General features: G+C 67.8%; 51 protein-coding genes, 1 pseudogene and 1 riboswitch (1 of these 53 running past the window's edge). Of the genes and pseudogenes, 20 read left to right on the plus strand and 32 right to left on the minus strand.

What is annotated here, in order from left to right; all coding sequences use genetic code 11:
* The 6 genes from JWQ81_RS36270 to JWQ81_RS36295 form a co-directional block, all read right to left on the minus strand.
* A partial coding sequence (locus JWQ81_RS36270; RefSeq protein ID WP_297548798.1) for a lipoyl synthase occupies window positions 1-658 on the minus strand: 658 nt, incomplete at its 3' end.
* The gene (gene glyA, locus JWQ81_RS36275; RefSeq protein WP_297548800.1) at window positions 655-1,929 is read right to left on the minus strand and encodes a serine hydroxymethyltransferase; all 1,275 of its coding nucleotides are present in this window, start codon (window positions 1,927-1,929) and stop codon (window positions 655-657) included. The genes JWQ81_RS36270 and glyA, both read right to left, overlap by 4 nt.
* A gap of 2 nt (window positions 1,930-1,931) precedes the next feature.
* Window positions 1,932-2,306, minus strand: coding sequence for a glycine cleavage system protein GcvH (gene gcvH, locus JWQ81_RS36280; RefSeq protein ID WP_297548802.1), 375 nt, complete (start codon window positions 2,304-2,306; stop codon window positions 1,932-1,934).
* 14 nt (window positions 2,307-2,320) lie between these two features.
* Complete coding sequence (gcvT, locus tag JWQ81_RS36285) at window positions 2,321-3,430, minus strand: glycine cleavage system aminomethyltransferase GcvT (RefSeq protein ID WP_297548805.1); 1,110 nt, start codon at window positions 3,428-3,430, stop codon at window positions 2,321-2,323.
* A gap of 5 nt (window positions 3,431-3,435) precedes the next feature.
* A complete protein-coding gene (gene gcvP / locus JWQ81_RS36290) occupies window positions 3,436-6,210 on the minus strand; it encodes an aminomethyl-transferring glycine dehydrogenase (RefSeq protein WP_297548963.1) in 2,775 nt (924 codons plus the stop codon).
* Between the two features lie 227 nt (window positions 6,211-6,437).
* A riboswitch (glycine riboswitch) is annotated at window positions 6,438-6,529 on the minus strand.
* Between the two features lie 317 nt (window positions 6,530-6,846).
* A complete protein-coding gene (locus JWQ81_RS36295) occupies window positions 6,847-7,500 on the minus strand; it encodes a GntR family transcriptional regulator (protein ID WP_297548807.1) in 654 nt (217 codons plus the stop codon).
* A gap of 135 nt (window positions 7,501-7,635) precedes the next feature.
* Between JWQ81_RS36295 and JWQ81_RS36300 the strand changes: the two genes are divergently transcribed.
* Together JWQ81_RS36300 and JWQ81_RS36305 are read left to right on the plus strand one after the other, a co-directional pair.
* On the plus strand, window positions 7,636-9,093 hold the full coding sequence (locus JWQ81_RS36300) for an NCS1 family nucleobase:cation symporter-1 (RefSeq protein WP_297548809.1): 1,458 nt from the start codon (window positions 7,636-7,638) through the stop codon (window positions 9,091-9,093).
* The gene (locus JWQ81_RS36305) at window positions 9,093-9,800 is read left to right on the plus strand and encodes an aspartate/glutamate racemase family protein (RefSeq protein ID WP_297548810.1); all 708 of its coding nucleotides are present in this window, start codon (window positions 9,093-9,095) and stop codon (window positions 9,798-9,800) included. The genes JWQ81_RS36300 and JWQ81_RS36305 overlap by 1 nt, the downstream gene beginning before the upstream one ends.
* Here JWQ81_RS36305 and JWQ81_RS36310 read toward each other — a convergent pair.
* From JWQ81_RS36310 to JWQ81_RS36335, 6 genes are all read right to left on the minus strand, one after another.
* Window positions 9,797-10,675 (minus strand): S1 RNA-binding domain-containing protein, encoded by an 879-nt coding sequence (locus tag JWQ81_RS36310; protein WP_297548812.1) that lies wholly within the window; start codon window positions 10,673-10,675, stop codon window positions 9,797-9,799. The genes JWQ81_RS36305 and JWQ81_RS36310 overlap by 4 nt on opposite strands.
* Before the next feature lie 353 nt (window positions 10,676-11,028).
* The gene (locus tag JWQ81_RS36315) at window positions 11,029-12,276 is read right to left on the minus strand and encodes an HNH endonuclease signature motif containing protein (RefSeq protein WP_297548814.1); all 1,248 of its coding nucleotides are present in this window, start codon (window positions 12,274-12,276) and stop codon (window positions 11,029-11,031) included.
* Window positions 12,277-12,721: 445 nt separating this feature from the next.
* On the minus strand, window positions 12,722-13,489 hold the full coding sequence (locus JWQ81_RS36320) for a 3-oxoacyl-ACP reductase (RefSeq protein WP_297548816.1): 768 nt from the start codon (window positions 13,487-13,489) through the stop codon (window positions 12,722-12,724).
* Window positions 13,486-14,850: an aldehyde dehydrogenase family protein gene (locus JWQ81_RS36325; protein WP_297548818.1), complete on the minus strand. Its 1,365-nt coding sequence runs from the start codon at window positions 14,848-14,850 to the stop codon at window positions 13,486-13,488. Before JWQ81_RS36325 ends, JWQ81_RS36320 begins: the two co-directional genes overlap by 4 nt.
* Window positions 14,847-15,569 carry a gamma-glutamyl-gamma-aminobutyrate hydrolase family protein gene (locus tag JWQ81_RS36330; protein WP_297548821.1) on the minus strand — a complete coding sequence of 241 codons (723 nt, stop codon included), beginning with the start codon at window positions 15,567-15,569 and terminating at the stop codon, window positions 14,847-14,849. Before JWQ81_RS36330 ends, JWQ81_RS36325 begins: the two co-directional genes overlap by 4 nt.
* Window positions 15,550-16,908: a glutamine synthetase family protein gene (locus tag JWQ81_RS36335; protein WP_297548965.1), complete on the minus strand. Its 1,359-nt coding sequence runs from the start codon at window positions 16,906-16,908 to the stop codon at window positions 15,550-15,552. The genes JWQ81_RS36330 and JWQ81_RS36335 overlap by 20 nt, the downstream gene beginning before the upstream one ends.
* A 134-nt stretch (window positions 16,909-17,042) precedes the next feature.
* Here JWQ81_RS36335 and JWQ81_RS36340 point away from each other — a divergent pair, with 134 nt between their 5' ends.
* Window positions 17,043-17,858 (plus strand): amidohydrolase family protein, encoded by an 816-nt coding sequence (locus tag JWQ81_RS36340; protein WP_297548823.1) that lies wholly within the window; start codon window positions 17,043-17,045, stop codon window positions 17,856-17,858.
* A 136-nt stretch (window positions 17,859-17,994) separates the two neighbouring features.
* The gene (locus tag JWQ81_RS36345) at window positions 17,995-18,513 is read left to right on the plus strand and encodes a general stress protein (RefSeq protein ID WP_297548825.1); all 519 of its coding nucleotides are present in this window, start codon (window positions 17,995-17,997) and stop codon (window positions 18,511-18,513) included.
* Between the two features lie 9 nt (window positions 18,514-18,522).
* On the opposite strand, the gene JWQ81_RS36350 is transcribed toward JWQ81_RS36345, so the two are convergent.
* The 13 genes from JWQ81_RS36350 to rsmD all read right to left on the minus strand — a co-directional run bounded on the left by JWQ81_RS36350 (window position 18,523) and on the right by rsmD (window position 28,254).
* Window positions 18,523-19,428: an alpha/beta fold hydrolase gene (locus tag JWQ81_RS36350; RefSeq protein ID WP_366942369.1), complete on the minus strand. Its 906-nt coding sequence runs from the start codon at window positions 19,426-19,428 to the stop codon at window positions 18,523-18,525.
* Between the two features lie 242 nt (window positions 19,429-19,670).
* Window positions 19,671-20,978, minus strand: a complete 1,308-nt coding sequence (locus tag JWQ81_RS36355; RefSeq protein ID WP_297548829.1) for a hypothetical protein — start codon at window positions 20,976-20,978, stop codon at window positions 19,671-19,673.
* Window positions 20,975-21,301 (minus strand): PadR family transcriptional regulator, encoded by a 327-nt coding sequence (locus JWQ81_RS36360; RefSeq protein WP_297548831.1) that lies wholly within the window; start codon window positions 21,299-21,301, stop codon window positions 20,975-20,977. Before JWQ81_RS36360 ends, JWQ81_RS36355 begins: the two co-directional genes overlap by 4 nt.
* Before the next feature lie 115 nt (window positions 21,302-21,416).
* Window positions 21,417-22,277 carry a bifunctional DNA-formamidopyrimidine glycosylase/DNA-(apurinic or apyrimidinic site) lyase gene (mutM, locus tag JWQ81_RS36365; RefSeq protein ID WP_297548833.1) on the minus strand — a complete coding sequence of 287 codons (861 nt, stop codon included), beginning with the start codon at window positions 22,275-22,277 and terminating at the stop codon, window positions 21,417-21,419.
* 42 nt (window positions 22,278-22,319) lie between these two features.
* Entirely contained in the window at window positions 22,320-23,057 is a 738-nt protein-coding gene (gene rnc, locus JWQ81_RS36370; protein ID WP_297548835.1) for a ribonuclease III, read from the minus strand.
* A 14-nt stretch (window positions 23,058-23,071) separates the two neighbouring features.
* The gene (rpmF, locus tag JWQ81_RS36375) at window positions 23,072-23,254 is read right to left on the minus strand and encodes a 50S ribosomal protein L32 (protein WP_297548837.1); all 183 of its coding nucleotides are present in this window, start codon (window positions 23,252-23,254) and stop codon (window positions 23,072-23,074) included.
* 74 nt (window positions 23,255-23,328) lie between these two features.
* Window positions 23,329-23,949 (minus strand): YceD family protein, encoded by a 621-nt coding sequence (locus JWQ81_RS36380; RefSeq protein WP_297548839.1) that lies wholly within the window; start codon window positions 23,947-23,949, stop codon window positions 23,329-23,331.
* Window positions 23,950-24,051: 102 nt separating this feature from the next.
* Window positions 24,052-24,777 (minus strand): DivIVA domain-containing protein, encoded by a 726-nt coding sequence (locus JWQ81_RS36385; RefSeq protein ID WP_297548841.1) that lies wholly within the window; start codon window positions 24,775-24,777, stop codon window positions 24,052-24,054.
* Between the two features lie 136 nt (window positions 24,778-24,913).
* Window positions 24,914-25,735: a hypothetical protein gene (locus JWQ81_RS36390; RefSeq protein ID WP_297548843.1), complete on the minus strand. Its 822-nt coding sequence runs from the start codon at window positions 25,733-25,735 to the stop codon at window positions 24,914-24,916.
* Window positions 25,735-26,265, minus strand: a complete 531-nt coding sequence (locus tag JWQ81_RS36395; RefSeq protein ID WP_297548845.1) for a SigE family RNA polymerase sigma factor — start codon at window positions 26,263-26,265, stop codon at window positions 25,735-25,737. The genes JWQ81_RS36390 and JWQ81_RS36395 overlap by 1 nt, the downstream gene beginning before the upstream one ends.
* Window positions 26,266-26,329: 64 nt before the next feature.
* Entirely contained in the window at window positions 26,330-27,061 is a 732-nt protein-coding gene (locus tag JWQ81_RS36400; protein WP_297548847.1) for a ribonuclease domain-containing protein, read from the minus strand.
* Window positions 27,062-27,159: 98 nt separating this feature from the next.
* Complete coding sequence (gene coaD, locus JWQ81_RS36405) at window positions 27,160-27,642, minus strand: pantetheine-phosphate adenylyltransferase (protein ID WP_297548849.1); 483 nt, start codon at window positions 27,640-27,642, stop codon at window positions 27,160-27,162.
* A 51-nt stretch (window positions 27,643-27,693) separates the two neighbouring features.
* The gene (rsmD, locus tag JWQ81_RS36410) at window positions 27,694-28,254 is read right to left on the minus strand and encodes a 16S rRNA (guanine(966)-N(2))-methyltransferase RsmD (RefSeq protein WP_297548851.1); all 561 of its coding nucleotides are present in this window, start codon (window positions 28,252-28,254) and stop codon (window positions 27,694-27,696) included.
* A gap of 122 nt (window positions 28,255-28,376) precedes the next feature.
* Here rsmD and JWQ81_RS36415 point away from each other — a divergent pair, with 122 nt between their 5' ends.
* The 13 genes from JWQ81_RS36415 (at window position 28,377) to JWQ81_RS36475 (ending at window position 42,072) form a co-directional block, all read left to right on the plus strand.
* Window positions 28,377-30,491: an ATP-binding domain-containing protein gene (locus JWQ81_RS36415; RefSeq protein WP_297548853.1), complete on the plus strand. Its 2,115-nt coding sequence runs from the start codon at window positions 28,377-28,379 to the stop codon at window positions 30,489-30,491.
* Between the two features lie 55 nt (window positions 30,492-30,546).
* Window positions 30,547-31,545 carry an LLM class flavin-dependent oxidoreductase gene (locus JWQ81_RS36420; protein WP_297548855.1) on the plus strand — a complete coding sequence of 333 codons (999 nt, stop codon included), beginning with the start codon at window positions 30,547-30,549 and terminating at the stop codon, window positions 31,543-31,545.
* A 428-nt stretch (window positions 31,546-31,973) separates the two neighbouring features.
* Window positions 31,974-32,771 carry an ABC transporter permease gene (locus JWQ81_RS36425; protein WP_297548857.1) on the plus strand — a complete coding sequence of 266 codons (798 nt, stop codon included), beginning with the start codon at window positions 31,974-31,976 and terminating at the stop codon, window positions 32,769-32,771.
* Window positions 32,772-32,776: 5 nt separating this feature from the next.
* Complete coding sequence (locus JWQ81_RS36430; protein ID WP_297548967.1) at window positions 32,777-33,631, plus strand: ABC transporter permease; 855 nt, start codon at window positions 32,777-32,779, stop codon at window positions 33,629-33,631.
* Window positions 33,628-34,902, plus strand: coding sequence for an MCE family protein (locus JWQ81_RS36435; RefSeq protein ID WP_297548859.1), 1,275 nt, complete (start codon window positions 33,628-33,630; stop codon window positions 34,900-34,902). Before JWQ81_RS36430 ends, JWQ81_RS36435 begins: the two co-directional genes overlap by 4 nt.
* Entirely contained in the window at window positions 34,899-35,900 is a 1,002-nt protein-coding gene (locus JWQ81_RS36440) for an MCE family protein (protein ID WP_297548861.1), read from the plus strand. Before JWQ81_RS36435 ends, JWQ81_RS36440 begins: the two co-directional genes overlap by 4 nt.
* Complete coding sequence (locus JWQ81_RS36445; protein WP_297548863.1) at window positions 35,897-36,889, plus strand: MCE family protein; 993 nt, start codon at window positions 35,897-35,899, stop codon at window positions 36,887-36,889. The genes JWQ81_RS36440 and JWQ81_RS36445 overlap by 4 nt, the downstream gene beginning before the upstream one ends.
* The gene (locus JWQ81_RS36450) at window positions 36,886-37,917 is read left to right on the plus strand and encodes an MCE family protein (RefSeq protein WP_297548865.1); all 1,032 of its coding nucleotides are present in this window, start codon (window positions 36,886-36,888) and stop codon (window positions 37,915-37,917) included. The genes JWQ81_RS36445 and JWQ81_RS36450 overlap by 4 nt, the downstream gene beginning before the upstream one ends.
* Window positions 37,914-39,041 (plus strand): MCE family protein, encoded by a 1,128-nt coding sequence (locus JWQ81_RS36455; protein WP_297548866.1) that lies wholly within the window; start codon window positions 37,914-37,916, stop codon window positions 39,039-39,041. Before JWQ81_RS36450 ends, JWQ81_RS36455 begins: the two co-directional genes overlap by 4 nt.
* A complete protein-coding gene (locus tag JWQ81_RS36460; protein ID WP_297548868.1) occupies window positions 39,041-40,246 on the plus strand; it encodes an MlaD family protein in 1,206 nt (401 codons plus the stop codon). Before JWQ81_RS36455 ends, JWQ81_RS36460 begins: the two co-directional genes overlap by 1 nt.
* Window positions 40,231-40,752: a hypothetical protein gene (locus JWQ81_RS36465; protein ID WP_297548870.1), complete on the plus strand. Its 522-nt coding sequence runs from the start codon at window positions 40,231-40,233 to the stop codon at window positions 40,750-40,752. The genes JWQ81_RS36460 and JWQ81_RS36465 overlap by 16 nt, the downstream gene beginning before the upstream one ends.
* A 107-nt stretch (window positions 40,753-40,859) precedes the next feature.
* A complete protein-coding gene (locus JWQ81_RS36470) occupies window positions 40,860-41,342 on the plus strand; it encodes a hypothetical protein (RefSeq protein WP_297548872.1) in 483 nt (160 codons plus the stop codon).
* Window positions 41,343-41,403: 61 nt separating this feature from the next.
* Complete coding sequence (locus JWQ81_RS36475; RefSeq protein ID WP_297548874.1) at window positions 41,404-42,072, plus strand: hypothetical protein; 669 nt, start codon at window positions 41,404-41,406, stop codon at window positions 42,070-42,072.
* Between the two features lie 55 nt (window positions 42,073-42,127).
* On the opposite strand, the gene JWQ81_RS36480 is transcribed toward JWQ81_RS36475, so the two are convergent.
* Window positions 42,128-42,967, minus strand: coding sequence for a hypothetical protein (locus JWQ81_RS36480; protein WP_297548969.1), 840 nt, complete (start codon window positions 42,965-42,967; stop codon window positions 42,128-42,130).
* A 497-nt stretch (window positions 42,968-43,464) separates the two neighbouring features.
* Between JWQ81_RS36480 and JWQ81_RS36485 the strand changes: the two genes are divergently transcribed.
* Both JWQ81_RS36485 and JWQ81_RS36490 read left to right on the plus strand, forming a co-directional pair.
* Complete coding sequence (locus JWQ81_RS36485) at window positions 43,465-44,109, plus strand: DUF6801 domain-containing protein (protein WP_297548876.1); 645 nt, start codon at window positions 43,465-43,467, stop codon at window positions 44,107-44,109.
* A 128-nt stretch (window positions 44,110-44,237) separates the two neighbouring features.
* Complete coding sequence (locus JWQ81_RS36490) at window positions 44,238-45,662, plus strand: hypothetical protein (RefSeq protein ID WP_297548878.1); 1,425 nt, start codon at window positions 44,238-44,240, stop codon at window positions 45,660-45,662.
* A 97-nt stretch (window positions 45,663-45,759) separates the two neighbouring features.
* Here JWQ81_RS36490 and JWQ81_RS36495 read toward each other — a convergent pair whose 3' ends face one another.
* The 5 genes and pseudogenes from JWQ81_RS36495 to JWQ81_RS36515 all read right to left on the minus strand — a co-directional run bounded on the left by JWQ81_RS36495 (window position 45,760) and on the right by JWQ81_RS36515 (window position 53,181).
* Window positions 45,760-47,040: a helix-turn-helix domain-containing protein gene (locus tag JWQ81_RS36495; RefSeq protein ID WP_297548880.1), complete on the minus strand. Its 1,281-nt coding sequence runs from the start codon at window positions 47,038-47,040 to the stop codon at window positions 45,760-45,762.
* A gap of 250 nt (window positions 47,041-47,290) precedes the next feature.
* Window positions 47,291-47,410, minus strand: a pseudogene (locus JWQ81_RS36500) (short-chain dehydrogenase); the annotation flags it as partial.
* A 274-nt stretch (window positions 47,411-47,684) separates the two neighbouring features.
* Window positions 47,685-48,467, minus strand: coding sequence for an arginase family protein (locus JWQ81_RS36505; protein ID WP_297548882.1), 783 nt, complete (start codon window positions 48,465-48,467; stop codon window positions 47,685-47,687).
* A 78-nt stretch (window positions 48,468-48,545) separates the two neighbouring features.
* Window positions 48,546-51,923 (minus strand): pyruvate carboxylase, encoded by a 3,378-nt coding sequence (locus JWQ81_RS36510; protein ID WP_297548884.1) that lies wholly within the window; start codon window positions 51,921-51,923, stop codon window positions 48,546-48,548.
* Between the two features lie 190 nt (window positions 51,924-52,113).
* Window positions 52,114-53,181 carry a helix-turn-helix domain-containing protein gene (locus JWQ81_RS36515; RefSeq protein ID WP_297548885.1) on the minus strand — a complete coding sequence of 356 codons (1,068 nt, stop codon included), beginning with the start codon at window positions 53,179-53,181 and terminating at the stop codon, window positions 52,114-52,116.
* A 76-nt stretch (window positions 53,182-53,257) separates the two neighbouring features.
* On the opposite strand from JWQ81_RS36515, the gene JWQ81_RS36520 reads away from it, so the two are divergent.
* A complete protein-coding gene (locus tag JWQ81_RS36520) occupies window positions 53,258-57,403 on the plus strand; it encodes a S8 family serine peptidase (RefSeq protein ID WP_297548887.1) in 4,146 nt (1,381 codons plus the stop codon).
* A 51-nt stretch (window positions 57,404-57,454) separates the two neighbouring features.
* On the opposite strand, the gene JWQ81_RS36525 is transcribed toward JWQ81_RS36520, so the two are convergent.
* On the minus strand, window positions 57,455-57,671 hold the 3' end of the coding sequence (locus tag JWQ81_RS36525) for a S8 family peptidase (RefSeq protein ID WP_297548889.1). It continues 788 nt past the right edge of the window; the window shows 217 of its 1,005 coding nt (coding positions 789-1,005); the start codon falls outside the window, past its right edge — the gene reads right to left on this strand; its stop codon occupies window positions 57,455-57,457.

Below are 57,671 nucleotides of genomic sequence, written 5' to 3' on the forward strand. Positions count from 1 at the left end.
AAATCAGGTTCGACTTCGTCACCAACCCAGCCTCACGAGCCGCCGTGATCACCGACAACGACCGCGCATAACGGAAACCAGGACGAATCCGCTTAAAAATCCGCGGCACCGTCTCCACATTATGCGCCAACACCTCCGGCCGGGAAGAAAATACCTCCCCGAGCTGCTCCGGGTCCGCATTGAAGTCCGGAATCAACAGTTCGACACCAGTGCCCGGGTTAAGCCCGTGAATCTGACGCACAGTCTCCGCGTAAAGCCACGCACCACCGTCATCGAGATCATCACGCGCGACACCAGTCACCGTCGAATACCGCAGACCCATCGCCTGAACAGACTCCGCCACCTTCCGCGGCTCAGCACGGTCCAGCGCATCCGGCTTACCCGTGTCAATCTGGCAGAAATCACACCGACGCGTGCACTGACTACCACCGATCAAGAAAGTGGCCTCGCGATCTTCCCAACACTCGTAAATGTTCGGACAACCAGCCTCCTCACACACCGTGTGCAGACCTTCACGCTTGACCAGGGCCTTGAGCTCGGTGAACTCAGGGCCCATCCGCGCCTTGGTCTTGATCCACGGCGGCTTCTTCTCAATCGGCGTCTCGGCATTGCGGACTTCAAGCCGCAGGAGCTTCCGCCCGTCGGGCGCCGCGCTCATCCGAGGTCCGCGTACAGCGGGTGCTTCTTGGCCAACAGCTCGACACGGGAGCCCAGAGTCTGCTTGGCGGCGTCGTCGAAGTCCGCCTGCAGCGCGAGCGCGATGATGTCGGAGACCTCGGCGAAGTCCTCGGCGCCGAAACCGCGAGTGGCCAGCGCCGGGGTGCCGATGCGCAGCCCCGAGGTGATCATCGGCGGGCGCGGGTCGAACGGGACGGCGTTGCGGTTGACCGTGATCCCGACCGAGTGCAGCCGGTCCTCGGCCTGCTGGCCGTCCAAAGTGGAGTTGACGAGGTCGACGAGCACCAGGTGCACGTCGGTTCCGCCGGTGAGTACCCGCACGCCCGCGTCGAGGCAGTCCTGTTGGGACAGTCGGTCGGCGAGGATCTTCGAGCCTTCGAGGACCCGCTGCTGGCGCTCCTTGAACTCCTCGCTCGCGGCGATCTTCAGCGCTACGGCCTTCGCCGCGATGACGTGCTCAAGCGGACCGCCCTGCTGGCCGGGGAACACCGCGGAGTTGATCTTCTTCGCGAGCTCCTGACGGCACAGGATGATGCCGCCGCGCGGGCCGCCGAGGGTCTTGTGCGTGGTCGTGGTGACGATGTCGGCGTGCGGCACCGGGCTCGGGTGCAGCCCGGCCGCGACGAGCCCGGCGAAGTGCGCCATGTCCACCATCAGCTTGGCGTCGACGAGGTCGGCGATGCGCCGGAACTCGGCGAAGTCGAGCTGACGCGGGTACGCCGACCAGCCGGCGATGATCAGCTTCGGCTTGTGCTCGGTGGCGAGCCGCTCGATCTCTTCAAGGTCGACAATTCCGGTCTCTTTGTCGACATGGTAGGCGACGACGTTGTAGAGCTTGCCGGAGAAGTTGATTTTCATGCCGTGCGTCAGGTGCCCGCCGTGCGCGAGGTCGAGACCGAGGATGGTGTCTCCCGGCTGGAGCACCGCGACCATGGCGGCGGCGTTGGCCTGCGCGCCGGAGTGCGGCTGGACGTTGGCATGCTCGGCACCGAACAGCGCCTTCGCACGGTCGATCGCGAGCTGCTCGATGACGTCGACGTACTCACAGCCACCGTAGTAGCGGCGGCCTGGGTAGCCCTCGGCGTACTTGTTCGTCAGCACGGAGCCCTGCGCTTCGAGCACACCGACTGGCGCGAAGTTCTCCGACGCGATCATTTCCAGCGTGCTCTGCTGGCGGGTCAGCTCGTGGGCGACGGCCTCGGCGACCTCGGGGTCCACTTCGGACAGCGTGGCGTTGAAGGAGGAGGTCATGGTCAGCCTTCCTTGATCAGTGCGGCATAAGCGGCGGCGTCGAGCAGTTCGGCAGCACCCTCGGTGCGGACCTTGAACAGCCAGCCCTTTTCGAACGGGTCCGAGTTGATCAGCTCGGGCGCGTCGGCGGTGGCGTCGTTCACCTCGACGACCTCGCCGCTGACCGGCGCGTACAGCTCGCTGACCGACTTGGTCGACTCGACCTCGCCACAGACCTCGCCGGCGGTGACGGTGTCGCCGACGGCCGGGAGCTGCACGAACACGATATCCCCGAGCGCCTCGGAGGCGAACTCGGTGATGCCGACCTGCGCGACGTCACCGTCGATGCGCAACCACTCGTGTTCCTTGGTGTACTTCAGATCCTGGGGGATGCTCATCTGTTTCCTCGGGTTCAGGCGCGCTTGTAGAAGGGCAGGGCGACGACCTCGACGGGCTCGATCTTCCCGCGGATGTCCACCGACAGCTTGGTGCCCGGCTGGTTGAGCTCGGGCGTCAGGTACGCCATCGCGATCGGGTAGCCCAGCGTCGGCGACAGTGCACCGCTGGTGACCTCGCCGACCTCGGTTTCGCCGTCCAGCAGCTTGTAGCCGTGACGCGGCGCGCGGCGACCGGACCCGCGAAGGCCGACCAGGACCCGTGCCTCGTCGGTCTCGGCGCGCCCGGTCAGGGCCTCCTTGCCGACGAAGTCACCGGGCTTCTCGAACTTCACCACTCGGCCGAGCCCGGCCTGGAACGGGCTGAGCTCGGCGGACAACTCGTTGCCGTACAACGGCATTCCAGCTTCCAGACGCAGCGTGTCGCGGCAGGCGAGCCCGGCCGGGAGCAGGCCGTGCGGCGCGCCGGCCTCGGTCAGGATCTGCCACACGGCGGGAGCCTCGGCGGCCGCGACGTATAGCTCGAAGCCGTCCTCGCCGGTGTAACCGGTGCGCGCGAGGAGGACGTCATGGCCGTTCACGACCGCGGGAACGCTGGCGTAGTACTTCAGCTCGGCCAAGTTCGCCTCGGTCACCGCGCTGACGATGTCGGTGGATCGCGGCCCTTGGACAGCGATCAGCGCGACCTCCGACGACCGGTTGGTGACGACGGCGTCGAAGCCGGCGACACGCTCGGCCAACGCGTCCGCCACCACAGCAGCGTTGCCCGCATTGGCCACGACCAGGAACTTCTCGTCCTCCAGCCGGTAGACGACGAGGTCGTCCAGTATCCCGCCGGACGCGTCGCAGAGCATCGAGTACCGCGCGCGGCCGACCTTGACCGCAGTCAAGTTGCCGACCAGCGCGTAGTCGAGCACGTCGGCGGCCTGCGGGCCGGTCACCTCGATTTCGGCCATGTGCGACAGGTCGAAGATCCCGGCGGCTTCGCGGACGGCCTTGTGCTCGGCCAGCTCGCTCGAATAGCGGACCGGCATCGACCAGCCAGCGAAGTCGGTGAACAGGGCACCGAGGCTTTTGTGGACCTCGTGCAGGGGCGATTCGCGCGCCGGTTTTTGAGGAGAAGTCATGGCCTTCAGTCCTGGTAGGCGGTGAGCGGCGGGCAGGAGCACACAAGGTTACGGTCGCCGTGCGCGCCGTCGATGCGACGGACCGGCGGCCAGTACTTCGCCTTCGGGTTCACTCCGGCGGGGTACACCGCGAGTTTGCGGTCATACGGCAGGTTCCACTCGCCGACAAGAGTCTCGGCGGTGTGGGGAGCGCCACGCAGCGGGCTCTCCTCGACCTTCCAGCGGCCTTGCGCGACGGCGTCGATCTCGTGCCGGATCGCGATCATGGCGTCGCAGAACCGGTCGATCTCACCGAGGTTCTCGCTCTCGGTCGGCTCGACCATCAGCGTGCCGGCGACCGGGAACGACATCGTCGGCGCGTGGAACCCGTAGTCGACCAGGCGTTTCGCGACGTCGTCCACGGTCACGCCGGTGTCCTTGGTGAGCCCGCGCAGGTCGAGAATGCACTCGTGCGCGACCAGGCCGCTCTGTCCGGTGTAGAGCACCGGGTAGTGCGGCGAGAGCCGCGAGGCGACGTAGTTCGCGGCGAGCACGGCGACCTTCGTCGCGGTGGTCAGGCCGGGCGCGCCCATCATGCGGACGTAGGCCCACGAGATCGGCAGGATCGACGCCGAGCCGTACGGCGCGCCCGAGATCGGGCCGACACCGGTCTCCGGACCGGCACCATCGAGCAGCGGGTGGTTGGGCAGGTACGGCGCGAGGTGCGCACGGACCGCCACCGGGCCGACACCCGGACCGCCACCGCCGTGCGGGATGCAGAACGTCTTGTGCAGGTTCAGGTGCGAAACGTCGCCGCCGAACTCACCGGGCTTGGCCAGCCCGAGCAGCGCGTTGAGGTTCGCGCCGTCGACGTAGACCTGGCCGCCGCCCGCGTGCACGATCCGGGCGATCTCGTCGATGCCGTTCTCGTAGACGCCGTGGGTCGACGGGTAGGTGACCATGATCGCGGCGAGCTCACCGGCATGCTTGTCCACTTTGGACTGCAGGTCGGCGAGGTCGACGTTGCCCTCGGTGGTGCAGGCGACTACGACCACGCGCATCCCGGCGAGCACCGCGGACGCGGCGTTGGTGCCGTGCGCAGAAGACGGGATCAGGCAGATCTCGCGCTCCGGCTGGGCGTTCGCGTGGTGGTACGCACGGATCGCGAGAAGCCCGGCGAGCTCACCCTGGCTGCCCGCGTTGGGCTGCAGGGACACCTTGTCGTAGCCGGTGACCTCGGCCAGCCAGGTCGCAAGCTGCTCGACGAGCACGTGGTAACCCTGGGCGTCCTCGGCGGGGGCGAACGGGTGAATGCCCGCGAACTCCGGCCAGCTGATGGGCTCCATCTCCGTGGTGGCGTTGAGCTTCATCGTGCAGGAGCCGAGCGGGATCATGCCGCGGTCGAGCGCGTAGTCCTGATCGGACAGGCTCCGGAGGTACCGCAGCATCGCCGTCTCGCTGTGGTGCGAGCGGAAGACGTCGTGGGTGAGGAAGTCGCTCTCGCGAACAAGGCCAGTCGGAAGCGCCGACCCGGCGGCATCCAGCTCGGTGTCCACGCCGAACGCGCGGAGGACCTTGGCGAGCAGGTCCGCGCGGGTGACCTCGTCGCAGGCGATCCGGACGTGGTCGGCGTCGACGCGGCCCAGGTTGATCCCGGTCTTCCTGGCCGCGGCGTGCACGGCGTCCGCGCGGCCCGGAACGTGCGCGAGGACGGTGTCGAAGAAGCCTTCGTGCACGACCTCGACGCCACCGGTACGCAGCGCCGCCGCAAGCGCTGTCGCGAGGTCGTGGACGCGGTTCGCGATGGCCTTCAGGCCGTCCGGGCCGTGGTAGACGGCGTACATCGCGGCCAGCACGGCGGGCAGGACCTGCGCGGTGCAGATGTTGGAGGTCGCCTTCTCGCGGCGAATGTGCTGCTCACGGGTCTGCAGCGCGAGCCGGTACGCCGGGTTGCCGTCGGCGTCGACGGACACGCCGACGAGGCGGCCGGGTAGCGAGCGCTCGAGGCCGGCGCGCACCGACATGAACCCGGCGTGCGGTCCGCCGTAGCCGAGCGGAACGCCGAAGCGCTGCGTCGAACCAGCGGCGATGTCGGCACCGAACTCGCCGGGCGCGGTGATCAGCGTCAGCGCGAGGAGGTCGGCGGCTGCGGTGTACAGCGCGCCAGCGGCCTTCGCCGACTCGGACAGCGCGCGGTAAAAACCGGCGCCGCGGAGCACACCGGAGGCGCCCGGGTACTGCACGACCACGCCGAAGAAGTCGTCAGGCAGCCCGGTGAGCAGGTCACGGACCTCGACGTCGATGCCGACGGCCTGGGCGCGGGTGCGGACCACGGCGATGGTCTGCGGCAGGCACTCGGCGTCGAGCACGACGACGTTGGACTTGGACTTCGACACGCGGCGCATCAGCATGACGGCCTCGGCCACGGCCGTGGACTCGTCGAGCAGCGACGCGTTCGCCGTGGTCAGGCCGGTGAGCTCGGAGACCATGGTCTGGAAGTTCAGCAGCGCCTCTAGACGGCCCTGCGAGATCTCCGGCTGGTACGGCGTGTACGCGGTGTACCAGGCCGGGCTCTCGAGCACGTTCCGCCGGATGACCGCCGGGGTGAAGGTGTCGCTGTAACCGAGGCCGATCATCTGGACGTTGCGGGTGTTCAGCGCCGCGAGCTTGCGCAGCTCGGCGATCGCCTCCTCCTCGGACGCCGCGGGCGGCAGGTCGAGGTCGCGGGTGACGCGGATGGCAGAAGGGACAGCCGCTTCGACCATGGCGTCGAGGGAGCCGTAACCGCACTCGGCCAGCATCTTGGCCTGCTCGGAGTCAGCGGGACCGATGTGGCGGGAAGCGAACGACGAACTGACGGCTTCGGGAAACACAGTGCCTGATGACAACCTGGGAGCTCCTCGGTCAGGCGCCGGGCAGAACCCCGCGCTGGGAACTCCCCCTCTGTCATGGCACCTGAGAGCTTCACCGCGCGGACGCGGCTTTCACCTTGGGTGAGGCGCGGGTGCGCCTGCTTTCCAGAGTGGCCTGGCTCGAAGCGGTAGTTGTACCTGAGAGATTCCGGGGAGTTTGCTCCTTCGGTGCGTCGCCGAACTCACGACGCTCTCCCGCTCCAGCTCATAACGGCCCTGTCTTCAGTTATACCGCGCACCGTACCTGGTCCGTTGCCCCTGGTCCAGCCGTCGGCCTCGAGACGCGGTCAACGCCACTCTCCGCCGGCGACCGCAAGCTGAACCACCACCAGATCCGGACGCCGCGAGAATCCAGGCTGGTCGGCCGCCGCGAGCTCAAGATCGACGTCGACACTATGGATGACTCGAAGATGCCGAGGCAGTCGCAGGTCGAGGTATGCGGCGACCTCCGACGAGCTCGGTGTACCCGGCCTAGTCCTCTGGTGAGTGGTTAGGCCGGTTAGAACCGGCCGGAACACTCACGACTCAGGCGCCGAACAGCTGGGTCAGGGTGACGGCGCGGTTGACGCGGACGTGTTCGGCGGCGCTGGCCTTCGCCCGCTCGGCGTCGCCGGACTTGATTGCCTCGAACAGCCGCCAGTGCTCTTCGAGCAGCTCGCCGAAGTGCTCGTTTTGGCTGGTCAGCCACCGAAGACGGCCTTCGAGCGGCTGGAGGACCGTGGACAGCAGGCCGTTGCCGGCGATCGCGACGATCTCGTCGTGGAAGCGGGTGTTGAGCGCGGTGATGCGGCTCGCCTGGCTGCTTGCTGTCGCCTTCGCAGCGTCTTCGAGCAGGCGTTCCAGCTTCCGCAGGTCCTTGCTCGTCGCGCGGCTCGCCGCGAGACCGGCGGCAAGGCCTTCGAGTGCTTCGCGGACGTCGAAGAGCTCCTCGACGTCCGATCGGTCGAGCTGCCGGACCACCACGCGTCGCGGCGACTGGACGACGACGAAACCTTCGCTCTCCAGGCTGCGGATCGCTTCCCGCACCGGCACCCGCGAGACACCGAGATCCTCGGCGAGCTCACGCTCGACCAGGCGATCGCCCGGCTTCAGGCGGCCGGTCAGGATCCGGTCGCGCAACTCGTCACGCACCCGCTGCCGGATCGCGGCCAACGGCGGCGGAGGCACTTCCGCAACCACTTTCTCCCCCTCATGTGAACAGCCGCGTAACCGGCCTTAACAAGAGCGTAGCGGGGAAACCCTTGACGACCGGGGACCGCGGGTCGATATTTGGGATACCAAGTTTTGGTATCCCAAACCCCCGCCGGAGGCACCGTGACCGCCGCGAACCTCACCAAGACCGGAACCACCCCCGCGTCCGAACCGACTCCCGACCCTCGCCTTTACAACGACGACCTGGCGCCCGCCACGGATCGCCGCTGGAAGGTCTACGACATCTTCGCGCTGTGGATGTCGGACGTACACAACCTCGGCAACTACACGTTCGCCGCTGGCCTGTTCGTGCTCGGCCTGTCGGCGTGGCAGGTGTTCACCGCGCTGCTGTTCGGATTCGTGCTCATCTACTTCGGCATGAACCTGATGGGCCGCATCGGCCAGCGCACCGGCGTACCGTTCCCGGTCGTCGCGCGGATGAGCTTCGGCACGTTCGGCGCGAACCTGCCCGCGCTGATCAGGGCCATCATCGCCATCTTCTGGTACGGCATCCAGACGTATCTCGCGTCGGTGGCGATCACGCTGCTCGTGCTGACGATCGACCCGGGCATGAAATCGTGGACGGAACACAGTTTCCTTGGTCTGCACGCGCTCGGCTGGGTGTGTTTCGTCGCGCTGTGGCTGGCGCAGGCGCTCATCCTGACCCGGGGCATGGAAACGGTCCGCAAGTTCCAGGACTGGTGCGGGCCGGCGATCTGGGTGGTGATGATCGCGCTCGCCGTGTGGATCCTCGCGGCCGGGCACTGGAACATCTCGCTGACCACCAGCCCGACGCACCTTTCCGGCGGCCAGCAGGTCCGCGAGTGGTTCGGCGCCACGGGGCTCATCCTGAGCACCTACGGCACGCTGATGCTGAACTTCTGCGACTTCTCCCGCTTCGCTCCCGACCAGAAAACCGTGCGGCGCGGCAACTTCTGGGGCCTGCCGATCAATTCGACGGCGTTCGCGCTGCTGTCGGTCATCGTCACCGCGGGCAGCCTGAGGGTGTTCGGCGAAGCGATCACCAACCCGGCCGACCTTCTCGCACGCGTGCACAACACACCGGTGCTGGTCCTCGGCGCGGTCACCTTCGCAGTCGCCACCATGGGCGTCAACATCGTCGCGAACTTCGTGTCCCCCGCGTACGACCTGGCGAACATCTGGCCGAAACGGATCACGTTCACCATCGGCGGAATGATCAGCGCGGTCGCCGCGCTGTGCGTGCTGCCGTGGAAGCTGTACTCGTCGCCGACCGTGGTCAACTACTTCCTCGGCGGGCTCGGCGCGTTCCTCGGCCCACTGTTCGGGATCATGATCGTCGACTACTACCTGATCAGGCGCGGCAAGATCGACGTCGCGCAGTTGTTCGTCGCGAAGCCCGGCGCGCCTTATCACTACAAGCGCGGGGTGAACCCGCTCGCGATCGGAGCGTTCATCCCGACCGCGGGTATCGCGGCGGTGATCGCGCTCGTCCCGGTGTTCGCCCCGGCCGCGCCTTATTCGTGGTTCATCGGCACGACGTCGTCGGCACTACTGTATCTGGCGTTGTCCTGGAGACAGCGGGAAGCGGTCGCGGCCTGATGCGCATCCTGGTGACCAACTGCAACACCACCGAGGCGATGACCAAGGAGATCGAGGCCGGCGCGCGTTCCGCGGCGAGCGCCGGTACCGAGATCCTGGCCGTCACCCCGGCCTGGGGCCCGGAGTCGGCAGAGGGGTGGCTGGACAGCTTCCTCAGCGCTGCCGCCGTCTTGGACCTCCTGCGCAAGTTCGAGCAGCCGTTCGACGCCGTGGTGATGGCCGGATTCGGCGAGCACGGCCGCGAAGGCGCCCGCGAACTGCTCGACGTCCCGGTCGTCGACATCACCGAAGCGGCGGCGCACCTGGCCTGCCTGCTGGGCCGCCGGTTCGGAGTCGTGACCACTTTGGACCGGACGTGCGGCCTGATCGAGGACAGCCTGCACGGCGCGGGTGTCGGCCAGCACTGCGTCGCCGTCGTGGGTGCCGGCCTGGGCGTCCTCGACCTCGCCGACCAACGACGCACCGAGTCCGCCCTCCTGACCGCCGCCCGCCGGGTCCGCGACGCGGGGGCCGAAGTCGTCGTCCTCGGCTGCGCCGGTATGACCGGCCTCGACCGCCGCATCAGCGCCATGCTGGACGTCCCCGTCGTCGACGGCGTCGCCGCCGCAGTCCGCCTCGCCGAGTCGTGCGTGACACTGGGCCTGAAAACGAGCCGAGCCGGCTCCTACGCGAAACCCCTTCCGAAACACCGCACCTGGCACCCCTAAGGCCGCTGATGACCGCCGATCGGCGTGGGCGCCAATGAGAGGATGACGCGCTCACGCACCATGTCCACCTCGATCACCTCCACCGTGGTCTCCTGTCCCGCTTCGAGCACCTCGCCCGGATCCGGCACGATCCCTTCAGCACCAACGAGTTCGACGAACACGCCAGTATCGGTGACCGAGGTGACCAGCCCGCGACGAACCTGCCCCGGGTGCACGGTCTTCAGGAAGGTCCAACGAAGGTCACTCGCTGCCGGCTCGGTCCGCCACCGTGCGCGGAGAACTCCGTCGGCGTCCGGCAGCGCCGCGGTGAAACAACTCTCGTCGCCAGACACCAACACCGTCAGGAGCGCACGAGGCGCAAGCCCAGCACGAACTTCATCGACATTGGCCGAGGTGAGGGGATGCCGTCGGTAGGCGTTGCGGAGGTAGCCCTCCTCCAGAGCCAATGAGTCACCTGCCGAAACGCACCACTTCACCCGAGCCCAGAAGGTCTCATCGGCGGGCCGCTGCTCTCCCGCCTCGTCGAATCTCACGTCGTAGGGCGATGCGTCGCGTCTCTCAGCGAACAATCCCAACTCAGCGGTGCGGTCGGCTGCGCGTCCGCATAGCTCGTTGCTGCCGACATAGACGTATTGGTCCCAGCCGAGGTATACCGAAAGAGCACCCGCCACTTCGAGCCGACACCATGCACCGCCTTCCCGCAACATCCCCCGCAGCAACTCCAACGCCACGGCGCCGTCGTAGTAACCGGCCAGGCCGGTGTTCAAGTCCTCGGTACCGATGTACTGGCCGCCCTCGTCGCGATCGGCCGGGTCGTACTTGGTGACCCGGTAGACGAACGGCAGCGTCTCGTCTCCACCTGTCACGTCACCCATGGTCAGATCCTAGGCATAACTTGGCGTTCGGGGTTCCGGCTCGTGCGGACCGCAGTGCCGGAAATCCCGTCTACTGAAGCAAGGACCGAGGCGACGACGGGCACGCAGTACGGATCCGAGTGCCACTCCCGTCACGCGATGGTGCCGCCGGTGCCGATGTGATCACTGAAGGTTGCCGCGTCCGCTGCCATTCGTATCGGGGGACCCTTGGTACGAATGGTTCGTACCAAGGGTCGGCGGGCCTTCGCAACTCGACGGCGAGTTGCGAAAGCCGGGAATGCAGTCAGGGCTCGTCGGTGTCGCGGCCGGATGATCCGGTCGCGGCACTCACGAGCCCTGGGGTGGGTTTTCTGTTACAGGTGAACGGTGTTGCGCCTGGGTCTTCGAAGCGGATCGAGATAAGCGGGCGGGATGAAGTCCGGTCTCCCGTCGCCGCCCATCCGCACTTCCCAACCACCACAATGCACAAGCCGGTGATGACGCTGACACAGCAAGGTCAAGTTGTCCAGATTTGTTGGCCCGCCAAGGATCCAATACACGATATGGTGCCCGTCGCAGTGTTTGGCGTGGCTTTTACAACCGGGAAACGCGCAACCGCGGTCCCTCATGACAAGTCTTCGCCGTTGCCCGGTGGTGATGATCCGCTTGGACCGACCCAAATCCATCTGCTCACTCTCGGTCCCGAGAACAGCGGGGATGATCTTGCAGTCACAGGCGAGCATGCGCGCTTCGGCGGCGGTGATGACGCCACCGTAGTCGAGCATCGCCGTCCCGATCCCGGACTTCAGCGTCTCGTAGTCCACGGTGACCGCCACATGCACCCGGTCACCACCGTGAGTCGGGATCTCGTCGACCGTCATCGCGAGACGGACCAGATCGACCAACGCGTCGGCGTGGCGTTCCCATTGACTGCGGGTGTCGCGGCCTTCCTCTTTCGAAGAGTGCGGCTTCGCCAACGGATCCAACGCGGCCCGCAACTGGGCGTAGGCCACGTTGTCCAGCTTGCCTTTGAGCGTCGCGGAGCCGTCGCGGTGTTCCTGGAACGACAACTCCCGCTCCGGTCTCTCCGGCGGATCCTTCGGCTCCGGCCCATCGGGGTCGAGGGTGTCGAGGATCCGGTCGCCGGCTTTCTTCACCTCGACCGGGGACGCGGCACGGGCCACACCGATGAGGATCTTCTCCGCCGCCACCCGATCCTCCTCCGACACCGTCGCGGGCATCGCCGTCATCGTTTTCACGAGCACGTCTAGCTGCGCGGGAGTGAGAGCAGCGGCCAGTGCGGCGAGACCGGTCAGCGGTGCGACACCGGGGACCTCTGTCCCGTCGATGGCGTACAAGGAGTTGGTGCCGCGGGCACGGACCACGATCTGACGTGCGGCAGGCTCAGACAACCCCGTCGTATGCATCAGCCACTGCACCGCCGAGTTGTACTGATGGGTGGCCTTGATACCGTCAGTCTCGGTCTTGGTGACCACGAGCCCCAGCAGCGCGGTGTACCGGTTCATCTCCCGGGTGATCACCCGGGCGTACTCGACCAGCATCGCCGGATCAGCACGCCGGATATCGGCGGGATCAGGGAGGGTGATCGTTACGCTGGGCACTCCTTTATTCTACTACGGATCGAACGTACATTCGGAACACATTCAGGTGATGCCTATTATCGCTGAACGTGTTCATCGAATATTCAGAAACGCCGCCATAGCAACGAATTACGCCCACTCGCGTCCTGCACCCGCTCGCCGGGTCACTCACGCATACACCAGACAAACGAGCGCAGTCGCTTACCGTGATTGGCGAATCAAGAAAGGCGCCAAACGTGCGCTCAGTCCGACAAAAAATCGCTTTCACAGCTCGGATCCGACAAAACGGAACAGGCCCTCGGAGCCGCTCCGCGAACCCCGACCGGCCCCGGTCCTTGCTGCAGTAGACCGGGGCCAGCAGGAATCAAACCGCCTCCACCACCACCGCAACTCGACGGCGACTTGCGGTCTCTTGGAAACTAAGAGACCCACAAAAGCGCAAAAGTGGGAAGCCGGAGTCAAACCCCTAAAGCGGAGTCACATAGGCTCCCGAAATACCGCCGTCCACGAGGAACTGCGACGCCGTGATGAACGACGCGTCGTCGCTTGCCAGGAACGCCACGGCGGCGGCTAGTTCCTCCGGTTCCGCAAAGCGGCCGACCGGCACATGCACCAGGCGCCGGGCAGCTCGCTCGGGGTCCTTCGCGAACAGTTCCTTCAGCAGCGGCGTGTTCACCGGGCCCGGGCAGAGCGCGTTGATCCGGATGTTCTCGCGCGCGAACTGGACGCCGAGTTCCCGGCTCATCGACAGCACGCCGCCCTTGGACGCGGTGTAGGAGATCTGCGACGTCGCCGCGCCCATCACCGCGACGAACGACGCCGTGTTGATGATCGAGCCCTTGCCCTGCTTCTGCATGTGCGGGATGGCGTACTTGCAACACAGGAACACCGACGTCAGGTTCACCTGCTGGACCCGCTGCCACGCCTCGAGCCCGGTCGTCAGGATCGAGTCGTCGTCGGGCGGGGAGATGCCGGCGTTGTTGAACGCGACGTCCAGGGAGCCGAACTCGTCGACGGTGGTTTGGAACAGGGCTTTGACCTGCTCCTCGTCGGTGACGTCGGTCCGGACGTACAAACCGCCGACCTCGTCCGCGGCGACCTTGCCCGCGTCATCGGTGACGTCCGCGATGACGATCTTCGCGCCCTCGCTCGCGAGCCTGCGCGCGGAGGCGAGGCCGATTCCGCTGGCGCCGCCGGTGATCACCGCTACGCGGCCTTCGAAACGCTGCATCATTCCTCCGTTGAGATAAAGACATTTTTGGTTTCGGTGAAGGCGTCGACGGCGTCCGGGCCGAGTTCCCGGCCGAGGCCGGACTGCTTGAACCCGCCGAACGGCGTCCAGTACCGCACCGAAGAGTGCGAGTTGACCGAGAGGTTTCCGGCTTCGACCCCCCGCGAGACACGCAGCGCGCGGCCGACATCGCGGGTCCAGATCGATCCGGACAGGCCGTATTCGGTGTGGTTGGCCATCTTCACCGCGTCGGCCTCGTCCTCGAACCGCACCACGGCGACAACCGGTCCGAAGATCTCGTCCGACGCCAGCGGATCCTGAAGCCCGGACGGCGTCACGACGGTCGGCGGGAACCAGAACCCGTCACCTTCCGGCGCACTCCCGCGGAACGCGACCGGCGAGTCCGACGAGATGTACGAAGACACCTTCTGCTTGTGCTGCGCGGAAATCAGCGGGCCCATCTCGGTGGCTTCCAACCCGGGGTCGCCGACTACGACGCCCTTGACCGCGGGTTCGAGCAACTCCATGAACTTGTCGTAAGCCGATGCCTGCACCAGGATCAGAGACCGCGCGCAGCAGTCCTGCCCGGCGTTGTCGAACACGCCGTATGGCGCCCTCGCGGCGGCTTTCTCCAGATCGGCGTCCGCGAACACGATATTCGCGTTCTTCCCGCCGAGTTCGAGCGTCACCCGCTTCACCTGCGCGGCGCAGCCTGCCATGATCTGCTTACCGACCTCGGTCGAGCCGGTGAAGACGACCTTGCGCACCGCCGGGTTGTCGACAAACCGCTGCCCGACAACGGATCCCTTGCCCGGAAGCACCTGGAACACGTCCTCGGGAATCCCCGCTTCGCGTGCCAACTCCCCAAGCCGGATGGCCGTCAGCGGCGTCAACTCGGCCGGTTTGAGGACGACGGTGTTCCCGGCGGCGAGCGCGGGCGCGAAACCCCAGCCCGCGATCGGCATCGGGAAGTTCCACGGCACGATCACGCTGACCACGCCGAGCGGTTCGGCGAACGTCAGGTTCACCCCGCCCGGCACCGGGATCTGCTTGCCGATCAGGCGTTCCGGCGACGCCGAGTAGTAGTTCAGCACGTCGCGGACGTTGCCGGCTTCCCAGCGCGCATTGCCGATGGTGTGCCCGGAGTTGGTGACTTCGAGCTGCGCGAGGTTCTCGATATCGCCTTCCACCGCGTCCGCGAACCGCCGCAGCAGCCGCGCGCGGTCGCCGGGCGACACCGCGCGCCACGCGGGGAATGCGGCCCGCGCCCGCGCTATCGCGGTGTCGGTCTCTTCGGCGGAAGTCAGCGCGACCGACCTCACCACCTCCTCGGTGGCGGGATTGATCACGGCGAAACTGGTCATGAGCTGCCTTTCCTCTGTGCGGCCGCGGCCACCAATGCGGCGAAGAGCCGCCGGTCGTCATTGTCCTGCTCGGGGTGCCATTGGACGCCGAGGACGAACGCGTCGCCCGGCATCTCGATGGCTTCGATCTGGCCGTCGCCCGACCAGCCGACGGCGTTGAGCCCGTCGCCCAGCTTGTCTACGGCCTGGTGGTGGTAGCAGTGGCATTTCGTGACGGCGCCGAGGATCGACGCCGCTCGGCTGCCCTGTTCGAGGCGAACGCTGGTGGCGCCGAAAACCGCGCGAGCCGGCTGGTGCTCGGCACTGCCGGCGGACTCCGGCAGATGCTGGCTCAGTGTTCCGCCGAGGGCGACGTTGAGCACCTGCATCCCCCGGCAGACGCCCAGCACCGGGATTCCGGCGCCAAGCGCGCCGTCGAGCAACGCGAACTCGAACGTGTCACGAGCGGGCCGCGTGTACGTCGTCTCGTGCGGTTCCTGGCCGTAGCGTGACGGGTCGACGTCGGCGCCACCGGTCAGCCCCAGACCGTCCACAACAGATAGTAACTCGGCGTAGCCGTCACTGGCGGGCGGAAGCAGCACGGGGACACCCCCGGCCCGCACGATCCCGTCGACGTACACGCCGTGCAGCACGGCCGCCTCGACGTCCCAGACCCCGAAACGCGTCGGTTCGAGGTAGGTCGTGAGGCCGATCAGCGGCTTAAAGCCGTTCGAAACCACGGATCCGCTCCCAATCGGTGACGGCGGCTTCGTACGCCGAGAGCTCGATACGTGCCGCGTTGAGATAGTGGTCGATCACGTCGTCGCCGAACGCGGCGCGGGCGAGCTCGCTCTCCCCCAGCAGCGTTGCGGATTCACGCAGCGTAGTCGGTACGGTCGGCTTCTCGCCGCTCTCACCCGCCGCGTAGGCATTGCCGGACAGCTCCGGTTCGAGTGGCAGCTCGTTGTCGACGCCGTGAAGACCGGCCGCGATCAGCGCGGCGACGGCCAGGTACGGGTTGACGTCGCCGCCCGGCACCCGGTTCTCGAACCGCAGCGACTGACCGTGCCCCACGACTCGCAGGGCGCACGTGCGGTTGTCACTGCCCCACGCGACCGTGGTCGGCGCGAAACTGCCGGGCACGAAACGCTTGTAGGAGTTGATGTTCGGCGCGAGGAAGTACGTCAGCTCACGCAGTCCGGCGAGTTGGCCGGCGAGGAAGTGCTCCATCAGCGGCGAGAACCCGCCGGGGCCGTCACCGGCGAACGCGGGCTCGCCCTCGGTCGTCCGCAGGCTCAGGTGGATATGGCATGAGTTGCCCTCTCGCTCGTTGTACTTCGCCATGAACGTGAGGCTCTTGCCTTCGAGCGCGGCGATTTCCTTCGCGCCGTTCTTGTAGATGCCATGGTTGTCGCAGGTCGCGAGCGCGCGGTCGTACTTGAACGCGATCTCGTGCTGGCCGGGGTTGCACTCGCCCTTGGCCGACTCGACGTAGAGCCCGGCGCCGGTCATGTCGTTGCGGATGCGGCGAAGCAGCGGCTCGAGCCGCGCGGTACCGAGCATCGAGTAGTCGACGTTGTACTGGTTCGACGGCCGCAAACCGTGGTACGCCTTGTCCCACGCGGCTTCGTAGGTGTCGTCGAAGACGATGAACTCCAGCTCGGTGCCGACGTACGCCTCAAGACCGCGTTCGGCGAGCCTGTCGAGCTGCTTGCGCAGGATCTGGCGGGGCGACACCGGAACCGCGCCGCCCTCGACCCATTCGATATCGGCCAGCACCAGGGCGGTGCCCTCCTGCCAGGGCACGAGACGCAGGGTGTCGAAGTCGGGCCGCAGCACGAAGTCGCCGTAGCCGCGCTCCCAGGACGACATCTCGTACCCGTCGACGGTGTTCATGTCGACGTCGACGGCGAGCAGGTAGTTGCAGGCTTCCGTGGCGTTCGGCACGACCTCGTTGAGGAAGTACTCGGCGGCACACCGCTTGCCCTGGAGCCTGCCCTGCATATCGGTGATCGCGACCAGGACCGTGTCGATCGTCCCGTCCTCGATCAGCTCTTTCAGCCTGTCCAGGGTGAGCATGCTTCTCTTGCTTCCCACAGCCGTCACTCCTCGCAAGCAAGTTAAAGGACCAAAATAGAACCTTTAGACGCACTTCCTACCGCCCGGCGCTCTCCACGTCAACGCCAGCCCGATTCTCGACTACTCTGCGGAAGATGGCAGCGGACATCGTCGACGCCTGGATGCAGCATCCGAACGCCCGGTTCATGGCCGAGCCCTGGCTCGACACCGTGTTGCGGTGGACCGGGCAGACGCGCCAGACCGCGCGGGTCGTGGACACCCTGGCCGCGATGGACGAGGCCGGCGTCGGGATGGGCCTGCTATCGGCGTGGCACGGTCCGAGCGGCGTCCTCATCTCCAACAACGAGGTCGCCGAGCTCGTCCAGGCACATCCCGACCGGTTCGCCGGTGTCGCGACCGTCGACCTCGACGACCCGATGGGCGCCGTCCGGGAGATCCGCCGCTGCGTACGCGACCTGGGATTCGTCGCCGTGCGCGTGGTGCCCTGGCTGTGGAACCGGCCACCCAACGACCGCCGCTACTACCCCATCTACGTCGCCTGTGTCGAGCAAGACGTCCCGTTCTGCACGCAGATCGGGCACACCGGGCCGCTGTGCCCGTCCGAGCCCGGGAGGCCGATACCGTACCTGGATGAGGTCCTGCTCGACTTCCCCGAGCTCGTCGTGATCGGCGGGCACGTCGGCTACCCGTGGCTGCCCGAAGTGCTCTCGCTCGCCACGAAGTACCCGAACTTCCACATCGACACCTCCGCCTACGCGGTGCACCGCCTACCCGCCGAGCTCGTCGAGTTCATGCGCGGACGCGGCCGCTCGCGGGTCCTGTTCGGCAGCAACTACCCGATGGTGTCCCCTGGTCGCTGCCTCAGGCGCCTCGACGAGCTGGGCCTGGACCCCGAAGCCGCCGAACTCTTCCTCGGAGGTAACGCCAGACGGCTGTTTCGGACGCTCTGAGCTGTACAAATGCGCCGATCGGAGGACCATGGGATGGTCTACCGCGGCTGTTTGCTGATAAGACACTGTGAATCCCTCCGGATCGGGACGATTCGCCCCTGCCCGTACGTTGGACAGGTCAAGAGAGGTGAGACGAATGACCACAGCCTTCACACAGACCGCATTCACTCAAGGACAGGCCAGGCCGCAGCTGCCGACACTGCCCCAGGGGTGGCCCATCGGGTCCTACGACTCTTACGAGGGCGCCCAGCGGGCGGTCGACCACCTCGCGGGCACCGACTTCCCGGTCACGGACGTCACCATCGTCGGCGTGGAGCCGATGCTCGTCGAGCGCATCGCGGGCAAGCTCAGCTGGAACAAGGTGCTGACCAGCTCGGCGATGTCCGGCGCCTGGTTCGGGCTGTTCCTCGGCCTGATGCTGACGTTCTTCACGCCGAACGCGGGGTTGCTGCCGATCGGCATCGGGCTGGTCGCGGGTATCGCGTTCAACCTGCTGTTCGGGGCGCTCGGGTACGCGTCGAAGAAGGGCGCGCGCAGCTTCATCTCGCAGAGCCAGCTGGTCGCGCGTCGGTATGACGTGCTGTCCCAGCCGCGCAACGCCGAGAAGGGCCGCGAGCTGCTCGCCAACCTCGCCGCGAAGAGCGCCTTCCAGTAAACGGCTCCCTCAGGTGCCGCTGGAGACGGTGGCACGATCGAGGGATTCCCGGTCCGGGGTGACGGCCGGCCTGCTGCCCGCGCGCAGCAGGCCGCGCCACCGCCGGACGTCATGCCGGGCGGGATGGGTCTGCCCGAGGAACTCCCGCAGGATCTCGAGGAACCGCTTCGGATCGCTGCGATGGGGAAAGTGCCCGGCCCCGGCGAAGACTTCGAGCCTGCTGCTCGGCATCGCCTGGTGTGCCAGCACCGCGTGCGCACTCGGCACGACATGGTCGCGAGTGCCCCACACCAGCATCGTCGGAATTCCCTCGGTGAGGTAGCACCGGTCCAGCATGTTCACCACCTGCCCGCGCCAGTCGACCACCGACCGCAGCGTCCGCAGGAATGCCTGCCGCGAACTCGACTCCACCAGCCGCGCGTACTTCGCGATGACGTAGTCCATGTCCGGCCCGAGCCCGATACCACCGGTCGCGCGCAGCAGGTCGCTGAAGCCGCGCAACGCGAGCCGTGCAGGCGCGCTCCCGATCAACGGCAGCAGCAAGCCCGCGCCCGGTGCGGCGGCGAGTCGCAGCAACGGGTGCACCTCGGTCGAAATCCCGCCCGACCCGACGAGCACGAGTCGTTCGCACAGCTGGGGAAACTGGTACGCGAATTGCATCGCGACCCCGCCGCCGAGCGAATGCCCGACCACGCTCACCTTCTCGATGTCCAGTGTCGCCAGCAGATCCCGCATCCCGCACGCGTAGGCGGCCACGGAGTAGTCGGCGCGGGGCTTCGCGGAGCCGCCGTGGCCGAGCAGGTCCGGCGCGATCACGGTGAACTCACCGGTCAACGATGCGAGCACGTCCAGCCAGGTCGACGAGTCGTCACCGATGCCGTGGATGAACAGGACCGCCGGCCCGCGCCCGGCCATCCGGTACGCGCGCTCGTACCCGTGCACCACGGTGGTGCGCAGGCTCAGGGTGTCGGCTTCGAGACCGGTCAGGGTCGCGCCGCCGTTCTCCGGTGATGGCACCCACCCAGGACACCAGCCACAGGTTCGAGGGAGGTTTCGGGCCTGTTTCGTTCTCAGACTCCGGGTGACCACAGTCCTGGACCGGAGGTCAGCCGTGGGGGAGCCGCCCCGACCTCGGCTCCCCCACGACTCCGCGCCATCTAGCCGGGGGGCTTGATGGAAGTTGTCGACTTCGGTGCGTCCGGCGTCGGGCTCGGTGACGCGGTGCCCGACGGGGTCGGGCTGGCGGTCGGGCTCGCCGAGGGGGTCGGCGTCGGCGTGGACGTCGGGATCACCGCGGCGAACGGTGCGTTCACCTGGTCGTGGCAGCCGCGATTGGCGCCGTACGGACCATTCCCGGCGTACGAACCGGCTGTGTACGGGCCGCTTTTGTAGTTGCCGTAGCCGTCATACCAGCCGCCGCTGTATGCGTTGTCGGAATTCGGCCCGGCGTTGGGGCGCGGGAACCTGTTGTCCTCACCGGTTTTCGAGAAGCCGCCGCCGGCCGTGTCGCAGGTGTACCTCGGCAGGTTGAGCGGACGGCCCTTGTCGTCGAAGAGATAGACGTCCTTCAGCGGTTTGCCCTGCGCGTCGAACGCGTAGACGTTGTCAACGGGGTCGCCGCCGTAAGTCAACGCCGGGCTGCCGTCGACGGCCGTCACCGGCGAGTAGGAAACGGGGCTGCTGTTGCCGTTGTGACCGATCGCGTCGACGAAGTAGCTCGCCATGCCCACCCCGCTGCCGACCACGATGGCCGCGACCGGAACGTGCAGCCACAACCAGCGGCGCTCGATCTTGAGCCGCGCGGCGGTGGCCACCACGGCCGCTGCGACCGCGGTGAGCAGCAACAACGCCACCAGGCCATCAGTAGTGCGCCGCAAGAACAGCGCCAACCCGAGCCCGACGAACACCACCGCGCACACCAGCGGCCACGCGGGCAAGAGCGACCGGAGGTACCGCAGCAATCGGTTGTCCTGAGCGAAGAGGGAACGGATTTTCCGCACTTCCGGCAGCCCTGTGATCCCGGCAGTGCCACGGCTGAGGACGTACCAGGCGCTCAACAGCACCGGAATCCCCAGCGGTACGGCGGCGAGGATCAGGCCGTCGGGTTGCATGTCGTTCGCGGCCCCGATGGCGAAAAGCCCCATCAGGAATGCGCAGACGATGACGGACCACAACGCGAGCCGAGGTGCCAGTCTGTGCTCGGAACTCTTCACCGATGCCACCGATTCGGCCCGAGGCGGGTACTCGCCGGCCGCGCGCAGCTCCGCCGCGTAAGCCTCGGGAGTGCCGAGCTGGGCGATCAGCGCGTCGACGCGGGCTTCCGTGCCCAGTTCGGCCACGATCTCGGCCAGGTGGGGCCGGACGTCGTCGAGGACCTCCTCGAGTTCGGCCGGGGGAAGGTCGTCCAGTGCGTTCCTGACCCTCGCGAGGTAGACCCGCACCGGGGTGGAGCTCTCCGTACTCATGCTGCTGCCTCTCCCACCAGAGCGTTCATTGTCGAGGCGAAGTTCTGCCAGGTCTTCGCGGATTCCGCGAGACGCTCGCCCCCCGGCTCGTTCAAGCTGTAGTACTTGCGGTGCGGTCCTTCTTCGCTGGGCACGACGTAGGACGTCAGCAACCCGGCCTTGTACAACCGCCGCAACGTGCCGTACACCGACGCATCGCCTACTTCCTCGAGCCCCGCATGTCTCAGGCGACGCAGGACGTCGTACCCGTAGCCGTCTTCTTCGCGGAGTACCGCGAGGACGGCGAGATCGAGCACACCCTTGAGTAGCTGACTGATCTCCACTTACCCTCCGCTCTTACGCGGTGAACGCTACCACGCAATGCGCACTACCGCGCACGGCGTTAGGCCGTGGCGTGTCGCGGTTGTAGCCGCCGCAACTCGCCGTCGAGTTGCTCTACTAGAGGCCTCGCGGGCGGGGTTGGCAGCGGGGGCACGAGAAGGACGAGCGGTTCATGAAGGGGTCACGGCGGATCGGGGTGCCGCAGCGGCCGCAGGGCAGGCCTTCTTGGCCGTACGCGTCGAGCGAGCGGTCGAAGTAGCCGGATTGGCCGTTTACGTTGACGTATAACGCATCGAACGACGTGCCGCCCGCAAGCAGGGCCTCGTTCATGACGTCTGTCGCGGCGGCGATGAGTTTCGCGCCCTGGGCGTTGGTCAGCTTGTCGGTGGGCCGGGCCCAGTGCAGCTTGGACCGCCACAGCGACTCGTCGGCGTAGATATTGCCGACCCCGGAGACCAGCGTCTGATCGAGCAGGGCCCGTTTGACCTCGGTGCGCCGCGAACGCAGGGCGCGGACGGCGGCCTTCGGGTCGAACGCCGGGTCCATCGGGTCCCGCGCGATATGCGCGATGGTACTGGGCAGCGAAGCGCCGTCGACCTCGACCAGGTCCGCGAGCGCGAGCCCGCCGAACGTGCGCTGGTCGACGAAACGAAGCTCCGGGCCGTCACCGGCGAACCGGACGCGCACCCTGAGGTGCTTCTCGTCGGGGGTGCCTTCGGGCTGGACGAGCATCTGCCCGCTCATCCCGAGATGCGCGAGCACGGCTTCGCCGTCGGACAGCTCCAGCCACAGGTACTTACCGCGTCGACGTGCGGCGAGGATCCGGGCGCCGGCGAGCCTGCCGGTGAAATCGTCCGCGCCGAGGGTGTGCCGCCGGATGGCCCGGTCGTGCAGGACCTCGACCTTGGCGATCTCCCGGCCCGCGACGTGGGCCTGCAGGCCCAGCCGGACGACCTCGACCTCGGGAAGTTCGGGCATAACGCGTTCAGCCTCGCCTCTGAAGAGAGAGCGGACGCGCTCTCAGGACTGCGCGTCGTTGCCCAATTCCGCCGACAGCGAGCGCCAGGCCGTCTCGGCGGCCTTCTGCTCGGCTTCCTTCTTCGTGGTGCCCTCACCGTGACCGAGGTCGCGATGGGCGACGAACACCGTGGCCGAGAACTCCTTGCGGTGGTCCGGGCCGGTGTCCTCGACCTTGTACTCGGGAACACCGAAGCCCGAAGAAGCGGTGAGCTCCTGCAGGCTGGTCTTCCAGTCGAGACCGGCTCCGCGCAGCGGCGCCTCGACGAGCAACTCGTCGAACAGGTGATGCACCAGTTTGCGGGCGATATCGATGCCGTGCGCCAGATACGCGGCACCGATCACGGCTTCGAGACCGTCGGCGAGGATGCTCGCCTTGTCCCGGCCGCCGGTGAGTTCCTCACCCTTGCCCAGCAGCAGGTGCGCGCCTAGCCCGCCCTCACCGAGACCTCGCGCGACCCGTGCCAGTGCGTGCATGTTGACCACGCTGGCGCGCAATTTCGCGAGCGAACCCTCGGCGAGTTCGGGATGGCTGTTGTACAGATGGTCGGTGACGACCAGACCCAATACCGCATCGCCGAGAAACTCGAGACGCTCGTTGGGCGGAAGCCCACCGTTCTCATAAGCATAAGAACGGTGGGTCAGCGCGAGCGTCAACAACTCGTCATCAAAGGTGATGTCGAGTGCTTCGAGCAGCGAAGCGGGATCGGAGGCCGGTCCCACAGGCGACTTGCCCCCCATGTCAGTCAGCGGTCTCAGGCTGGCTCAACGACCTGACGGCCGTTGTGCTGACCGCAGGTGGGGCAGGCGATGTGCTGGAGCTTGGGCTGCTTGCAGGCGCGGTTGGAGCAGGGCACCAGCTGAACCGGAGCCGCCTTCCACTGGCTGCGGCGCGCGCGGGTGTTGGATCGCGACATCTTCCGCTTCGGGACGGCCACGAGTAGATCTCCCTCATCACAGTGTGCTCACTTGCGCGAGCCGACATTTCTTCGCTGGATCGAGCTGGTGCTCGTCAGGCTTGCTTTCCGGGGCCGCTTGCCGGATCTTCACTCGACGGCGTTTCATCGAAACGCTCGACCAGCGCGGCCCACCGAGGATCTATCTTCTCATGCCCGTGTCCGGGCTCGAGATCGGCCCACTTCACACCGCATTCGACGCAGAGGCCCTGGCAGTCTTCCTCGCACAACGGCACCAGCGGCATGGCCAGTACCAGCGCGTCGCACACCAGCGATTCGAGCTCGATCCGGTTGTCGACCAGGCGGGAGATCTCGTCCTCGTCGGTGGTGGCCTCGGTGGTGGAGCCGGGGTACGCGTATAGCTCGGTGAAGTCGACGTCGATGTCCTCGTCGATCGGGTCGAGGCAGCGCGAGCAGTTGCCGGTGGCCGTCACCGAGGCGGTGCCGGTGAGCAGCACGCCCTCGACCACGGACTCGATCAGGAGGTCGAGCTCGATCTCGGTGCCCTTGGGCAGGACGATGACGTCCGGCACGCCGAGTGCGGTGTCGAGAGGGACGGAACGGTGGACGGAGCGGCTCAGGCCGGCATGCCGGGCGAGCTCGCGGGTATCGAGCACCCAGGGGCTGCGGAGGTCTACACGCGGGGGCCTGGGCGGCGGAAGTTTTTCTTCAGACATGTCGCCCATCAGGGTACGCGACCCTCACCAGCGCCTCCACGCCAGTTCAGGGCTCGTGAGTGTTGCGGCCGCCTAGAAGCGGCCTAAACGCTCACGAGCCCGTCAGCCCTGGTAGTCGTAGAGGGCGGTCGAGCGGTTGCCGCCGAGGTTCGCCGGGGCCCGCAGGTGGTTGCGGCCCGAATCGACCGTGCGCAGGGTGGTCGCGAGCAGCTCCGAGAACTCGGCGAGCTTGCCGTCGACGTAGGCGTCGCACTCGACGCGCTGCCTGTCCGCCTCGGCGTGCGCCTCGTCGACGATCCTCGCGGACTCGGCGTGCGCGGCCTGCACGACCTCGGTCTGGGAAACCATCCTGGCCTGCTCGTTGCGGCCCTCGTCGAGAGCGCGGTCGTAAGCGTCGCGGCCGGCCTGGATCATGCGCTCGGCCTCGGCGCGAGAGCGGTCGGTGAGGTTCTGGAACTCGGCCTGCCCCGCCGCGACCATGCGCTCGGCCTCGGCGTGCGCGTCAGCCATCATCTGCTCGGCGCGGGCCTGGGCGTCGCCCAGGATCCGGTCCGCTTCGCCGGCCGCGCCGGACACGGTGGCCTGGGCCTCGGCGTTGGCGTCGCCGACCGTGGCGTCGGCCTCGGAGCGAGCGGAGTGGATCATCTGGTCGCGCTTGTCGAGCACGTCCTGCGCGTCGTCGACCTCGCCGGGCAGCGCGTCGCGGACGTCGTCGAGTAACTCGAGCAGATCACCGCGCGGGACGACACAGCTCGACGTCATCGGCACACCGCGTGCCTCTTCGACAATCGTGACGAGCTCGTCGAGAGCCTCGAATACCCGGTACACGGCCACTCCCTAAGGCAAGCAATCCCCGTTTCGCTGAGTCCAGTTTGCCCGCTGGATCACCCGAACCGGTGGACGAACACGGCACCGGGCGTGTCCTGGTGATCACGCCACCGCGGAAACACGCCCGGTACTGCCGTTACTTCAGGACGAACCCCGGATCGGTCACCAGCCCGATCAGCTGCTGCTCGGTCAGCGGGTACCGCGGGCGGGACTCTTTCGGGTTGCCGTCCGCATCGGTGAAGCCGTACTTCATGGCCAGCGTCGCGGTCAGGAACTCGCCGTCGATGGCGCTGACCACGCTTCCGTCGTTGCGGTAATGCAGGGCGTCGAGTTCGTCGATCTTCGACACCCTGCCGGACGGCCCTGGCGACCCCGACTCCATCAGCACGACCGTGCTGCCGTCGGGCTGGCGGAGGTTGTCACACCGCAGCGGCTTGCCGTCCGGTCCGAGCTGGGGGTCGGCGGGGTGGGCCGGGCACCAGGACTTCAGCGGTTTCATCGACACCTTGCTGCCCGCGGCCCCACTGATGGTGAAGGTGAAGTACGCGGGTCCGGCCGAGTCCTGAAAGGTCACCGCACCGGTCGTCATGTCGGGTGCGTCCCCAGGGGGGAACGCGGGCGCCTGGATGTCCTTCGCCCCCGGCACCAAGCTCGGCAGCACCTTCAGCAGATGCTGCCTGGCGACCTCCCGCTGCGCGGTTCCCGGGTCGGCCGGGGCCGGCGAAGTGGTGCTCACCGGAGCTTGGCCGACCGGAGCCTGCTTCGGCGCGGACAGCCTGGGGACGACCACGGCCACCGCACCGATCACCGCCAGCGTGGTCAGTCCGGCACCGACGGCCATCCGGCGGGTTTGGATCCGCTTCGCCGCCTTCGTCGCGACGTCGTCGGGGTCGAACCCCAGCGGGCGCGGCACCGTGGCCAGCCCGCCCAGTTCCGCGATCAACTGCTTGTCGTCCACTACCTGCTCCTCTCGACGGGAAGCAGACCGGCTTCCCGTCGCGTCACGGCCGCACGCAGGGTTTCGAGACCCCGTGCGGCCTGGCTCTTGACGGTCCCTTCGGAACAGCGCAGCGCGGCGGCGGTGTCCGCGACGGAAAGATCCGCGCAGTAGCGGAGCACCACGGCCGCACGCTGTTTCGCTGGAACTTCGGCGAGGGCGAGACGAAGAGGTTCCGAGATCCCGGCGACAGCCGAGGGATCGGCGCGAACGTCCGGCTGTTCGGGCACGACGCCGTCGCGGTTTTCCTTCCGCCGCCACGGCCGTCGCTGCTCGTCGAGCCAGCAGCGCAGCAGAACCTGTCTCGAGTAGTTGTCGACGGGCCCGTTCCGGCTGACCTTCGGCCAGACCCGGTAGAGCTTGATGAGCGCGGTCTGGACCAGGTCCTCCGCGAGATGCCAGTCGCCGCACAGGAGGTACGCCGTCCTTCTTAGCGTCAACGACCTGTGCCTGGCGAACTCCCTGAAGCTCGCATCGTCCCCAGTCCTCATCCGTGCCTCCTCGACCGTGTTCCGATGTAGCTCACGGATGAGGAGGCACGGGAGGTTGCACGGATCAGCTGGTGAGGTCGATGGCCTTGAACGTGACGAACTTGTCCGGGGTGTAGAAGAGCTCGCCGCCCTTGCCGGAGATCACGCGGTCGGACGTGCCGACCGGGAACAGCTCGTAGTAGTTCGCGGCACAGGCCGGGATGACGCCTTCGCGGTTCTGGTAGACCGCGCCGGAGGCACCCGCCTGGACGTCGCTGACCACGGACTGCGCCGCGGACGACAGCGTCGAGAGACCGACCTGGGTCAGCCCGGAGGTATCACCGCACTGCTTGGTCCCGCCACCGCCACCGCCGCCACCGCTGACGTCGATCACGGAGAACGTCTTGTAGTGGTCACCGGTGTAGAAGAACTCGCCGGCCTTGCCCGTGATGATGCGGCGGGTGCCGCGGTTCGACGCGCCGGGCGTCGGCACCGTGTACTCGTGGTAGTACGCCGAGGCGCAGGACGGGAGGATCTGCTCGACGTTGGTGAACACGACGCCGTCGTTCTTCGGGTACGGGAACGGCCCGCCCTGCAGGATGAGGTTGTACGTCGTGGTCGCCTGCGCCGGGAGGCTCGACAGCGCGGCGTGGTTGAACCCGGAAACGTCCCCACACGAGTTCTGCGCGGGAGCTGACGGGGCTGCCGGAGCCGCGGGGGCGGCCGGCGAGGCTTCGGCGAGACCCACTCCGCCGAAGAAGGTCATGACAAGGGCAAGCAGGAGGGCGGCTACTCGCGATCGTTTGTTGTTGGTCATTTTCGGACCGTAACCCGATCGGATGATCGTGAGGAGGCTCACGAGTTAACACTTGTTGCTGCGGCCAAATGCCCTACGAACGTATGCGGCCGATCGGGCTAATCGCGCCTGGAGAGCCGTTCGGTGAGCCTCTTGAAGACCGCCTGCGGGACGAGGTGTTCGATGTTCCCGCCGAACGTCGCGACCTCTTTGACCAGCGAACTGGACACGAAGCCATAAGTCGGGTTGTTCGCCATCAACAGGGTTTCGATCCCGGACAGCTCGCGGTTCATCTGGGCCATCTGCAGCTCGTAGTCGAAGTCGCTGACCGAGCGCAGGCCCTTGGCGATGGCGATGATGTCGTTCTGCCGGCAGTAGTCGACGAGCAGGCCGTGCCAGGAGTCGACCCGGACGCCGGGCAGGTCCGAGGTGGTCTCCCGGAGGATCTCCATCCGCTCTTCGATGGAGAACAGGCCCTTTTTGCTCTTGTTGACCATGACCGTGACCACGACCTCGTCGAAGAGGTGGGAGGCCCGCTCGATGATGTCGAGGTGGCCGTTGGTCGCTGGATCATAAGAACCGGGACAGACCGCACGCCGCATGCGCGGACGCTACCAAGGCGGGAGGCCCCGCGCGCGTTCGTGACAGGAGCGTCACACAGTCCCGATGAATTCCGCCCAGTGCAGGGCGGTATCGCCGTAGCGCTTGACGCGGATCGGCGCGAAACCGGACGGATAGTCGGGCTCGCCGTCGCGGGTGGCGCGCTCGATGATCACCAGCGCGCCGATGGCCAGCCAACCGCCCGAAGCGAGCGAAGCGAGCACGGTGCCCAGCCCGGCGGAGTCGACGGCGTAGGGCGGGTCGGCGATCACGACGTCGTACGGCGTGCCCGCGGGTGTCGCTACTACGACCTCGACCTGGCCCGAGCGCACTGTCCCGCCGAGTCCCAGCGCGGCGACGTTGCTCTTCAGTACGTCGACAGCGCGTCTGTCCGCCTCGACGAACATCGCGTCCGACGCGCCCCTGGACAGGGCTTCCAGGCCGAGCGCGCCTGACCCTGCATAGAGGTCCAGCACACGCGAGCCGTCGAGCTCACCAGCCACTTCGAGCGCGTTGAACAGCGCCTCGCGCACGCGTTCGGACGTCGGCCGCGTGCCCTTCGGCGGCACCTTGAGCCGTCTCCCGCCGGCGGAACCGGCCACGATCCTGGTCACCGTCGCATCTTCGCAGGCCCGGCGCGGTTGTGGTGTTCGTCGGCTCTTGATGAAGGCGTCACACCCGACGCGTAGAGTCGTTCTTCGCCCTCGAAGGCGGTTGAGCATTTTAGGAGCGTTGCGTGTCCGAACCTCGGGTCAGACGGGCCGAGATCGCCATCGAGCAGACCCACGTGGACCGGGTGTACGCCCGGCTCGCCGAGTTGCGCACCCAAGCCGAAGCCATGCGCTCGAAAGGGTACGAAATCGGCATGGGGGCCGGCCGGGAAGCCATCTTCGAACAGGCGTCCATGCTCTTCGAGCGGGACATGATGGTCTTCCACGCCAACCAGACCCTGCAGACGCTCGACGCCGAGTACGAGGGCCTCGTCTTCGGACGCCTCGACCATCTCGCCACCGAAACGATCTATGTCGGCAGGCTCGGCATCCGAGACTCGGAGTTCGACAACCTCGTCACCGACTGGCGCGCGCCCGCGGCGGCGGCGTTCTACCAGGCGACAGCCGAGGAGCCGATGGAGGTGGTCCGGCGACGCGTCATCCGCTGCTCCGGGCAGAACGTGCTCGACGTCGACGACGACGTGCTCATCGCCGACGCCGTGCCCGCGGACATGCAGATCATCGGCGAAGGCGCCTTGATGGCCGCCCTCGGCCGGTCGCGCGGCGAGAAGATGCGCGACATCGTCGCCACCATCCAGAAGGAACAGGACGAGGTCATCCGGGCGCCGTGGCGCGGGGTCACCGAGATCACCGGCGGGCCGGGCACCGGGAAGACGGCCGTCGCGCTGCACCGCGCGGCATACCTGCTCTACCGCTATCGGCGTCAGCTCGGCGGCGCGGGCGTCCTCGTCGTGGGGCCGTCGGGGGTGTTCACCAGCTACATCGAGCGGGTCCTGCCGTCGATGGGTGAGACGAACGTCGAACTGCGCGCGCTCGGCGAGGTGCTCGACGGGCTTGAGGCGACGCGCCAGGACCCGGCGCCACTGGCCGCGGTCAAGGGGTCGCTGCGGATGCGGAAGGTCCTGTTGCGGGCGCTGCGGGAGACCCCGCCGGACGCGCCGAAGGACATGCGCATCGTCTACCGCGGCGAAGTCCTCAAGCTCGACGCGCGCGAGCTGGAGAAGGTGCGCCGCAAGGTGCACGGCCACGGCGGGCCGCCCAACCGGTCGCGGATCCGGGCCGCGGAGGCGTTGCTGGACACGCTGGCGGCCAAGGCGGAGCAGCACGCGAAGGAAGACGGCAAGAGTTTCGAGAAGGCCGACCTGGTCTACGAACTCGGCGAGCGGATCGAGTTCCACCGGTTCCTCGTCGAGTGGTGGCCCGTGCTGTACCCGGCGCAGATCCTGCGCTGGATGGGCGACGAGCCGCGGCTCGCGGCGGCGGCCAAGGGGCTGCTCAACCGCCACGAGATCTCGATGCTGGCCGCCTCGATGGCGGACCGGTCCAGGGGTTGGTCGGTGGCCGACATCGCGCTGCTCGACGAGCTGCGGGTGTTGATCGGGCCGGAGCCCAAGCGCCGCCGTTCGCAGGAGCCGGTCGAGGAGCACCCGTCGCGCAGCGGCAGCGGGACACACCGTCCCTCGCACTACGACGAGTACTCCCACGTCGTCGTCGACGAGTCGCAGGACCTTTCGCCGATGCAGTGGCGGATGGTCGGCAGGCGCGGCAAGTACGCGAGCTGGACCGTCGTCGGCGACCCGGTGCAGAGCTCGTGGCCGGACCCGGAGGAGGCCGCGCAGGCGCGTGACCACGCCTTCGGCACCAGCGCCGCCCGCCGCCGGTTCACGCTGCGCACGAACTACCGGAACTCGGCGGAGATCTTCGACCTGGCGGCCAAGGTCGTCGCCGGGCACGCCGAGGCGGACGACCTGCCGCACGCGGTCCGCAACACCGGGATCGGCCCCGACGTCCGCATGGTCGACGCGCTCGGGCTGGAAGGCGCGGTGCAGGCGGCGACCAAGGAGCTGATCGACAGCGTCGAGGGCACGGTCGGCGTCATCACCGCGATGGAACGGGTCACCGAGGTCGAAGGCTGGCTGGCCGGGCAGGCCGACGAGCGGCTCAAGGTCGTCGGCAGCCTCGACTCGAAGGGCCTGGAGTACGACGCCGTGGTCCTGGTGGAGCCGATGGACCTGGTCACCGAGTCCACCACCGGGCGTCGGGTGCTCTACGTCGCGCTCACCCGCGCGACCCAGCAGTTGACCGTCCTCGCCTCGAACCCGGACTGGCTGCCGCACTAGGTCACATCCGGTCACATCAGGGAAGGGTTCCGGGTTGGCGCGCGTTGTCACCGGTGTGACCTCTTTGTCTGACGTGCCGCTGTCCGTGCTCGACCTCTCGCCGATCGTGAGCGGGGGCGACGTCGGGATGGCGCTCCGCAACTCCGTCGATCTGGCGCAGTACACCGAAGGCCTGGGCTTCAACCGCTACTGGCTCGCCGAGCACCACAACATGCCCGGGATCGCCAGTTCGGCGACCGCCGTGCTGATCGGCGAGGTCGCCGCGGCGACGAAGACCATCCGCGTCGGTTCCGGCGGCGTGATGCTGCCGAACCACGCGCCGCTGGTCGTCGCGGAGCAGTTCGGCACGCTGGAGGCGTTCCACCCCGGCCGGATCGACCTCGGTATCGGCCGCGCGCCGGGCACGGACCAGCGGACGGCGCTCGCGCTCCGCGGGCCCGGTGGACTTTCGGCGGAGAACTTCCCGCAGCAGCTTGCCGAGCTGATCGGCTACTTCGAACCGGGTGAGGGGCACGCCGTGCGCGCCGCCCCGGCCGAAGGCAACAAGCCGCCGGTGTGGCTGCTCGGTTCGAGCGGCTTCAGCGCGCAGCTCGCCGGCTCGCTGGGTCTGCCGTTCTCGTTCGCGCACCACTTCAGCGCGCAGAACACGATCCCGGCGGTACAGATCTATCGGAACGCGTTCCGGCCGTCCGAGGTGCTGCAGGAGCCGTACGTGATGCTCGGCGTGTCCGTCATCGCCGCCGACACCGACGAGCGGGCCCAGTGGCTCGCCGCCCCGAGCGGGCTGACGTTCCTCAGCCTCCGCAGCGGCCGTCCGATCCCCCTGCCGACCCCGCAGCAGGCCGCGGACTACCCGTACACCGAGATGGACCGGCTGTTCATCGAGGAGCGTTTCGACAGCAACATCATCGGCTCCCCGGAAACCGTCCGCAAGGGCCTCGAAACCCTGCTGGCCGACACCGCCGCCGACGAGCTCATGATCACCACGATGGTCCACGACCACGCCGACCGCCGCCACTCGTACGACCTCGTCTCCACCCTCCGCACCGCGTAACCCGCCAACTCACGTCCACCCCCGCCCCAGTTCTTGCTGCGGTGAGCCGGAACTCGCCATCTCGGCCTCCCCACGTTCAACTCGCCGCGCTGAACGTGGGACTCGTCGTCGGTGAGTGTGGGACTCGCGGCGGAGCGCGCGGGCATAATTGGGGTGGGGGATTAATTATGGGTCGCTGGCGAAATTTGTCAGGATCGGATAAGAAATGGCGGCGGGGGCGGTAGCGGTCACCTGCCGACAAAGGCGTTCGGAAAAATTGTCACTCCCTGACAAAAAAGCCGGGGTTACCAGGCCGTAACCATCGGATAACGGCGAAGTTCTTGTTACAACTCTCCCGCAAAGTTAGCGTACCGACGAGTAATGAATGGCACGGTAACAGCCTTCCGCCATTCGGCCCAGCGGTATTGACCGAGACGGGGGAGGTCGGCGTGGGAATCAGGACCTCCGGGTCATCTTCGTTTCCGGGAGCGGCGGCACTACGGGAAACCGGGCGGTTGTACGCGCTCGGCCTCGACGTCGTCCGGTGCTTGTTCAAACGCCCGTTCCAGGCCCGTGAATTGATTCAGCAGTTCTGGTTCATCGCGAGTGTTTCGATCCTGCCGACCGCGTTGGTCGCCATTCCGTTCGGCGCCGTGATCGCGTTGCACCTCGGTTCGCTGACCACGCAGATCGGCGCGCAGTCGTTCACCGGCGCGGCGAGTGTGCTCGCGATCATCCAGCAGGCCAGCCCGATCGTGACGGCGCTGCTGATCGCCGGCGCCGGAGGTTCGGCGATGTGCGCCGACCTTGGTTCCCGCACGATCCGCGAAGAGATCGACGCGATGGAAGTGCTCGGGGTTTCCCCGGTCCAGCGCCTGATCGTGCCGCGGGTGCTGGCCGCCATGGGCGTTTCGGTGTTCCTCAACGGCATGGTCAGCGTGGTCGGCGTGCTGGGCGGCTACTTCTTCAACGTCATCATGCAACACGGCACCCCCGGCGCGTATCTGGCGAGTTTCTCCGCGCTGGCGCAGCTGCCCGATCTGTGGATCAGCGAGATCAAGGCCCTGATCTTCGGGTTCGTCGCCGCGATCGTCGCCTCCTACCGCGGCCTGAACCCCAAGGGCGGCCCGAAGGGCGTCGGGGACGCCGTCAACCAGTCGGTCGTCATCACGTTCCTGCTGCTGTTCCTGATCAACGTCGTGCTGAGCACCCTGTACCTGCAGCTCGTTCCACCGAAGGGGATGTGACCCCAGTGGTGACGACCGGCACCGGTTCCAGGGGCGAGCGCCTCCGCGGAACGATCGACAAGCAGTTCGGCTTCCTCGACTCCCTCGGCGACCAGATCCTGTTCTACCTGCGGGCACTGGCCTGGGCGCCGCGCGCGATCCGCCGGTACCTCCGCGAGATCACGCGGCTGCTCGCGGAGGTCAGCTTCGGCACCGGCGCGCTCGCCGTCATCGGCGGCACGATCGGCGTGATGGTCGGGATGACGGTGTTCACCGGCACGGTCGTCGGGCTGCAGGGGTATTCGGCGCTCAACCAGGTCGGCACCGCGGCTTTCGCCGGATTCGTCTCCGCGTATTTCAACACCCGCGAAATCGCGCCATTGGTGGCCGGACTCGCACTGTCGGCGACGGTCGGTTGCGGTTTCACCGCCCAACTCGGCGCGATGCGCATTTCCGAGGAGATCGACGCGCTCGAGGTCATGGGCATTCCGAGTATCCCCTACCTGGTCACCACCCGGATCATCGCCGGTTTCGTCGCGGTGATCCCGTTGTACGCGATCGGCCTGCTGACGTCGTATCTCGCGTCGCGGCAGGTGACGATCTGGGGGTTCGGCCAATCGGCCGGCACCTATGACCATTACTTCAGACTGTTCCTGCCACCCGGGGACGTGCTCTGGTCATTCGGCAAGGTATTGGTGTTCAGTATCGTCATCGTGCTCGCCCATTGTTATTACGGGTTCCGCGCCAGCGGCGGGCCGGCCGGTGTGGGCGTGGCCGTGGGCCGCGCCGTCCGTACCGCGATCGTCGCGATCAGCGTGCTCGACTTCTTCCTGAGCCTCGCCATCTGGGGCGCGACGACGACCGTGAAGATCGCCGGATGAAGCGCCAGGGCTTGCGCAAATGGGGTGTCCGGACGGCCGGCGTCCTGTTCCTCGTGGTGCTCACCGCGTTCGTGACGTTGTCGATCATGATCTACAACAAGGACTTCGTGGCCGAAGTGCCCGTGACGCTGAAGACCGACACGATCGGCAACCAGCTGCAGGCCGGCGGGGACGTCAAGGCGCGCGGGGTCGTCGTCGGTGAGATCCGGGGCCTCCGCAGCACTTCCGACGGCGCGGAAATCGACCTCGCGATGGAACCGGACAAGGTCCAGTGGCTGCCGACGAACGTCTCCGCACTGCTGGTCCCGAAGACGCTCTTCGGCGAGCGCTACGTCCAGTTGTCCATTCCCGAGGCGTCCAGCGCCCCGAAGCTGGCCGCGGGCGACGTCATCAACCAGGACCATTCGTCGAACGCGGTCGAGCTGGAGAAGGTGTTCGACAACCTGCTGCCCGTGTTGCAGGCCGTGCAGCCGCAGAAGCTCGCGACGACGTTGACCGCGGTCGCCGGCGCGCTGCAGGGCCGTGGCAAGCAACTGGGCGACACCATCACGCAGGCCGCCAACTACCTCGACCAGTTCAACCCCGACCTGCCGAAGCTCGACCAGGGCATGCGCGACCTCGCCACGGCCGGCAAGCTGTACGGCGACATCGCGCCGGACCTGCTCGACGCGCTCACCAGCTCGGCGGTCACCCTCGCCACCGTCAAAGAGAAGCAGGCCGACCTCGCGGCGCTGTACCCGCAGGTCACGTCGTCCGCACAGGACATCCAGACGTTCCTGAAGAACAACCAGGTCAACCTGATCGGGCTCGCCGCGGACAGCCGCGCGCCGCTGCAGGTCGCCGCGGAGTACTCCCCCAGCTTCCCGTGCACCCTCAAAGCGATGACGGCGTTGGAGCCGTCGATGGACAAGGTGCTCGGCAAGGGCACGAACGAACCGGGGCTGCACGTGGACGTCCAGGTCACGCAGTCGCGCGGGAAGTACGTGCCCGGCCGCGACGACCCGGTGTACAACGCGTCGGGCGGCCCGCGGTGCTACCCGAGCGGGGTCGTGCCGACCACCGGAACCGCGGCCGTCGCGCCGGGAAGCGACGCCCAGCCGCTGATGCCCGGCGGTGCCGGCGATCTCGGCGTCGCGAACTCGCCCCAGGAACGCGAGCTCATCGCCACCCTGACCGCGCCCGCACTCGGCGTCCCCACCAGCCAGGTTCCGGCGTGGAGCAGCGTGCTGGTCGGCCCGCTCTACCGGGGAACGCAGGTGACCGTCCGGTGAGAAACTTCGTGGGCCCGCTGATCAAGGCACTGATCTTCATCGCCGTCACCGCGCTGGCGACCACCCTGCTGGCGATCTCGATCACCAATACCGGACTGGGCGACACCGACGAGTACGGCGCGACGTTCACCGACGCCACGGCGCTGAACGTCGGTGACGACGTCCGCATCTCCGGGGTCCGCGTCGGGCAGGTCGAGTCGCTGGGGATCAGCCGGCACAGCTTTGCGCGCGTCGGGTTCTCCGTCGACCGCGGGCGCAAGCTGCCCGCCGACGTGACCGCGGTGATCAAGTACCGCAACATGGTGGGCCAGCGGTACATCGCGCTGGTCCGCGGTCCGGACACCACGGCGGTGCTCGCGCCGGGCGCCGAGATCCCGCTCGAACGCACCACGCCCGCGCTGGACCTGACCGACCTATTCAACGGCTTCAAACCACTCTTCCAGGCCCTCTCGCCCAACGACGTCAACCAGCTCTCCGGCGAGATCGTCCAGGTGCTCCAGGGCGAGGGCGGCACGGTCGAAGACCTGCTCAGCCACACCGGTTCACTCACCTCCACCCTCGCCGACCGCGACCAGGTGATCGGCAGCGTGATCACGAACCTCGACTCGGTGCTGAAGAACATCAACTCGAAGGGCGACTCGCTGTCCACGTTGATCTCGACTCTGCGCCAGCTGGTGTCCGGGCTCGCCGGCGACCGGGCATCGATCGGCGACGCCATCTCCGGCATCGCCGACCTTTCGACCGCGACCTCCGGGCTGCTCGAAGCCGCGCGGCCGCCGCTGAAGGCGAGTATCAGCGGGCTCGGCGAACTGTCGCAGAACCTGGCCACGGCTTCGCCCCAGCTCGACCAGTTCCTCAACCTGCTGCCGGAGAAGTTCAACCAGATCGGCAAGCTCGGTTCGTACGGCTCGTGGATGAACTTCTACCTGTGCAGCGCGACCCTGCGGACCACTCCCCCGCGGGGCGTCCCCGTCACCGCTGCGAGGTGCCAGCCGTGAAGTCCTTCCGTGAGCGCAACCCGTTAGTCCTCGGTGCCGTCGGCAGCGTCGTCCTCGCCGCGGTGCTCACCGCGACGTTCAACTTCGACAACCTGCCGATCGTCGGCTCGGGCACGACGTACTCCGCCGACTTCTCCGAAGCCGCCGGGCTGCAGTCCAGCGACGAGGTCCGCATCGCGGGGATCAAGGTCGGCGAGGTCGCAAGCGTGGACCTCGACGTCGACCACGTGCTGGTGAAGTTCAAGGTCAAAGACGCCTGGGTGGGCGATAAGACCTCGGTGCAGATCAAGATCAAAACGTTGCTGGGCCGCAAGTTCCTGTCGCTGAGCCCGCTCGGCGACACCGATCAGGACCCGAGGCGGACGATCCCGCTCACCCGGACGATCACGCCGTACGACGTCACCGAGGCGTTCAACGGCCTGGCTGAGACGGTCGGCGCGATCGACACCAACCAGCTCGCCGAAAGCTTCCGCGCGATCAGCGACACGTTCAAGAACTCCCCCGCGCAGATCAGGACCGCGCTCGACGGGCTGACGTCGTTGTCGAAGACGATCTCCTCCCGTGACAACGAGCTTGCGGACCTGCTCACCAACGCGCACAAGATCACCGGCACGCTCGCCGCGTCCGACGGCGACTTCGACAAGCTGATCAACGACGGGAACCAGCTGCTCACCGAGCTGGCCAACCGGCGCGACTCCATCCACCTGCTGCTGGTCGGCGCGCGGAACCTCGGCACCCAATTGACCGGGCTGGTCCACGACAACCAGGCCGCGCTCAACCCGGCACTGGCCGGCCTGAACGCCGTCACCGGGATTCTCAAGCAGCAGAACGACAATCTCGACAAAAGCCTGCAGCTCGCCGGGCCGTATTTCCGGGTGCTGAACAACAGCGCCGGCAACGGGCGCTGGGTCGACTCCTACCTGTGCGGGCTCCTGCCGGACAACCGGAAATCCTGCACCCCACCCAAGACCATCGGGAGTCCCGGATGAACACGACCCGCTCCCAGGTCCGGCTGACCCGGTTCGTCGCGGTCGCCGCCGTGCTCGCGCTGGTCGTGATCGGCGGGCTCTGGTGGATCTTCTCCGGCAGCGGCGACAAGAAGGTCACCGCGTACTTCACCCGCGCGGTCGGGGTTTATGCCGGCTCCGACGTCCGGCTGCTGGGCGTCAAGATCGGCGAGGTCGACTCCGTCACGCCACGCGGTGAGCAGGTCGAGGTCACCATGAGCTACAGCGGAAAGGTACCGGTGTCGGCGGACACGAACGTGCTCGTCGTCGCGCCGAGCGTGGTGGCCGACCGGTACGTCCAGTTCTCGAAGCTCGCCGGTTCGGGGCCGCAGCTGCAGAACGACGCTGTCGTCGACGTCGACCGCACGGGCACCCCGGTCGAACTCGACCAGCTCTACGCGAGCCTGAACAGCCTCACCAGCGCGCTCGGGCCCAACGGAGCCAACAAAAGCGGCGCGTTGTCCGAGCTGCTGAACACCGGCGCGGCGAACCTGCAGGGCAACGGCCAGGCGTTCAACCAGACGGTGGCCAACTTCGCTGACTTGGCGCGAACGTTGGCGGGTAACAAGAACGATCTTTTCGGCACGGTCGACGAGCTGCAGAAATTCACCACTATGTTGGCAGGTAACGATAACCAAGTGTCCAGCGTCAACGAGCAGCTGGCCGCGGTGACGAGCAACCTGGCACAGAACCGCACCGAGCTCGCCGGGGCTCTGAACACGCTCGGCGGTGCGCTGGCCGACATCCAGGACTTCATCAAAAACAACCGCGCGCTCATCAAGTCCAATGTAGACAATCTGGTGGTGACCACGCAGACGTTGGTCAAGCAGCGCGCGTCACTCGCGGAGACGCTTGACACCGCACCGCTGGCGGTCACCAACGTGCTCAACGCTTTCGACCCCAAGACCGGGACGCTGCAGGGTCGCGGTGACCTGCTGGACTACCTGACGCCGGGGCTGCCCCTGCCGATGACCGACCCGCCCGTCACCACCCAGGGAGGCGGACGGTGAAGCGCGCCTGGGCAGCCGCGACCGCGCTCGCCTGCTGCGCGGTCCTCACGTCGTGTTCGGGCGGGTTCAAGGGTGTCTACGACCTGCCGCTGCCCGGCGGCGCAGACCTCGGCAGTCATCCGTATCACGTGACCGTGCAGTTCGCGGACGTACTCGACCTGGTGCCGCAGGCCGCGGTGAAGGTCGGCGACGTCCCGGTCGGGCGGGTCGAGACGATCCGCCTCGGCACCGACGGCTGGACCGCGGAGACCGTGCTCGACATCAACGGCGACGTCGTCCTGCCCGCCGGCGCGACCGCCGCGCTGAGGCAATCGAGCCTGCTCGGGGAGAAGTTCATCGAGCTGGCCGCGCCCACCGACGGAACGGCCAAGGCGACGCCGGTCGCGGACGGCAACCGGCTCAAGGACGGCGCGACGATCCCGCAGGTGCGCACCAACCGCAACCCTGAGGTGGAAGAGGTCTTCGGCGCCCTGTCGCTGCTGCTCAACGGCGGCGGCATCGGGCAGCTGCAGACGATCAACCAGGAGCTGGCGAAGGTGATGACCGGCAACGAGCAGCAGATCCGCTCGTTCCTGTCCGGAGTGGACACTCTGACGTCCAATCTGGACGCACACCGCGGCGATATCACCGACGCCCTCGACGGCCTCAACCAGCTGTCGGTGACGCTCGCGAACCGGCACACCCAGATCTCCGGAGCGCTGACGGACCTGACCCCGGGCCTGCAGACGCTGGCGGATCAGCGCACCCAGCTCGTGGCGATGCTCAACTCGCTCGACCAGCTGTCAGGGGTCGCCGTCGACACCATCACCAAGAGCAAAGACGACCTGGTCGCGGACCTGAACTCGCTCGCGCCGATCCTGCAGCGGCTCGCCGACGCGGGTGACGACCTGCCGAACGCCCTGCAGATCCTGCCGACGTTCCCGTTCACCGACGCCGTATTGCCGGGGATCAAGGGCGACTACCTCAACACCTTCCTGAGTGTCACCCCGGCGTCCGGGGTGCCGCTGCCGCCGCCGGGCGAGGGCGTCCCACCGGGCGACGGGCCACCGATGCCGCTGCCGGCCTCGGGGCCGGTAACCACCCTGCCCTCCGGGACGCCTTCCGTGGCCGGAGGGAACCGCTGATGCTCACCGCGAAGATCCGCGTCCAGGTACTCGCCTTCATCGTCATCGCCTTGGTGGCCATGGCTTTCATCGGCGCGAACTACGCCGGGCTCGGAAAGGTGTTCGGCGGCCGCTACACCGTCAAGCTCGAGCTGACCGACGGCGGCGGGCTGTTCACCAACGGCGAGGTCACCTACCGCGGGGTCGCGGTCGGCCGGGTCGGGGAACTCCGGCTCACCCAGACCGGGATGGAGGCCGACCTGCTCATCGAGAGCGACGCTCCGCAGATCCCGACGAACTCTCAGGCCGTGGTGGCCAACCGGTCGGCCGTCGGCGAGCAGTACGTCGACCTGCAGCCGCGGACGAGCGCCGGTCCGTTCCTCGGCGCCGGTTCGGTGATCCCGCGCGAGTCTACGACGCTGCCGCTGCCCGTCCAGGATCTGTTGGGGAACCTGAGCGCGTTCACCGGGTCCGTCCCGACCGGCTCGCTGCGGATCGTGGTGAACGAGCTGGACGCCGGGTTGCAGGGCGCCGGACCGAACCTGCAGGTGTTGATGGACTCGGCAACGTCGTTCACGCAGACCGCGAACCAGCACCTGCCGGAGACCTCGACGCTGATCAACGACGGCGCGACCGTGCTGCGTACGCAAGTCGACTCGTCGCAGGAGTGGCGGACCTTCGCCGGCAGCGCCAAGTCGTTCGCCGCGCAGCTGTCCAGTTCGGACGGTGACCTGCGCAAGCTGATCGCGAGCACACCGGGGGCGTCCACCCAGCTGAGTGGGTTGCTGCAGGACAACACGCCGGGGCTTTCGGTACTGGTGGCGAACCTGCTCACGACGTCCGAGGTGTTCTCCGCCAGGACGGCCGGATTGCAGCAGCTGCTGGTGAACGTGCCGAAGGCGGTGGCGTCGACCTCGGCCGCGATCACCCCGGACGGCGGGCACCTGTCGCTGGTACTGAGCTTCTACGACCCGCTGCCGTGCCGTCAGGGCTACGGAAGCACGCAATACCGCGGCAGCACGGACCTCTCGCCATTGCCGTTCAACACCGCCGCGTCGTGCACGCTCCCGTATGGGGACCCGACCTCGGTGCGCGGTTCGCAGAACGCGCCGCACGCCGGTGTCCCGGACGCGGTGAAGCCGGGTGGGCTGGCCGGCCCGCTTGGCCTCGCGGATCTGCCGTCGGACTCAACAAGCCTCGAGGAGATGCTGTGGCTGGGAAAGTGAAGAACAGACACGCCCTGGCCGGAGCCATCTCGGTCCTGGCGGCCGCGGCCGTGTTCGCCGGCTGGTCGGGCTGGTCGTGGTTCCAGGCGTCGCACGACGACTCGCTGGCCTACGCGGGCGCCCGTGACGCCGCGCTGACGGCCGGGCGTGCCCAGGTGGCGGCGCTGAGCAGCCTCGACTACCACCAGGTCGACGCGGGCATCGCGAGCTGGCTGGGCGACACCACCGGCCCGCTGCACGACCAGCTCGCGGGCACCGACGACAAGACCAAGAAGGCGCTGGCCGCCGAGGGCACGGTCGCGACGGGCAAGGTGCTTGACGCCGCGATCAACGACCTCGACGAGCATGCCGGCAGCGCGAAGATGCTCGCGTCGGTCGAGATCACCATCGCGAAGACCGGTGCGGCGCCCAGTACCAAGCGCAACCGGTTCGCCGCCCAGCTGACGCGGACCGGCGCGGGCTGGAAGCTCAGCGCGCTCGACCAGGTCCCGGTGGGTGCGTCATGACGACGACCGAGGAGTTCGCGGAAACCGACGTCGCCAAAGTTACTGCGGTTGCTGAAGACGCTGCAGACGTCTCCGCCGAGGCCAAGCGGGGTGCCCGTCTCCCCTGGGTGCTCGCCGTCGTCGCACTGCTGCTGGCGGGGTTCGGCGCGTGGTTCACCCTGGAATCCGACTCGATCCGCTCGTCTGGCGCGTCGCAGAACCAGGCGCTCGTGGTTACCGGCGCGACGGCCGAAGTGAATTCGTCGATCACGCTGGCGCTGAACAGGATCTTCTCCTATTCCTATGACAAGACCGAGGTCACCGAACAAGCCGCGGCGAACGTACTGCGCGGCAAGGCGCTGGCTACCTACAATCAGCTCTTCGCCCAGGTCCGGCAAATGGCGCCGCGGCAGAAACTCGTGCTTTCCACCCGGGTCGTCAATTCGGCGGTCCAATCACTGAACGCCGATCACGCGCAACTCCTGGTATTTCTCGACCAGTCGGCGACGAGGACCGACACGAATACGACCAGCGCGGCGGCATCGCAGCTTTCGGTCACCGCGGAACGGCAGGACGGGACCTGGGTCATCACCGATCTGGCACCGCGCTGACAATTCCGCCTCAGGATTTTCGGCAAACCAGTCACTACGAGATAACCCTAGGAGAGTAAGGATGTTGTCTTCACTGCGCTCCAAAAACAGCAAGAGACGGATCGGCAGGTTGACCGCGGTCGCCGCGGCCGTCGGGATCGCCATGACCACGGTGATCGTCGCCCCGGCCTCGGCCGACGACGTAGTCCCGATCCCGGTGTCCTACAAGGTGACCGGGTCCACCACGGTCGCGAAGACCGGTAGCGCCATGACGCTGGGCCCCGGTGCGCTGAACGGGAACCTCCTCATCAACAACGACACCGGCGCGGTCGGCCTGAGCGCCGACCTGACGCTGCCGCCTGCCACCGCGAACATCTCGCTGGTGTCCGGGATCTTCAAGATCAAGGCGACGGTGACGATCACCCCGACCGCGCCGATCACCGGCTCGATCGCCAACGGCGACCTGAACACCCACGCCACGGCCACCATGGCGATCAGCGACATCTGGGTCGGCCCGCTCGTCCCGATCATCCCGCTGCCGACGGTGCCGGGCGCGTGCAAGACGGTCACCCCGATCGACCTCAACCTGACCGCCAAGAACGTCGACATCTTCGCGCCGTCGTTCCGGGTGACCGGGACGTACACCATCCCGTCCTTCAATAACTGCTTCATCGCGGACATCGCGTTGGGGGCGCTCGTTTCAGGCTCCGGCAACACGATCGCGCTGGACCTGGCCTCGAACAACAGCTGAAGACCGCGGCGGGGGGCGACCACGACGGCATCGCCCCCTGCCGTGTGCCGCGAGGTCAGGCGGGCGGTGTGCAGAACGTCGGATCTCCCGGGTTCTGGAGTACCAGGCTCTTCGAACCGCCGGCCGAGACCGCGGCGAGCGAACTGGTCGCGACCACATCGGTCTCACCGGCGAGATCGCTACCCCACCAGGCCAGCTTGCCATCCGCGAGGAGCGCGAGATTGTGATTCCAACCGGCGTCGACGGCGACCACCCCGGTGAGTCCGGGCGGGACGTTAGTCTGGCCGACATTGTCTTGTCCCCAGGCGATCACCTGGCCGTTCTTCAGCGCCAGGCTGTGGTTGAACCCCGCCGAAATCGCGCTGACGCCCGACGTGGCGGCCGTCGGCACGGTCGTCTGCCCATAGGTGTTGTCGCCCCAGGCAATGACTTTGCCGGCCTTCAGCACGAGGTTGTGGTCACCGCCCGCCGAGATCGCCGACACGCCGGAAGTAGCCGACGCGGGCACGTCGGTGCGGGAACCCCAGCTGATCACCTGGCCGTTCTGTTTGAGCGCCAGGCTGTGTTGGCCGCTGGTGGAAATGGCGGTCACCCCCGAGGCCACGGTGGCCGGGAGGTCGATCTGCCCGTTCCAGTCGTTGCCCCACGCGATGACCTTGCCGTTCTTCAGTGCGAGTTCATGGCCCCAGCCCGAAGCGATCGCGCTCACCCCGGAAGTCGCTGCGGCCGGGACTTCGGTCTCCCTGAAGTTGTTGTCGCCCCAGGCGAGCACGCTCCCGCCGTTGAGAGCGAGACCGTCGAGGGTGCCCGCCGAGATCGCCGATACGCCGGAAAAGGCAGCCGGCGGTACCGGGCCGTAGCTGCCGTCGCCCCAGCCGACGACACAGCCCGTCACCGCGGCAGCGGTCGCAGCGGTCGGCCAGAGCAATGGAGCAACCAGAACGGCGGCCGCCAGATAAGCCCCGCTACGCCGTGTCACCCGCCGATTGTCGAAATCACCGGACACGATACCCTCTTTTCTGCCGGGCGATTAATTCGATTCACCGAACCAAGATCGCAAATGGTAACCTGGCGGCACCGCACAGCGCGCCAACCATGGCATCTTTGTCATGAACCGATAAAACCCGCGCGACACTTGAGCGCCGAACCACAAAAGAACCGGTTCAGTACCCGGCCGGCACCGCGGGCGCACCCGAAGCCTTGTTACGAACACAACTCACGGGTAACCTCGTTTTCGGCAGCTGAGTCCGGCAGTCGGGGTGCGAGTTCCCCAACCTCCCACGCCTTTCGGATCAACGAATCCGCAACAGCGATTGGCTGGTCGAATTCTGCCGGAGAACACGTGGGGAATCTACTTTCGAGACGTAAACTGGATCAAAGGAGATAACAGGTATGTCCCGCAGAATCGGAAGAATTTCGACCAAGGTGGCCACCGCCACGGCGATCGCCGGAGCGGTGGCGCTGCTCGGCGCGGGCACGGCTTCGGCGAGCACGGTCACCTACCAGGCCGGGGTGCCCACCGCGGTCACCTACACCTGCACCTTCCCCGGCATCTCGGCACAGCCGGTCGCCGTCACGGCCCACCTCGACGCGCCCGACTCGGTCGCGACCGGCTCGGTCACCACGCCGGCGAACGTCGGCGGCACCGCGTCGATCTCGGCCACCGTCCACACGCTGCTGACGGCCGTCGGCTACGACGGTATTCGCGGCAAGGCGAACGTCCCGGTCACTGGTACCGGTGGCACACTGTCGAACGGCGGCGTCGCCGCGAACCTCAACGTCCCGCAGGCGATCTACCCGACCGGCGGCGGCATCACGGTCACCATCTCCCAGGACGCCGGGTCGACCATCCCGGCGTTCACCGCCGGCGCACCCGGCTCGGCCACCCTGTCACTCGGCACCCCGCTCAGCGCGGCGCTGGAGTTCCACAAGAAGTCCGCTAACACGTGGACCGCGTTCACGATGAACTGCACCCTGAAGGTGACTTCGCCGGCGCAGAACACCGCGTTCAGCCCGTCGATCACCATCACGCCGTAGTGCCGGGGCGGCGGGGTGACCAGGCGAACGGCGAGCCCGGCCACCCCGCCGCCGCGGTTCCGCTTTCCTCGCTTCGGGAGAACACTTATATGACAGGTCGCGTCAGCCGCAGCAAATCGGTGCGTGCCTTGACCGTACTGACCGCGCTCGGCTTGGTCTCGGTGTGCACCGGGGTCGGGTCGGCGGCCACCGGCGGTGACGTGAACACGGCCAAGCCGGGCGAACGCGTGTCGGCCAGGACCGTCACCGGCACTTGCGCCTTCGGCGCGGCATTGGGCTCTCAGCAGGTGTCATTGGAGACGTCTGCGGTCCTTCCACCGACGATCACCCTCGGCGCACCTACGAAGATCACTTCCTTCTCGATGAAGTTCACGCTGCCGCGAGGGGTCGTCGGACTGCTGCCCGCACCTCGCAGCAACACGACACCTCCGACGATGTCACAGTCTCCACCGCCGTCCGACACACCTTCGTCGACGGTCCTTTCCACGACTCCGGCAGGCCCTGCCGCGACTACCGCACCCAACACCGAGCCCACGGCATTGTCCGGCGGGCTCGAAGTCGACCTCGTCGCGGTGCAGAACGGCAAGCAGCAGCACATTCCCGTACCACTCACCATCGCGTCGACCGCCATTCCCGCGACCGGTGACATAGCCGTGAGAGCGACCGGCGAGGTCCCGCGGTTCGTGATGAACGCCGTCGGCGTAACGGAGTTCGCGCTCAGCGGGCCTACGCTCGCCCTGGCCTCGGGCGAGACTGCGGCCACCAATGACGGAACGCCGGCCACCCGGATCTCCTGCCCGCTCGACGCCGGCCAGAACACCGTCCTCGGCGCCGCCGCCGCAATCCCGGCCGCAAGTGGCAAGAGCGCGACCAACGCGCTCGGCGCCGACCCGCCGCCCATCGGCCCGCCCGTCGCGGTGCTCAGCATCGTCAAGGTGGTGACGAAGGCGGAAGTGGTGCGACTCGGGGCGAAGACCACCACTAAGCCGACCATGCTGCTCAACGGTCTCGTGTCGATCTACGGAGTGAACGAGGACGCCCTGATCGCGGTCGGCGGGGTGAAAGTTCCGCCGACCCAGGTCACGTTCCTCGGCTTCGGCTTCGTACCGGTCACGGCGACGGCGGAATTCCTGCCGGTGGCCGAGGGCGCCTCGCTCATCCCGTTCAGCGCGATCGTCACCAACGGAAACGCCACGTCGCATATCGAGGTGAACGCCCGGCTGAGCAACGTCGAGATCAACGGCGTCCCGCTGGACGTCGGTCCTCACTGCCGGACCGAGTCACCGGTGAAGATCGACGTCGAAGGGCCATACGACCCCTTCGGCATTGGCACCCTGAGCACGGACCCGAATTCACCGGACCCGAAGTACCGGGGCTTCGTGCTGCCCGGGTTCACCGGCTGCGGTACCACCGAACCGCTCAGCAAGATCTTCACCGGCATGTCGTCCGGCGACGGCAACCAGGCCGAAGTGGACACCGAAAACCTCTTGCCCTGCCTCGATCCCGATCACCGGGTCTGCCAACCGCCGCCTGCCACACCGGCCCGCAGGTAGACGCTCGTGGGCGTTCCGGCTGGTTACTGTTCTTCGCGGGACACCCGCACCTGGGCGTGCCGGAACACTCACGAGTCCTGGTCTCGGCCGGAGCAGTTCAGTTCGCCAGCCACTGTGCGCTCTTGCGCGGCGCCGGGAGCAGTTCCGAGATCGGGTAGGGCGACCACGTCTGCGTGGTCAGCCCGCGGACGGCGTCGGCGCGCAGGACGAGTTCCATGTCGAACCGGGTGCCGGCGTCCTGGAGCTGCTCGCCGAACGTCGCCTGCAGCTGCCGCATGCGGTACCGGACGGTCTGCGGGTGCACCTTGAGCCGCTCGGCGATGTCCAGCACGCTGCCCTGGGTTTCCAGCCACGCCCGCAACGTCTCGAGCATGCGCTCGCGCTGCTTCTCGGTCATGCCGTCGAGCGGGCCGAACAGACGAGACCGCAAGCGTTCGACGAGGTTGGTGTCAGAACTGAGCAAGAGCGTCGACAGGTGCTGATCGGACCAGATGACCCGCCGGGCCGGGATGACGCCACGTTCGGCCATCGCGAGGGTGCTGCGCGCCCATCTGAGCGAGTCGGCGGCGGACTCCAGGCCGACGAGCGGACCGACGGAGAGGCGGCATTCCGGGAATGCTGCCTGCAGGGCGGCCAGTCTGGCGCCGCTCATCTTGCCGGGCACGACCAGTCTCGGCTCGACGCCGTCGAGTTCGGCGAGGATGTCGGAATCCACCACGGCACGGCGTCGTGGATGGCCCAGCTCGCCGGGCTGGACGGCGACCGCGGTGACTTCGTCGGGCACCGGCCAACCGGTCAGCTGCGCGAGTTCGGAGATGGCTTTCGACGGCGCGGCAGGGACTTCCAGGATGAGCTGCAACAGTTTGCGCCGCCAGCTGTCCAGCGCGCCGGCGGTGCAGGCCTTGGCCTCCAGGTAGCCGTCGAGCGCCACCGACGCCAGCTCGTCCATGAAGCCGAGCATCGCGTCGGCGAGCTGGGACATCACCGCCGACGAAAGCCCGCTGCGCCTGCCGACCCGCATCATGCGTCGCCAGGAAACCCTCGCGCCGACGCGATACGCCGACTGCAGCGTGTCGAGGCTGCGACCCTCGCGCATCTCGTTCTGGCCGAGCCGGTGATGCACTTCGTGGGAGGGTTCCTTCGACACACTCGGGTCGGCGATCTGCGCCACGAACAGGGTGATCGCGTATTCGACGCCGGCCCGGATCGACTTGCCGTACGGGCCGTCGAGCGGCCGCGCGTACGCCGGAATCGACGACCGGATCTCCTCGACGATCTCGGCCGCGAGGCTGGACAGCTCGGGACGCAGAATGTCGGCGAGTTTGCGCGGCAGCGCCGCGGGCGGCGGAACTTGCTCGAGTCCGCGCTCCACCGACATCGCAGCTCCTTTGCTCCGCCCAGAGTCCGCACCGCATCGTCGCGGGGTGACACCCGACACATCGTGAAACTAGCCCGAAATGTGTCACCTCTCGCAGAAGAAACCGATTTCTTGTCACCGATGTGACAAGTTCACACACCGTCGCTGCTCGAGGATGACAACCGACCCACCAAACGCACGCACACAGTGGTACAAACGGCCGCAGGTGAGATTTCCCGGCTCGGACGACGGGAATGCTGCCGCCGTCGACCCGGTAGTGAGCTCCGGTCAGCCACCTGGCGCGCTCGGAGCCGAGGAACACGATGAGTTCGGCGGCGTCCTCGGGCGTGCCGGGCCTGCCCATGGGCACATTGAGCGCTCTTGCTGTCATCTGTGCGGGTCACGACGCGTGGGCACTCTTCCACAAAAGTGCCCTCGTTGCACACGCGCGTAACCCGCGCGCACAAGGACCGCAACTCGACGGCGAGTTGCGATCGTTGCAGACGCTCAGCACCGCAACTCGACGGCGAGTTGCGGTGGCAACTCCTGTATCGCCCTTAGCGCCCCGGAAAAGCCTCAGTGATGACCCTGGGTGCTGGTCGCGGTGATCGTGTTCACCCGGCTTCGGATGCGCCCGCCGCGTCCGGTCATCGAGTCGAACCTGGTCAGGGTTTGAGCAGCGCACCGATGGCGCGGATAACCGGTTCGAGCACGTGCAGCTCCGAACCTGTCGCGACACACTCGGTGATACCCGCGCCGATGACCTCGAAGCCTGCCAGCCCGCCGATGGCGTCGACCAGCTCGACGATGGACATCCCACCGGACTCGGGGTAGTTCATGCCGGAGAACTCGCCGGGATCGAGGACGTCGAGGTCCAAGTGCAAATACACATACTCGGCCCCGCGCAGACTGCCCGGCGCCTGGCTGACGAGTCCGCGGTCGAGCGCGTCTCGCTCCTCAGGGTCAAAAACCCTGGTACCGAACAGGACTGCGTTACTGGGCTCGAGTGGAGGACTCGCGGCGAACTCGGCATCGCCCTCGCCGAAGAGCGAACGCAGGACCATGCCGTGAAACGCGCCCGACGGCGAGCCGGCGGCGGTGTTCAGGTCCGCGTGCGCGTCGAACCACGCGACCTTGAGACCGATGCCATAACGAAAGCGGGCGACGCTGATCGGGACCAGCTCGACTCCGCAGTCTCCGCCGACCGTCAGCACAGGCCCGGCGGGTGCCTCCAGCGCGGCGAGCTGGGCGGCCCGATTCTCCAGCAGCGCCGCCCGGTTCACGACGCCGTCCACAGTGGACGACGTCGTCTTACCCTGCGGCACATGGTGCACCGGCTCCCCGAGCACCCGCCCGACGAACTCGCCGAGCGCGAGACACCCCTCCGCGAGTTCCCCCGCCCGGGGCCCGACCGCCCCCTGCCCCTGCGGCACCGCGTTGACCAGCATCTACCCAGGCTAACGGAACTGACACCCCTAGCGCCGCTCGGAACTCTAGCGGCGCTCTCCCGGGTGCAGAGATGCCCACTACTCCAGGACGAGGAGGAGATCCCCGCCTTCGACCTGCTGGACGGAGTTGATCGCGAGCCGGGACACCTTGCCGGCACCCGACGCGGTGATCGACGCTTCCATCTTCATCGCCTCGATGGTCGCGACCGTCGCCCCGGACGCCACCTGGTCGCCCTCGGCGACCTGCAGCGTGACGACGCCGGCGAACGGCGCGGCGACCTGCTTCGGGTTGGCCTTGTCGGCTTTTTCCGTCACCGGCAGGTCGGACGCGACCGAGGTGTCCCGGATCTGAATCGGCCGCAGCTGCCCGTTCAGCGAGGACATCACGGTCCGCATGCCGCGTTCGTCCGCTTCACCGATCGCCTCGAGTTCGATGATCAGCCGGACCCCTTGTTCGAGATCGACCTGGTACTCCTCGCCCGGACGCAGCCCGTAGAAGAAGTCCTTGCTCGGCAGGACACTCGTGTCCCCGAACGCCTCCCGGTGCGCCTCGAACTCCTTCGTCGGTCCGGGGAACAGCAGCCGGTTGAGCGTCTGCCTCGGCTTCTCCGCCAGCGCGTCACGGTCCTCTGTGGACAGTTCCTGCATCGGCTTGGCCGCCGCGCGGCCTTCGAGGGCCTTGGTGCGGAACGGCTCCGGCCAGCCACCGGGCGGGTCGCCGAGCTCGCCGCGCAGGAAGCCGATCACCGAGTCCGGGATGTCGAACTTGTTGGGCTCGGCCTCGAAGTCCGCCGGGGCGACCCCGGCACCGACGAGGTGCAGCGCGAGGTCACCGACGACTTTGGACGAAGGCGTGACCTTGACCAGGTGGCCGAGGATCCGGTCCGCCGCCGCGTACATCGCTTCGATGTCCTCGAACCGGTCCCCGAGTCCGAGCGCAACGGCCTGGGTGCGCAGGTTCGACAGCTGACCACCGGGGATTTCGTGCAGGTACACGCGGCCGGTCGGGGACGCGAGACCGGCCTCGAACGGCGCGTAGATCTTGCGGACGCTCTCCCAGTACGGCTCGAGGTCGCCGATGGCCTGCAGGCTGAGCCCGGTCGTCCGCTCGGAGTGGTCGGTCGCGGCCACGATCGAGGAGATCGACGGCTGTGACGTCGTCCCGGCCATGGACGACACCGCGCCGTCCACCGCGTCCGCCCCGGCCTGGATCGCCGCGAGGTAGGTCGCGAGCTGGCCGCCGGCGGTGTCGTGCGTGTGGATGTGCACGGGCAGGTCGAATTCCTTGCGCAGCGCGGTCACCAACCTCGACGCCGCGGGCGCGCGGAGCAGCCCGGCCATGTCCTTGATGGCGAGCACATGCGCGCCGGCGCCGACGATCTGCTCCGCCAGCTTGAGGTAGTAGTCGAGCGTGTACAGCTTCTCCGACGGGTCCGAAAGGTCCGATGTGTAGCACAGTGCGACTTCCGCCACCGCGCTGCCGGTCTCCCGGACGGCATCGATCGCCGGACGCATCTGCTCGACGTCGTTGAGCGCGTCGAAAATGCGGAAGATGTCGATCCCGGTCTTCGTCGCCTCCTTCACGAACGCCGTGGTGACCTCGGTCGGATAAGGCGTGTAGCCGACGGTGTTGCGGCCGCGCAGCAGCATCTGCAGCGCGATGTTCGGCACGGCCTCACGCAGCTGCGCGAGCCTGTCCCACGGGTCCTCCGCGAGGAACCGCAGTGCGACGTCGTAGGTCGCGCCACCCCAGCACTCCAGCGAAAGCAGCTGCGGCACGGTGTTCGCGACTACCGGCGCGACCGCCAGCAGGTCCTTGGTGCGGACCCGCGTCGCGAGCAGCGACTGGTGCGCGTCGCGGAACGTCGTGTCGGTGACGCCGATGGTCGGCGACTCCCGCAGCCAGCGCGCGAAGCCCTCCGGGCCCAGCTCGTCGAGCTTCTGCTTCGACCCGGCCGCCGGCTCCGCGTTCTTCGCCAGCGCCGGCAGCTTGTTCTTCGGGTCGATCGACCGCGGCCGCTCGCCGTTGGGCCGGTTCACCGTGACATCAGCGAGGTAGGTCAGCAACCGTGTCCCGCGGTCGGCGGAGTGCCGGGCGGTGAGCAGGTGCGGTCGCTCCTCGATGAACGACGTCGTCACCCGGCCTTCGCGGAAGTCCGGGTCGTCGAGGACGGCCTGCAGGAACGGGATGTTCGTCGACACCCCGCGGATGCGGAACTCGGCGACGGCGCGGCGCGCGCGGCCGACGGCGGTCTTGAAGTCGCGGCCGCGGCAGGTCAGCTTGACCAGCATCGAGTCGAAGTGCGCGCTGATCTCGGTACCGGCGAACGCCGTGCCGCCGTCGAGCCGGATCCCGGAGCCACCCGGCGAGCGGTACGCGCTGATCACGCCGGTGTCGGGCCGGAAGCCGTTGGCCGGGTCCTCGGTGGTGATGCGGCACTGCAGCGCGAAACCGCGCGTGTAGATCTGGTCCTGCGAAAGCCCGAGGTCGGCCAGGGTCTCCCCCGACGCGATCCGCAGCTGCGCCTGGACGAGGTCGACGTCGGTGACCTCTTCGGTGACGGTGTGCTCGACCTGGATGCGCGGGTTCATCTCGATGAACACGTGCTTGCCCTCGCGGTCGAGAAGGAACTCGACGGTACCGGCGTTGCGGTACCCGATCTTGCGCGCGAAGTTGACCGCGTCGGCGCAGATCCGCGCCCGCAGCTCGGGGTCCAGGTTCGGCGCCGGGGCGAGCTCGACGACCTTCTGGTGCCGCCGCTGGACCGAGCAGTCACGCTCGTAGAGGTGGATGATGTTGCCCTCGCCGTCGGCGAGGATCTGCACCTCGATGTGGCGCGGCTCGATGACAGCCTTCTCGATGAACACCGTCGGGTCGCCGAAGGCGGACTCGGCCTCACGGGCGGCGGCCTCGATCGACTCGCGCAGCAGGTTCGGGTCCTCGACGCGCCGCATCCCTCGGCCACCGCCACCGGCGACGGCCTTGACGAACACCGGGAAGCCGATCTCCTCGGCCGCCGCGACCAGCGCGTCGATGTCCGAAGACGGCTCCGAGGAGCCGAGCACCGGCACGCCGGCCTCACGCGCGGCCTTGATGGCTCGAGCCTTGTTACCGGTCAGTTCGAGGATCTGAGCGCTCGGACCCACGAACGTGATGCCCGCTTCCTCGCAGGCCAGCGCGAGATCCGGGTTCTCGGACAGGAAGCCGTAACCGGGGTAGACGGCGTCCGCTCCAGCCTTCTGAGCAGCCGCGACGATCGCCTCGACCGACAGGTACGCGCGGACCGGATGCCCCTCTTCGCCGATCTCGTAGGCCTCGTCGGCCTTCAGCCGGTGGAGCGAGTTGCGGTCTTCGTGCGGGAACACGGCCACCGTGCCGGCGCCCAGTTCATACGCGGCTCGGAATGCGCGGATGGCGATCTCGCCGCGGTTCGCGACCAGCACCTTGCGGAACATGCCCGGTCCTTCCCATAACGGAGGAATAGGTGAGGCACGTTACCTGGTCGGTCCCGCTCTCCGGGAGTTCTGTACCAGGTGATGGACGTCATGGTCACACACTCGTGAGTGTTCCGGCCTGCCCGGTGCGGGTGTCCCGCAGGACACTGTAACCAGCCGGAACACTCACGAGTTCTGGCCGAGCCCCCAGTCAGAGCCAGCCGCGGTCTTTGGCGGTCATGCCCGCCTGGAAGCGCGTGGTGGCGTTGAGGTCGAGCATGAGGCGTTGGACGCGGCGCTGGGTCGTCCGGGGGCTCCAGCCGAGCGCACGACCGATGCCGGCGTCGGTCTGCCCGGCCGCCAGCAGCGTCAGAAGCGTCCTGTTCTCGCCGTCCAGGCTCGCGTCTGACGCCTCTCCGCCGATCGCTTCGGCCATCGGCACGGCCCGGTCCCACTCCGCCTCGAACAACGTGACCAGCGCCTGGAGCAGTGCGGACGCGTGGATGACGTACGCGGCGTCGACGACGTGCGGTGATGAGCTGATCGGGATGACGGCGAGCTCTTCGTCGGCCATGAACATCTTGACCGGCAGCTCGGGCCGCACCCGGGACCGCTCGCCCTGGGCGCTGCTGACCAGGATGTCGCTCTGCAGCCGACCCGGGATGGCGATCGCCTCCCGGTCGTAGATCACCCGATAGCGAATCCCGCCGGCCATCCGCCGGCGCTCGTCGCTGTGGTTGTGGCCGGGGCGGCTGACGTACGGCGGCTTGTCGAAGCCTCGGATCTGCGTGCGGGCGCTCTCCTGCACCTGCGCGACCCGGCTGCTGATGTTGTCCATCCCGGTGATCACCTCGACGAGCTCGGCCGGGTGGGTGAACCGGGACGCCTCGCGGAACACCTCCATCAGGTTGTCGATCCGAGCCCGCGCACCGCGCAGCTCGGCAGCGCGGTCCGCTACGAGCGTTCCCAGTGCGATGTCGGGTGGCGCGGCGACGTAGCGGGCCGGCCGTCCGGGGACCCGGCTGGCCATGCCGCCCGAAGCGAGCCGCGACAACGCCCTGGCCACCTGCTGGGCCGACAGCCCGCACTGTTCGGCCAGCTCGGCCGCCCTGGTGCGCGGATGCGAGATCAGCGTGCTGTACACGAGGCCGTCGATCGGCGGGATCCCGATGGCGTCGAGCTCGGTTTCGCCGTGGCGGGATTCGGCCACCTGGCGACTATTGGTCATGGTGGCCATCTTGCGCCACACCGCGAAGTACTGGGAAATTGATCCGACCACTCGCCGAACGTCGTCGTTCGTATCCCTCGGGTGATCCCCGCAGTTCCTCGTCCCCCGACAGTGAGAAAGGGGCGCCGTGCTCCGCGCTCATAAGCTCCCGCTGCTCGTTCCGCTCGTCACCGCCGCCATGATGGCCGGCACCGTCCTCGCCGGCCCGGCATCTGCCGCACCGAGTCCGTCCGCCCAGGCCCAGCCTGCCGCCGCGAGACAGGTGTCGATGCCTGACGGCGGCTCGATCGCCGTCGACGCCGACGGCACCGCCACCCGCACCGACGCCAAAGGCAAGGTACTGGCGAAGACCACGCTGGCCCTGCCGCTGGGCGAATCCGCGCTCGGCGAATCCTGGGCGCCCACCGACGATGCCGTCCGCGCGGCGTTCACCAACCGCGCCGCCCCCTCCGACGTCTTGGCCGTCCTCGCCGGCAACACCGCGATCACCGGCGCGCCGGTGGCGGGTGGACGTCGGGCCGCGGTGACCTCCGACGCGGGCCTGAACTCGGCCTTCGCCAAGGTCGGCGCGGTTTCCGTGCAGCCGCTGTCGGACGAGCCGTCGCTGGCCAAGACGTTCGTCGTGCACCTCAAGGGCGGTGACCCGGCAGCCGCGGCGAAGACCCTCGCCGCCACGCCCGGGATCGCTTCCGCCCAGCCGGACCGGACCATCTCCGCGATGTCGACCGGCCCGGTGCCCTTCCCGCAAGCCGCCCAAAAAGCCGCGAAGGCCCAGTCACACACCAACCCGCCCGCCGGGCTGCCGGACAACTACGGACTGACGTCGTCGGCGCAGAGCTTCCTCAACGCCGGCGGGACCGACGCTGTCGGCGCGTACAGCCTGCTGCAGAACAAGTTCGGCCAGCTGCCCGGTACCGGCGAGATCATCACCAACGTCTCGATCGGCGACCTGACCGACCAGTCCATGGCCGACGCCGGGGACGCCTACGTGCAGCAGTCCGGCCCGACCACGATCGTCCAAAACGGACAGCGTTACCTCGACCTCCCGTCGATGCCGCTGATCCCGACCTACACCTCGAGTCCGTCGGGTCAGCTCGACCCCGTCGGCTCGGCCGAGAACCAGGACCCGTCGCTTGGCGAGGTCATGCTGGACTTCGGTGTCATGGCACCGCTGCCGCATGACAAGCAGCGCCCGTCCGCGGTCGGCAGCGGGCTGACCGACCTGCTCGGCATCGCGCCCGGCGCGCAGTATCGCCTGGTCGTGCCGCAGCAGCCGACCACCGACCAGATCGCGGTCGCGCTGATGGCCGCCGCCCGGCAGAACCCGCGGCCCAACGTGATCACCGCGAGCCTCGGTTTCGGCACCGACACGGCTGGGTTCCCGGGCCGCTATCTGGAAGACGACCCGGTGACGCAGGCCGTGATCTCGACGATCGTGCGGCAGTACCACATCGTCGTCACCATCTCGTCCAACGACGGCACGCGCCTCTACACGCCCGCGGCCGTCGGCCCGGACGGCGGCAGCACCCCCACGGACACCACCCGTGACCCCGGCGCGACGACCGACATCAACGACGACGCGACCTCGACAACCCCGACCAAGGTGCTCGACAGCGGCGCGATCGCGGTGGGCGGCACGACGCTGGACGACACGATCGCCTCGTCCCCGCAGAGCGGTGGCGCGCTTTCGCGTCAGGGCACGTTCGCCACGACCCGGACCGACGGCGGTGAGCTCTTCTCATCCGGCTTCGGCAGCCGCGTCGACGTTTCCGCGCCGAGCGACGGCATCCTCGTCTTCGAGCACACCCAGCGCGGCGCGGCGCAAGCCGTGACGCCGGTGCTCAACGGCGGCACTTCGGCGTCCGCGCCGATGACGGCAGCGGCGGCCGCGGTCGTCCTGCAGGCGTCCCGGCTGACCGGCCGGACACCGAGTCCCGAAGACGTCCGGTCGCTGCTCGAACGCACCGGGCGCGCGGTCGCCAGCCCGCCGCAGATGGACCAGCAGATCACCGTCGGCAAGCAGATCGACGTCACCGCGGCCGTCAGCTCCGTGCTCGGCGGGTCGCCAACGAAGATCCAGCGGCTGTCCGTCGCACACCGGGTCACCAAAGCCGGTCTCGGCGCTTCGTTCACCGAGTACACCGACCCCGGACGAATCGACCTGGTTTCCGGCGGCACCGGTGAAGGGCTGGTCGGGCCGGTGACGATCGGCGCCGATGTGACGGGCCTGCCCGCCTTCGGGCGTCCCGACTACGTCGTGCGGATCGGCGGCCACGAGTTCCACTCGGACACGCCCGCGGTCCGGCTGACCCCGACGGAAATGCTGCAGGCCGCCGGGTTGCCGGTGATCTCGACGACGGACCGGACGGTCCAGCTCACCTACCAAGTCCGTTTCGGCCCGCTGGCACTGGCTTCTGAGCAGAAGTCGCTGGTTTTCGGCCCGACGGACGGTACCTACGCGGAGGCGATCGCCCCGGTCGCCCCCGCGACGGTCAAGGCGGGAGGCTCGGTCAAGGTGCACTACGACCTGACCGGGGTCAAGAACCTCTCGGCACCGCAGCTCGTGGTGTCGACCGTCGGGCATTGGAACCCGGTGTCCGCGCCGCTTTTCGGGGCGGCCTACACGGCCCCGCTGACCGCCACCTCCGGTGACGTCACGATCCCGGCGACCGCGTTCGACGGTGGTGGCGGGATCTACGGCCTCGGCATCATCCAGCGTTCGGTGACCTCGACGACCTTCGGCAGCCCGACCTACGGCGAGTTCACGCCGATCCGCGTCGACGGCGGGACCGCCTCGCAGCGGCCGGACGCGCCGACACTGGCCGCGAGCGGCGGTCAGTTCGGTCACAACCTGGAGATCCCCCGGGCCGCTCCGGGCTTCTCGTTGCGCTACGACGTGCGCGGGATCCCTGGCGCGACCGGTGCCGCCGTAGAGGTCTCGGCCCCGGCGCCGACGCTGTACAACGCGCTCAACACCGTCACGAACGCCAACGGAACCGTCCGCGACAACGACGGCGTCAACACCGGTTCCGTTGCCTACCAACAGCTTCCTGGACGCAGCGGCACGGTGTCACTCGACGCTGTCAAGCTCGGTCTCGGCAGCTCGCTGTCCTACGACGTCCGGGTCTTCCCGACCGGCCGTGACGGGAAGCCGGTGGGTCAAGCGTCGCCGACGTCGATGCTGACGCTGGACGACGGGCTCGCGCCCGGCGGCGGTCGGATCACCAGTTTCGCGATCCAACCCGGCGGAACCGGGGCGGCCGCGGTCCGCGACCCGAGCGGGAGCGAGTCGCTGCGTGAGTACACGCCCGCGACCGGCACGTTCGGGCGCATCCTGGCCACGGACGCGTCGCCTGACGACGTTTATCAGGTGCTGGGCACCGACCAGGGCGCGCAGCGGCTGGCCGTCCTGCACGCGACGTCCGCCGGGCTGGTGGTGGAGACCTACGACACGACGTCCGCCAAGCTCGTGGCCTCGGCGACGACGTCCGGATACGCCGTGCAGGGCGGGCGCGTCGACACCGTGCGGCATCGGGCGGCGCTCCTGGCCAAGCGCACCGCGGACAACGCCGACGTGGTGTTGCCGCTGACGCTGTCGAGCGGTGCGATCGGAGCGGCGATCCTCGCCGACGGACCGGGTACCACGGCCGGGGTCTACCGGCTGCTCGACCTCAACCAGGCCACCGGGCAGGTCTACCTGTCGAAGGACACATCGGGCCTGATCTGCTTCGGTGGCGGGGTCGGCGCGGCCGTCGTCGGGGTGAACCTCGATTCCGGTGCGCTGCTGCCGGCCCCGTCCGCGAGCCAGTGCTCCGGGTCGCTCGGCATCGACGACGTCGCGAACAAGGTGTACCAACTGCCTTACCGGTCGTTCAGCGTGAACATCGTCGGCACCACGACGTTGAACCCGCTGGACGGCGCCACGCTCGTCTCTGGCCCGGTGAGCACCATCCGTCAGCAGCAGGCGGCACACCTCGCCATCGACTCGGTGAACCACCTGGCGCTGATCGCGTTCAGGACGCCGCCGGTGCTGTCGATCTTCGGCCGGGTAGGCGGGGTGATCACGGACAACAACGCCACCGGGCAGATCGCCGTCACTGATCCGGCGACCGGGAAGCAGCTGTCCGTCGCGTCGGGGCTCAACTTCTCGTCGTACTACTCGGGCGGGGAGTACAACTCGCTCACCGAACGGTCCATCCAGCTCGAGCCGGCGAACCGGACCGGCTGGACCCTCTCCGCCGACAACACCCAGATCCAGCAGTTCCACTACTAGCGCTGGTCAGGTCTCGTGAGTGTTCCGGCCGGTTAGAAGCGGCCGGAACACTCACGAGTTAGGGGCGGGTGACGGAGACGGCGACGGGGTGGGAGTCGGCTCTGGGGAAGGCGGTGTCGGAGGGGCCGGGGGCGGCGGGGTCAGGGTGTACAGCAACAGGTTCGGCGTTCCGGCAGGGACGCCGGTGAGCGCACCGGGAGTCGCCGCGGCCACGAGGGCCTTGCAGACGTCCGCTGGGCTCGCGTCCGGGTGCAACGAGCGGTACAAC

Source organism: Amycolatopsis sp., assembly GCF_025464955.1.
Classification (GTDB): Bacteria; Actinomycetota; Actinomycetes; order Mycobacteriales; family Pseudonocardiaceae; genus Amycolatopsis.

Excerpts from the sequence above, each read along its gene's own strand:
- glyA (WP_297548800.1), bottom strand. The coding sequence starts at position 1,929 with ATGACCTCCTCCTTCAACGCCACGCTGTCCGAAGTGGACCCCGAGGTC.
- gcvH (WP_297548802.1), bottom strand. The coding sequence starts at position 2,306 with ATGAGCATCCCCCAGGATCTGAAGTACACCAAGGAACACGAGTGGTTG.
- gcvT (WP_297548805.1), bottom strand. The coding sequence starts at position 3,430 with ATGACTTCTCCTCAAAAACCGGCGCGCGAATCGCCCCTGCACGAGGTC.
- gcvP (WP_297548963.1), bottom strand. The coding sequence starts at position 6,210 with ATGCTGGCCGAGTGCGGTTACGGCTCCCTCGACGCCATGGTCGAAGCG.
- JWQ81_RS36305 (WP_297548810.1), top strand. The coding sequence starts at position 9,093 with ATGCGCATCCTGGTGACCAACTGCAACACCACCGAGGCGATGACCAAG.
- JWQ81_RS36310 (WP_297548812.1), bottom strand. The coding sequence starts at position 10,675 with ATGGGTGACGTGACAGGTGGAGACGAGACGCTGCCGTTCGTCTACCGG.
- JWQ81_RS36320 (WP_297548816.1), bottom strand. The coding sequence starts at position 13,489 with ATGATGCAGCGTTTCGAAGGCCGCGTAGCGGTGATCACCGGCGGCGCC.
- JWQ81_RS36325 (WP_297548818.1), bottom strand. The coding sequence starts at position 14,850 with ATGACCAGTTTCGCCGTGATCAATCCCGCCACCGAGGAGGTGGTGAGG.
- JWQ81_RS36335 (WP_297548965.1), bottom strand. The coding sequence starts at position 16,908 with ATGCTCACCCTGGACAGGCTGAAAGAGCTGATCGAGGACGGGACGATC.
- JWQ81_RS36340 (WP_297548823.1), top strand. The coding sequence starts at position 17,043 with ATGGCAGCGGACATCGTCGACGCCTGGATGCAGCATCCGAACGCCCGG.
- JWQ81_RS36345 (WP_297548825.1), top strand. The coding sequence starts at position 17,995 with ATGACCACAGCCTTCACACAGACCGCATTCACTCAAGGACAGGCCAGG.
- JWQ81_RS36350 (WP_366942369.1), bottom strand. The coding sequence starts at position 19,428 with ATGGCCGGGCGCGGGCCGGCGGTCCTGTTCATCCACGGCATCGGTGAC.
- JWQ81_RS36355 (WP_297548829.1), bottom strand. The coding sequence starts at position 20,978 with ATGAGTACGGAGAGCTCCACCCCGGTGCGGGTCTACCTCGCGAGGGTC.
- mutM (WP_297548833.1), bottom strand. The coding sequence starts at position 22,277 with ATGCCCGAACTTCCCGAGGTCGAGGTCGTCCGGCTGGGCCTGCAGGCC.
- rnc (WP_297548835.1), bottom strand. The coding sequence starts at position 23,057 with ATGGGGGGCAAGTCGCCTGTGGGACCGGCCTCCGATCCCGCTTCGCTG.
- JWQ81_RS36380 (WP_297548839.1), bottom strand. The coding sequence starts at position 23,949 with ATGTCTGAAGAAAAACTTCCGCCGCCCAGGCCCCCGCGTGTAGACCTC.
- JWQ81_RS36395 (WP_297548845.1), bottom strand. The coding sequence starts at position 26,265 with ATGAGGACTGGGGACGATGCGAGCTTCAGGGAGTTCGCCAGGCACAGG.
- JWQ81_RS36400 (WP_297548847.1), bottom strand. The coding sequence starts at position 27,061 with ATGACCAACAACAAACGATCGCGAGTAGCCGCCCTCCTGCTTGCCCTT.
- coaD (WP_297548849.1), bottom strand. The coding sequence starts at position 27,642 with ATGCGGCGTGCGGTCTGTCCCGGTTCTTATGATCCAGCGACCAACGGC.
- JWQ81_RS36435 (WP_297548859.1), top strand. The coding sequence starts at position 33,628 with ATGAAGCGCCAGGGCTTGCGCAAATGGGGTGTCCGGACGGCCGGCGTC.
- JWQ81_RS36450 (WP_297548865.1), top strand. The coding sequence starts at position 36,886 with ATGAACACGACCCGCTCCCAGGTCCGGCTGACCCGGTTCGTCGCGGTC.
- JWQ81_RS36460 (WP_297548868.1), top strand. The coding sequence starts at position 39,041 with ATGCTCACCGCGAAGATCCGCGTCCAGGTACTCGCCTTCATCGTCATC.
- JWQ81_RS36475 (WP_297548874.1), top strand. The coding sequence starts at position 41,404 with ATGTTGTCTTCACTGCGCTCCAAAAACAGCAAGAGACGGATCGGCAGG.
- JWQ81_RS36485 (WP_297548876.1), top strand. The coding sequence starts at position 43,465 with ATGTCCCGCAGAATCGGAAGAATTTCGACCAAGGTGGCCACCGCCACG.
- JWQ81_RS36495 (WP_297548880.1), bottom strand. The coding sequence starts at position 47,040 with ATGTCGGTGGAGCGCGGACTCGAGCAAGTTCCGCCGCCCGCGGCGCTG.
- JWQ81_RS36505 (WP_297548882.1), bottom strand. The coding sequence starts at position 48,467 with ATGCTGGTCAACGCGGTGCCGCAGGGGCAGGGGGCGGTCGGGCCCCGG.
- JWQ81_RS36510 (WP_297548884.1), bottom strand. The coding sequence starts at position 51,923 with ATGTTCCGCAAGGTGCTGGTCGCGAACCGCGGCGAGATCGCCATCCGC.